Annotated in this window: 73 protein-coding genes and 1 other RNA gene (1 of these 74 running past the window's edge); 24 read left to right on the forward strand and 50 right to left on the reverse strand. The window is 51.6% G+C overall.

The annotated features are described in order from the left end of the window. Positions 1-111: 111 nt before the first annotated feature. From rplS to ffh, 5 genes are all read right to left on the reverse strand, one after another. The gene (gene rplS, locus FEK66_RS22715) at positions 112-459 is read right to left on the reverse strand and encodes a 50S ribosomal protein L19 (protein ID WP_000065253.1); all 348 of its coding nucleotides are present in this window, start codon (positions 457-459) and stop codon (positions 112-114) included. Positions 460-500: 41 nt separating this feature from the next. Further along, complete coding sequence (gene trmD / locus FEK66_RS22720; protein ID WP_000264781.1) at positions 501-1268, reverse strand: tRNA (guanosine(37)-N1)-methyltransferase TrmD; 768 nt, start codon at positions 1266-1268, stop codon at positions 501-503. Between the two features lie 30 nt (positions 1269-1298). Beyond that, entirely contained in the window at positions 1299-1847 is a 549-nt protein-coding gene (rimM, locus tag FEK66_RS22725) for a ribosome maturation factor RimM (RefSeq protein ID WP_000043330.1), read from the reverse strand. An 18-nt stretch (positions 1848-1865) separates the two neighbouring features. Then, positions 1866-2114: a 30S ribosomal protein S16 gene (rpsP, locus tag FEK66_RS22730; RefSeq protein ID WP_000256450.1), complete on the reverse strand. Its 249-nt coding sequence runs from the start codon at positions 2112-2114 to the stop codon at positions 1866-1868. Positions 2115-2250: 136 nt separating this feature from the next. Next, on the reverse strand, positions 2251-3612 hold the full coding sequence (gene ffh / locus FEK66_RS22735; RefSeq protein WP_000460035.1) for a signal recognition particle protein: 1362 nt from the start codon (positions 3610-3612) through the stop codon (positions 2251-2253). Positions 3613-3778: 166 nt separating this feature from the next. On the opposite strand from ffh, the gene FEK66_RS22740 reads away from it, so the two are divergent. Both FEK66_RS22740 and FEK66_RS22745 read left to right on the forward strand, forming a co-directional pair. Then, positions 3779-4570: an inner membrane protein YpjD gene (locus FEK66_RS22740; RefSeq protein ID WP_024165303.1), complete on the forward strand. Its 792-nt coding sequence runs from the start codon at positions 3779-3781 to the stop codon at positions 4568-4570. Between the two features lie 20 nt (positions 4571-4590). Beyond that, positions 4591-5877, forward strand: coding sequence for an HlyC/CorC family transporter (locus FEK66_RS22745; RefSeq protein WP_010723175.1), 1287 nt, complete (start codon positions 4591-4593; stop codon positions 5875-5877). A gap of 54 nt (positions 5878-5931) precedes the next feature. On the opposite strand, the gene grpE is transcribed toward FEK66_RS22745, so the two are convergent. Further along, positions 5932-6525, reverse strand: coding sequence for a nucleotide exchange factor GrpE (grpE, locus tag FEK66_RS22750; RefSeq protein WP_001296310.1), 594 nt, complete (start codon positions 6523-6525; stop codon positions 5932-5934). A gap of 122 nt (positions 6526-6647) precedes the next feature. Between grpE and nadK the strand changes: the two genes are divergently transcribed. The 3 genes from nadK to bamE all read left to right on the forward strand — a co-directional run bounded on the left by nadK (position 6648) and on the right by bamE (position 9766). Continuing rightward, positions 6648-7526, forward strand: coding sequence for an NAD(+) kinase (gene nadK / locus FEK66_RS22755; protein ID WP_001059169.1), 879 nt, complete (start codon positions 6648-6650; stop codon positions 7524-7526). Between the two features lie 85 nt (positions 7527-7611). Continuing rightward, positions 7612-9273 carry a DNA repair protein RecN gene (recN, locus tag FEK66_RS22760; RefSeq protein ID WP_138211552.1) on the forward strand — a complete coding sequence of 554 codons (1662 nt, stop codon included), beginning with the start codon at positions 7612-7614 and terminating at the stop codon, positions 9271-9273. 148 nt (positions 9274-9421) lie between these two features. After that, positions 9422-9766: an outer membrane protein assembly factor BamE gene (gene bamE, locus FEK66_RS22765; RefSeq protein ID WP_138211553.1), complete on the forward strand. Its 345-nt coding sequence runs from the start codon at positions 9422-9424 to the stop codon at positions 9764-9766. Positions 9767-9823: 57 nt separating this feature from the next. Here the strand turns inward: bamE and FEK66_RS22770 are convergent, their stop codons facing one another. Continuing rightward, the gene (locus FEK66_RS22770) at positions 9824-10114 is read right to left on the reverse strand and encodes an RnfH family protein (RefSeq protein ID WP_064529893.1); all 291 of its coding nucleotides are present in this window, start codon (positions 10112-10114) and stop codon (positions 9824-9826) included. After that, the gene (gene ratA / locus FEK66_RS22775) at positions 10104-10541 is read right to left on the reverse strand and encodes a type II toxin-antitoxin system toxin RatA (RefSeq protein WP_001339419.1); all 438 of its coding nucleotides are present in this window, start codon (positions 10539-10541) and stop codon (positions 10104-10106) included. The genes FEK66_RS22770 and ratA overlap by 11 nt, the downstream gene beginning before the upstream one ends. A 170-nt stretch (positions 10542-10711) precedes the next feature. On the opposite strand from ratA, the gene smpB reads away from it, so the two are divergent. From smpB to FEK66_RS22805, 6 genes are all read left to right on the forward strand, one after another. Continuing rightward, the gene (gene smpB / locus FEK66_RS22780) at positions 10712-11194 is read left to right on the forward strand and encodes an SsrA-binding protein SmpB (protein ID WP_000162574.1); all 483 of its coding nucleotides are present in this window, start codon (positions 10712-10714) and stop codon (positions 11192-11194) included. Between the two features lie 214 nt (positions 11195-11408). Continuing rightward, positions 11409-11771: a transfer-messenger RNA gene (ssrA, locus tag FEK66_RS22785) on the forward strand. Positions 11772-12040: 269 nt separating this feature from the next. Continuing rightward, positions 12041-12286, forward strand: coding sequence for a DinI-like family protein (locus FEK66_RS22790; protein WP_138211554.1), 246 nt, complete (start codon positions 12041-12043; stop codon positions 12284-12286). A 103-nt stretch (positions 12287-12389) separates the two neighbouring features. Then, positions 12390-12569, forward strand: a complete 180-nt coding sequence (locus FEK66_RS22795; RefSeq protein WP_171023573.1) for a type II toxin-antitoxin system HicA family toxin — start codon at positions 12390-12392, stop codon at positions 12567-12569. Positions 12570-12590: 21 nt separating this feature from the next. Then, positions 12591-13001, forward strand: coding sequence for a type II toxin-antitoxin system HicB family antitoxin (locus FEK66_RS22800; protein WP_138211556.1), 411 nt, complete (start codon positions 12591-12593; stop codon positions 12999-13001). A 46-nt stretch (positions 13002-13047) separates the two neighbouring features. After that, a complete protein-coding gene (locus FEK66_RS22805; RefSeq protein WP_240783248.1) occupies positions 13048-14142 on the forward strand; it encodes an acyltransferase in 1095 nt (364 codons plus the stop codon). Between the two features lie 56 nt (positions 14143-14198). On the opposite strand, the gene FEK66_RS22810 is transcribed toward FEK66_RS22805, so the two are convergent. From FEK66_RS22810 to FEK66_RS23010, 42 genes are all read right to left on the reverse strand, one after another. Then, positions 14199-14768 carry a tail fiber assembly protein gene (locus FEK66_RS22810; protein WP_138211557.1) on the reverse strand — a complete coding sequence of 190 codons (570 nt, stop codon included), beginning with the start codon at positions 14766-14768 and terminating at the stop codon, positions 14199-14201. A 4-nt stretch (positions 14769-14772) separates the two neighbouring features. Beyond that, positions 14773-16140, reverse strand: coding sequence for a hypothetical protein (locus FEK66_RS26100; RefSeq protein ID WP_240783249.1), 1368 nt, complete (start codon positions 16138-16140; stop codon positions 14773-14775). Next, positions 16127-16714, reverse strand: coding sequence for a putative phage tail protein (locus tag FEK66_RS22820; protein ID WP_138211558.1), 588 nt, complete (start codon positions 16712-16714; stop codon positions 16127-16129). The genes FEK66_RS26100 and FEK66_RS22820 overlap by 14 nt, the downstream gene beginning before the upstream one ends. A 2-nt stretch (positions 16715-16716) precedes the next feature. After that, complete coding sequence (locus FEK66_RS22825; protein WP_138211559.1) at positions 16717-17796, reverse strand: baseplate J/gp47 family protein; 1080 nt, start codon at positions 17794-17796, stop codon at positions 16717-16719. Further along, positions 17789-18202 (reverse strand): phage GP46 family protein, encoded by a 414-nt coding sequence (locus FEK66_RS22830; protein WP_138211560.1) that lies wholly within the window; start codon positions 18200-18202, stop codon positions 17789-17791. Before FEK66_RS22830 ends, FEK66_RS22825 begins: the two co-directional genes overlap by 8 nt. Before the next feature lie 4 nt (positions 18203-18206). After that, complete coding sequence (locus FEK66_RS22835; RefSeq protein WP_171023574.1) at positions 18207-18737, reverse strand: phage baseplate assembly protein V; 531 nt, start codon at positions 18735-18737, stop codon at positions 18207-18209. Beyond that, on the reverse strand, positions 18737-19798 hold the full coding sequence (locus FEK66_RS22840) for a phage baseplate assembly protein (protein ID WP_138211562.1): 1062 nt from the start codon (positions 19796-19798) through the stop codon (positions 18737-18739). Before FEK66_RS22840 ends, FEK66_RS22835 begins: the two co-directional genes overlap by 1 nt. After that, a complete protein-coding gene (locus FEK66_RS22845; RefSeq protein WP_138211563.1) occupies positions 19795-21120 on the reverse strand; it encodes a DNA circularization N-terminal domain-containing protein in 1326 nt (441 codons plus the stop codon). Before FEK66_RS22845 ends, FEK66_RS22840 begins: the two co-directional genes overlap by 4 nt. Positions 21121-21153: 33 nt before the next feature. Next, positions 21154-23082 (reverse strand): phage tail tape measure protein, encoded by a 1929-nt coding sequence (locus FEK66_RS22850; RefSeq protein WP_138211564.1) that lies wholly within the window; start codon positions 23080-23082, stop codon positions 21154-21156. 84 nt (positions 23083-23166) lie between these two features. Continuing rightward, the gene (locus tag FEK66_RS22855; RefSeq protein ID WP_138211565.1) at positions 23167-23493 is read right to left on the reverse strand and encodes a phage tail assembly protein; all 327 of its coding nucleotides are present in this window, start codon (positions 23491-23493) and stop codon (positions 23167-23169) included. After that, positions 23490-23846, reverse strand: a complete 357-nt coding sequence (locus FEK66_RS22860; RefSeq protein WP_138211566.1) for a phage tail tube protein — start codon at positions 23844-23846, stop codon at positions 23490-23492. Before FEK66_RS22860 ends, FEK66_RS22855 begins: the two co-directional genes overlap by 4 nt. After that, complete coding sequence (locus FEK66_RS22865; protein ID WP_138211567.1) at positions 23846-25360, reverse strand: phage tail sheath subtilisin-like domain-containing protein; 1515 nt, start codon at positions 25358-25360, stop codon at positions 23846-23848. Before FEK66_RS22865 ends, FEK66_RS22860 begins: the two co-directional genes overlap by 1 nt. Then, positions 25344-25514, reverse strand: a complete 171-nt coding sequence (locus tag FEK66_RS22870; RefSeq protein WP_138211568.1) for a DUF2635 domain-containing protein — start codon at positions 25512-25514, stop codon at positions 25344-25346. The genes FEK66_RS22865 and FEK66_RS22870 overlap by 17 nt, the downstream gene beginning before the upstream one ends. A gap of 20 nt (positions 25515-25534) precedes the next feature. Further along, positions 25535-26092, reverse strand: a complete 558-nt coding sequence (locus tag FEK66_RS22875; protein WP_138211569.1) for a hypothetical protein — start codon at positions 26090-26092, stop codon at positions 25535-25537. Further along, on the reverse strand, positions 26089-26601 hold the full coding sequence (locus tag FEK66_RS22880; protein ID WP_138211570.1) for a hypothetical protein: 513 nt from the start codon (positions 26599-26601) through the stop codon (positions 26089-26091). Before FEK66_RS22880 ends, FEK66_RS22875 begins: the two co-directional genes overlap by 4 nt. Further along, the gene (locus tag FEK66_RS22885) at positions 26573-26977 is read right to left on the reverse strand and encodes a phage head closure protein (RefSeq protein WP_138211571.1); all 405 of its coding nucleotides are present in this window, start codon (positions 26975-26977) and stop codon (positions 26573-26575) included. Before FEK66_RS22885 ends, FEK66_RS22880 begins: the two co-directional genes overlap by 29 nt. After that, entirely contained in the window at positions 26974-27297 is a 324-nt protein-coding gene (locus FEK66_RS22890) for a head-tail connector protein (RefSeq protein WP_138211572.1), read from the reverse strand. The genes FEK66_RS22885 and FEK66_RS22890 overlap by 4 nt, the downstream gene beginning before the upstream one ends. Before the next feature lie 75 nt (positions 27298-27372). Beyond that, positions 27373-28602, reverse strand: coding sequence for a phage major capsid protein (locus tag FEK66_RS22895; RefSeq protein WP_138211573.1), 1230 nt, complete (start codon positions 28600-28602; stop codon positions 27373-27375). A gap of 10 nt (positions 28603-28612) precedes the next feature. After that, positions 28613-29215, reverse strand: a complete 603-nt coding sequence (locus FEK66_RS22900; protein ID WP_138211574.1) for an HK97 family phage prohead protease — start codon at positions 29213-29215, stop codon at positions 28613-28615. Beyond that, the gene (locus tag FEK66_RS22905) at positions 29208-30434 is read right to left on the reverse strand and encodes a phage portal protein (RefSeq protein WP_138211575.1); all 1227 of its coding nucleotides are present in this window, start codon (positions 30432-30434) and stop codon (positions 29208-29210) included. Before FEK66_RS22905 ends, FEK66_RS22900 begins: the two co-directional genes overlap by 8 nt. Beyond that, the gene (locus FEK66_RS25755) at positions 30428-30583 is read right to left on the reverse strand and encodes a hypothetical protein (RefSeq protein ID WP_171023575.1); all 156 of its coding nucleotides are present in this window, start codon (positions 30581-30583) and stop codon (positions 30428-30430) included. The genes FEK66_RS22905 and FEK66_RS25755 overlap by 7 nt, the downstream gene beginning before the upstream one ends. Then, positions 30580-32310, reverse strand: a complete 1731-nt coding sequence (locus FEK66_RS22910; protein WP_138211576.1) for a terminase TerL endonuclease subunit — start codon at positions 32308-32310, stop codon at positions 30580-30582. The genes FEK66_RS25755 and FEK66_RS22910 overlap by 4 nt, the downstream gene beginning before the upstream one ends. Next, on the reverse strand, positions 32310-32747 hold the full coding sequence (locus FEK66_RS22915; protein WP_057515444.1) for a phage terminase small subunit P27 family: 438 nt from the start codon (positions 32745-32747) through the stop codon (positions 32310-32312). Before FEK66_RS22915 ends, FEK66_RS22910 begins: the two co-directional genes overlap by 1 nt. Positions 32748-32856: 109 nt before the next feature. Beyond that, entirely contained in the window at positions 32857-33219 is a 363-nt protein-coding gene (locus tag FEK66_RS22920) for an HNH endonuclease signature motif containing protein (protein WP_138211577.1), read from the reverse strand. Then, complete coding sequence (locus FEK66_RS22925; protein ID WP_138211578.1) at positions 33191-33544, reverse strand: hypothetical protein; 354 nt, start codon at positions 33542-33544, stop codon at positions 33191-33193. Before FEK66_RS22925 ends, FEK66_RS22920 begins: the two co-directional genes overlap by 29 nt. Before the next feature lie 9 nt (positions 33545-33553). Then, positions 33554-34174, reverse strand: coding sequence for a methyltransferase domain-containing protein (locus tag FEK66_RS22930; protein WP_138211579.1), 621 nt, complete (start codon positions 34172-34174; stop codon positions 33554-33556). Beyond that, positions 34155-35024 carry a glycosyltransferase family 9 protein gene (locus FEK66_RS22935; RefSeq protein WP_138211580.1) on the reverse strand — a complete coding sequence of 290 codons (870 nt, stop codon included), beginning with the start codon at positions 35022-35024 and terminating at the stop codon, positions 34155-34157. Before FEK66_RS22935 ends, FEK66_RS22930 begins: the two co-directional genes overlap by 20 nt. 7 nt (positions 35025-35031) lie before the next feature. Further along, the gene (locus FEK66_RS22940) at positions 35032-35571 is read right to left on the reverse strand and encodes a hypothetical protein (RefSeq protein WP_138211581.1); all 540 of its coding nucleotides are present in this window, start codon (positions 35569-35571) and stop codon (positions 35032-35034) included. 45 nt (positions 35572-35616) lie between these two features. Beyond that, a complete protein-coding gene (locus tag FEK66_RS22945) occupies positions 35617-36153 on the reverse strand; it encodes a DUF2514 domain-containing protein (RefSeq protein WP_138211582.1) in 537 nt (178 codons plus the stop codon). Positions 36154-36156: 3 nt separating this feature from the next. Further along, on the reverse strand, positions 36157-36564 hold the full coding sequence (locus FEK66_RS22950; protein WP_138211583.1) for a structural protein: 408 nt from the start codon (positions 36562-36564) through the stop codon (positions 36157-36159). Continuing rightward, on the reverse strand, positions 36561-36893 hold the full coding sequence (locus FEK66_RS22955; protein WP_138211584.1) for a phage holin family protein: 333 nt from the start codon (positions 36891-36893) through the stop codon (positions 36561-36563). Before FEK66_RS22955 ends, FEK66_RS22950 begins: the two co-directional genes overlap by 4 nt. Before the next feature lie 177 nt (positions 36894-37070). Further along, entirely contained in the window at positions 37071-38123 is a 1053-nt protein-coding gene (locus tag FEK66_RS22960) for a site-specific DNA-methyltransferase (RefSeq protein WP_138211585.1), read from the reverse strand. Positions 38124-38272: 149 nt separating this feature from the next. After that, a complete protein-coding gene (locus FEK66_RS22965; protein WP_012906787.1) occupies positions 38273-38464 on the reverse strand; it encodes a winged helix-turn-helix domain-containing protein in 192 nt (63 codons plus the stop codon). A 198-nt stretch (positions 38465-38662) separates the two neighbouring features. Continuing rightward, entirely contained in the window at positions 38663-39358 is a 696-nt protein-coding gene (locus FEK66_RS22970) for a bacteriophage antitermination protein Q (protein WP_138211586.1), read from the reverse strand. A gap of 21 nt (positions 39359-39379) precedes the next feature. Further along, complete coding sequence (locus tag FEK66_RS22975; RefSeq protein WP_138211587.1) at positions 39380-40417, reverse strand: DUF968 domain-containing protein; 1038 nt, start codon at positions 40415-40417, stop codon at positions 39380-39382. Continuing rightward, the gene (locus FEK66_RS22980; protein WP_138211588.1) at positions 40414-41742 is read right to left on the reverse strand and encodes a phage N-6-adenine-methyltransferase; all 1329 of its coding nucleotides are present in this window, start codon (positions 41740-41742) and stop codon (positions 40414-40416) included. Before FEK66_RS22980 ends, FEK66_RS22975 begins: the two co-directional genes overlap by 4 nt. Then, positions 41739-42659, reverse strand: a complete 921-nt coding sequence (locus tag FEK66_RS22985; RefSeq protein ID WP_138211589.1) for a conserved phage C-terminal domain-containing protein — start codon at positions 42657-42659, stop codon at positions 41739-41741. The genes FEK66_RS22980 and FEK66_RS22985 overlap by 4 nt, the downstream gene beginning before the upstream one ends. Further along, a complete protein-coding gene (locus FEK66_RS22990) occupies positions 42656-43495 on the reverse strand; it encodes a Rha family phage regulatory protein (protein WP_138211590.1) in 840 nt (279 codons plus the stop codon). Before FEK66_RS22990 ends, FEK66_RS22985 begins: the two co-directional genes overlap by 4 nt. Further along, entirely contained in the window at positions 43492-43671 is a 180-nt protein-coding gene (locus FEK66_RS22995) for a DUF4222 domain-containing protein (RefSeq protein WP_138211591.1), read from the reverse strand. The genes FEK66_RS22990 and FEK66_RS22995 overlap by 4 nt, the downstream gene beginning before the upstream one ends. Before the next feature lies 1 nt (position 43672). Continuing rightward, positions 43673-44386 (reverse strand): phage regulatory protein/antirepressor Ant, encoded by a 714-nt coding sequence (locus tag FEK66_RS23000; RefSeq protein WP_138211592.1) that lies wholly within the window; start codon positions 44384-44386, stop codon positions 43673-43675. Positions 44387-44546: 160 nt separating this feature from the next. Beyond that, entirely contained in the window at positions 44547-45104 is a 558-nt protein-coding gene (locus FEK66_RS23005; protein ID WP_138211593.1) for a YmfL family putative regulatory protein, read from the reverse strand. Positions 45105-45132: 28 nt separating this feature from the next. Then, a complete protein-coding gene (locus FEK66_RS23010) occupies positions 45133-45330 on the reverse strand; it encodes a Cro/CI family transcriptional regulator (RefSeq protein ID WP_138211594.1) in 198 nt (65 codons plus the stop codon). A gap of 93 nt (positions 45331-45423) precedes the next feature. On the opposite strand from FEK66_RS23010, the gene FEK66_RS23015 reads away from it, so the two are divergent. From FEK66_RS23015 to FEK66_RS23075, 13 genes are all read left to right on the forward strand, one after another. Beyond that, positions 45424-46077 (forward strand): S24 family peptidase, encoded by a 654-nt coding sequence (locus FEK66_RS23015; RefSeq protein WP_138211595.1) that lies wholly within the window; start codon positions 45424-45426, stop codon positions 46075-46077. Between the two features lie 306 nt (positions 46078-46383). Continuing rightward, complete coding sequence (locus FEK66_RS23020) at positions 46384-46755, forward strand: hypothetical protein (protein WP_024132791.1); 372 nt, start codon at positions 46384-46386, stop codon at positions 46753-46755. Positions 46756-46812: 57 nt separating this feature from the next. After that, positions 46813-47640: a DUF2303 family protein gene (locus FEK66_RS23025; protein ID WP_138211596.1), complete on the forward strand. Its 828-nt coding sequence runs from the start codon at positions 46813-46815 to the stop codon at positions 47638-47640. Positions 47641-47778: 138 nt separating this feature from the next. Continuing rightward, positions 47779-48321, forward strand: coding sequence for an HD family hydrolase (locus FEK66_RS23030; RefSeq protein ID WP_138211597.1), 543 nt, complete (start codon positions 47779-47781; stop codon positions 48319-48321). Beyond that, complete coding sequence (locus FEK66_RS23035) at positions 48306-48506, forward strand: hypothetical protein (RefSeq protein WP_138211598.1); 201 nt, start codon at positions 48306-48308, stop codon at positions 48504-48506. Before FEK66_RS23030 ends, FEK66_RS23035 begins: the two co-directional genes overlap by 16 nt. Then, complete coding sequence (locus tag FEK66_RS23040) at positions 48503-48721, forward strand: hypothetical protein (RefSeq protein WP_138211599.1); 219 nt, start codon at positions 48503-48505, stop codon at positions 48719-48721. The genes FEK66_RS23035 and FEK66_RS23040 overlap by 4 nt, the downstream gene beginning before the upstream one ends. Further along, on the forward strand, positions 48714-49070 hold the full coding sequence (locus FEK66_RS23045) for a hypothetical protein (RefSeq protein WP_138211600.1): 357 nt from the start codon (positions 48714-48716) through the stop codon (positions 49068-49070). The genes FEK66_RS23040 and FEK66_RS23045 overlap by 8 nt, the downstream gene beginning before the upstream one ends. Continuing rightward, entirely contained in the window at positions 49063-49374 is a 312-nt protein-coding gene (locus FEK66_RS23050; RefSeq protein WP_138211601.1) for a hypothetical protein, read from the forward strand. The genes FEK66_RS23045 and FEK66_RS23050 overlap by 8 nt, the downstream gene beginning before the upstream one ends. Beyond that, positions 49374-50129, forward strand: coding sequence for a DUF551 domain-containing protein (locus FEK66_RS23055; RefSeq protein WP_138211602.1), 756 nt, complete (start codon positions 49374-49376; stop codon positions 50127-50129). Before FEK66_RS23050 ends, FEK66_RS23055 begins: the two co-directional genes overlap by 1 nt. Position 50130: 1 nt before the next feature. Further along, on the forward strand, positions 50131-50697 hold the full coding sequence (locus tag FEK66_RS23060; protein ID WP_138211603.1) for a 3'-5' exonuclease: 567 nt from the start codon (positions 50131-50133) through the stop codon (positions 50695-50697). 42 nt (positions 50698-50739) lie between these two features. Beyond that, positions 50740-50946 (forward strand): excisionase, encoded by a 207-nt coding sequence (locus tag FEK66_RS26105; protein ID WP_138211604.1) that lies wholly within the window; start codon positions 50740-50742, stop codon positions 50944-50946. After that, the gene (locus FEK66_RS23070) at positions 50907-52085 is read left to right on the forward strand and encodes a site-specific integrase (protein ID WP_138211605.1); all 1179 of its coding nucleotides are present in this window, start codon (positions 50907-50909) and stop codon (positions 52083-52085) included. The genes FEK66_RS26105 and FEK66_RS23070 overlap by 40 nt, the downstream gene beginning before the upstream one ends. A gap of 270 nt (positions 52086-52355) precedes the next feature. Continuing rightward, positions 52356-53417, forward strand: the 5' portion of a protein-coding gene (locus FEK66_RS23075) for an integrase domain-containing protein (protein WP_001443041.1). 168 nt of this gene lie beyond the right edge of the window; the window shows 1062 of its 1230 coding nt (coding positions 1-1062); its start codon is at positions 52356-52358; its stop codon lies off the right edge, out of view.

The raw sequence follows: 53417 nt of genomic DNA on the forward strand, positions 1-53417 counted from the left end.
GTACTCAGACGACGCTTACGATTAGTGCACCGTAAACGCAATTTCAATAAATAAAAAAAGGGCCAGCCAATTGGCCAGCCCTTCTTAACAGGATGTCGCTTAAGCGAAATCTTAGTTAAGACGCTCTTTGATACGAGCAGCCTTACCAGTACGCTCACGCAGGTAGTACAGTTTAGCTTTACGAACAGCACCACGACGTTTGACAGAAATGCTGTCAACTACCGGAGAGTGAGTCTGGAAGACACGCTCAACGCCTTCGCCGTTGGAAATTTTACGAACAGTGAATGCAGAGTGCAGACCGCGGTTACGAATAGCGATAACCACGCCCTCGAATGCCTGCAGACGTTTTTTGGAACCTTCAACAACCCATACTTTCACTTCCACGGTATCACCCGGACGGAAGGAAGGTACGTCCTGCTTCATCTGCTCTTGTTCAAGTTGCTTAATAATGTTGCTCATAATTTAATCTCTTATCCTGGGTAAACTGATATCTCGGGGGCTTACGCCATCCCATCATGTTTATGTTGCTGTTGTGCGTGTTCCGTTTTGAACTCCGCCAGCAACCTTGCTTGCTCTTCAGTCAGAGCCAGGTTTTCCAGAAGTTCAGGTCTTCTAAGCCAGGTACGGCCCAGCGACTGTTTCAAACGCCAGCGACGTATCTCGGCATGGTTGCCCGACAGTAACACTGACGGAACTTCCATCCCTTCTAACACCTCAGGCCGCGTATAGTGCGGGCAATCCAGCAATCCTTCAGCAAAGGAATCTTCCGTTGCTGAGGCTTCATGTCCCAGTACTCCCGGAATAAACCGGGAAACAGAGTCAATCAGCGTCATTGCTGGTAACTCACCACCACTGAGAACGTAATCGCCGATTGACCATTCTTCGTCAATTTCGGTTTGGATCACGCGCTCATCTATACCTTCGTAGCGACCGCACACCAGAATCAATTTTTGATTCGTTGCCAGTTCGCTGACGCCCGCTTGATCAAGCTTGCGTCCCTGTGGTGACAGATAAATCACCTTTGCGCCTTCACCCGCCGCGGCTTTTGCTGCATGAATGGCGTCCCGCAAAGGTTGCACCATCATTAACATCCCCGGTCCGCCACCGTAAGGACGATCGTCCACGGTACGGTGCCGGTCATGCGTGAAGTCGCGAGGACTCCAGCTCTGGATGCTCAGCAGGCCATTTTTAACTGCCCGGCCAGTTACCCCGTAATCGGTAATTGCGCGGAACATTTCAGGAAACAGGCTAATTATGCCAATCCACATAGCGCCGTCTTTTACCGTTTATCCGGTGGTTTAAAAACCAGGATCCCAATCTACTTCGATTGAACGAGTAGTGAGATCGACTTTCTTGATAACCTGCCCATCGAGGAACGGTACGAGACGTTCCTTGATACCAAACGCATCTTTCAGGTTTGCCTTAATGACGAGAACGTCATTGGATCCGGTTTCCATCATGTCAATGACTTTACCGAGATCGTAGCCTTCAGTGGTTACTACCTGGCAGCCCATCAGGTCTTTCCAGTAGTAGTCGCCCTCTTCAAGCTGAGGCAGTTGCGATGAATCCACGACAATTTCACAATTCGTCAGAAGGTTCGCCGCATCACGATCGTCAACGCCTTTCAGCTTGATGATCATGTCCTGATTGTGGTGCTTCCAGCTTTCCAGCTGGACTTGCTGCCACTGACCCGCCTTCTGGATAAACCAGGGCTGATAGTCAAAAATGCTTTCGGCGTCTTCGGTGGAAGAAAACACTCTGAGCCACCCACGAATACCGTAAGACGAACCCATTTTTCCCAAAACGATGGGATCAACAGGTGCTTGCGCGGTGAGTTGTTTGCTCATCATGACCACCGTGACAGATTAAGCTGCTTTGTTTACTTCTTTGATCAGCGCAGCAACGCGATCAGAAATAGTTGCGCCCTGGCCAACCCAGTGAGCGATGCGATCCAGATCCAGGCGAGTGCCTTCTTCTTTTTCGCTAGCGATTGGGTTGAAGAAACCAACGCGCTCGATGAAGCGACCGTTGCGTGCATTACGGCTGTCAGCGACAACAACCTGGTAGAACGGACGCTTTTTAGCGCCGTGACGTGCTAAACGAATAGTTACCATAACATCCTCTTGTGTGAATAAAACAACCGGACCCCATCGAGGAACGGAGTCCGGTGTCATATTAAAAGCCCGAAAATTTTACTGATTTCTGGAGAAAATGCAATCAGCAGTTAATAACTCTGTCGCATAAGGTCATTTAGCGACCAGGAAATCCCGGTGGCATCATCCCTTTCATGCTTCTCATCATCTTCGCCATTCCGCCCTTCTTCATTTTCTTCATCATGCGCTGCATGTCGTCGAACTGCTTCAGAAGGCGGTTAACGTCCTGCACCTGCATACCGCAACCGGCAGCGATACGACGCTTACGCGAACCTTTGATGATTTCTGGCTTAGCGCGCTCTTTCATCGTCATCGAGTTGATGATGGCTTCCATACGCACCAGCACTTTATCGTCCATCTGCGACTTGACGTTATCCGGGATCTGCCCCATGCCCGGCAGCTTGCCCATTAGGCTGGCCATGCCGCCCATATTTTTCATCTGGCGCAGCTGCTCAAGGAAGTCGTTGAGATCGAAGCCGTCGCCTTTTTTCAGCTTGCTGGCTAATTTCTCTGCCTGCGCACGGTCAACTTTGCTTTCGATATCTTCGATCAGCGACAGAACATCGCCCATGCCGAGAATACGGGAAGCGATACGGTCCGGGTGGAACGGCTCCAGCGCCTCTGTTTTCTCGCCAACACCGAGGAACTTGATAGGCTTGCCAGTGATGTGACGAATAGAGAGCGCCGCACCGCCGCGGGCATCGCCGTCCACTTTGGTCAACACTACGCCGGTAAGCGGTAACGCTTCATTGAATGCTTTTGCCGTATTGGCAGCATCCTGACCGGTCATGGCGTCAACCACAAACAGGGTTTCAACCGGATTAATCGACGCATGGACTTGTTTGATCTCGTCCATCATCGCTTCGTCAACGTGCAGACGACCGGCGGTATCCACCAGCAGAACGTCGTAGAATTTCAGTTTGGCTTCTTTCAGCGCCGCGTTAACGATATCTACCGGTTTCTGACCAACATCAGAAGGGAAGAAATCAACGCCCACCTGCTCTGCCAACGTCTCAAGCTGTTTGATTGCCGCCGGACGATAAACGTCGGCAGAAACAACCAGCACTTTCTTCTTGTGCTTCTCGCGCAGGAACTTACCGAGTTTGCCCACGCTGGTTGTTTTACCGGCACCTTGCAGGCCCGCCATCAGCACGACCGCAGGCGGTTGCGCAGCCAGATTCAGGGTCTGGTTCTCTTCGCCCATCGCCGCAACCAGTTCGTTACGGACGATTTTGACGAACTCCTGCCCCGGCGTCAGGCTCTTATTAACTTCATGACCAACCGCTTTCTCTTTTACGCGATTGATAAACTCACGCACTACCGGCAGAGCGACGTCCGCCTCCAGCAGCGCCATGCGCACTTCGCGCAGCGTATCTTTTACGTTGTCTTCAGTGAGGCGTCCACGGCCACTGATATTGCGCAGCGTGCGCGACAAACGATCGGTTAAATTATCAAACATTGTCTCTCGCCTGGGGTGGAAACGGTTGGCCGCAATCGCGACACATCATCAGTATTTTGCCGCAGTATAACATGAAGGCGTCTTTGTTGTTATGCAACGGTTGGAGCAGCGTTCACCTGACGCTATACTGCTTCTCTTTCTTATTGCTCAAACTGTCGACATTACTATGCCCGTTTTTGCTCTGCTCGCGCTTGTCGCCTACTCCGTCAGTCTTGCGCTGATTGTTCCCGGTCTGCTGCAAAAAAACGGCGGCTGGCGGCGCATGGCTATTATTTCTGCGGTCATCGCGCTGGTCTGCCACGCAATCGCTCTGGAAGCCCGCATCCTGCCCGACGGTGATAGCGGACAAAACCTCAGCCTGCTGAATGTTGGTTCATTGGTCAGTTTGATGATCTGTACGGTAATGACCATTGTGGCTTCTCGCAATCGTGGCTGGTTGCTGCTACCCATTGTCTATGCCTTTGCGCTTATCAACCTGGCGCTGGCGACCTTCATGCCCAATGAATACATCACCCATCTGGAAGCCACGCCCGGGATGCTGGTGCACATTGGCTTATCGCTCTTTTCCTACGCCACGCTGATAATTGCCGCCCTGTACGCGTTGCAACTGGCATGGATTGATTACCAACTGAAGAACAAAAAGTTGGCATTCAGTCAGGAAATGCCGCCATTGATGAGTATCGAGCGTAAAATGTTCCATATTACGCAGATTGGCGTGGTGCTGTTAACGCTTACTCTTTGCACTGGCCTGTTCTACATGCACAACTTATTTAGCATGGAAAATATCGACAAGGCTGTGCTCTCTATCGTGGCGTGGTTTGTCTATATTGTGCTGCTGTGGGGACATTATCATGAAGGATGGCGTGGACGCCGCGTCGTCTGGTTTAACGTCGCGGGTGCAGTCATTCTGACACTGGCCTACTTCGGCAGCCGAATTGTTCAGCAGTTAATCAGCTAAACCCAGAAAAGGAGTTTCCCCTGGAACACATTTCTACTACTACGTTGATCATTATTCTGATCATCATGGTGGTCATTTCAGCCTATTTTTCCGGGTCCGAAACCGGAATGATGACACTCAACCGCTATCGTCTGCGGCATATGGCAAAACAGGGCAATCGCTCGGCCAAACGCGTCGAAAAATTGCTGCGTAAGCCAGACCGCCTGATAAGCCTGGTGTTAATCGGCAATAACCTGGTCAATATTCTTGCCTCCGCGCTCGGCACTATTGTTGGGATGCGTTTGTACGGCGATGCGGGCGTGGCAATTGCGACTGGTGTGCTGACTTTTGTCGTACTGGTTTTTGCTGAGGTATTGCCGAAAACCATTGCCGCGCTGTACCCGGAAAAAGTCGCTTATCCGAGTAGTTTTCTGTTAGCACCGCTGCAAATTTTGATGATGCCGCTGGTCTGGTTGCTGAACGCTATTACCCGCATGTTAATGCGCATGATGGGCATCAAAACCGATATCGTGGTTAGCGGCTCTTTGAGCAAAGAAGAGTTGCGCACCATCGTGCACGAATCGCGCTCACAAATTTCCCGTCGCAATCAGGATATGCTGCTTTCGGTACTCGATCTGGAAAAAATGACTGTCGATGACATCATGGTGCCGCGCAGTGAAATTATCGGTATTGATATCAACGATGACTGGAAATCGATTCTGCGCCAACTCTCCCACTCACCTCACGGGCGCATCGTGCTCTACCGTGATTCGCTGGACGACGCCATCAGTATGCTGCGTGTGCGTGAAGCCTGGCGGTTGATGTCGGAGAAAAAAGAGTTCACCAAAGAAACCATGCTACGCGCCGCGGACGAGATCTATTTTGTCCCGGAAGGCACGCCACTCAGCACGCAGCTGGTCAAGTTTCAGCGCAACAAAAAGAAAGTCGGCCTGGTCGTCAACGAGTATGGAGACATTCAGGGGCTGGTGACGGTTGAAGATATTCTGGAAGAGATAGTCGGTGATTTCACCACATCCATGTCGCCAACACTTGCCGAAGAAGTCACTCCGCAAAACGACGGTTCGGTGATTATCGATGGCACCGCCAACGTGCGAGAAATTAACAAAGCCTTTAACTGGCATCTACCGGAAGATGATGCTCGAACCGTTAATGGCGTCATTCTTGAAGCGCTGGAAGAGATCCCTGTCGCTGGCACCCGCGTACGTATTGGCGAGTACGATATCGATATTCTCGACGTTCAGGACAATATGATTAAGCAGGTAAAAGTTTTTCCTGTAAAACCGCTGCGCGAGAGTGTGGCGGAGTAACGAAAACGGCCCGGCATTCGCATGCTGGGCCGTGATTTATTACGAAAACAAAAATTAAGCTTTTGCTTTCGCTACAGTAACCATCGCCGCACGAATCGTACGACCGTTCAGCGTATAACCCTTCTGCATAATGCCCAGTACGTTACCTGGCGCAACGTCATCAGATTCCACCATTGCGATGGCCTGATGCACATTCGGGTCCAGCGGCACGTTAGTTTCGGCGATCACTTCAACGCCAAACTTACGCACAACATCCAGCATCGACTTCAGCGTCAGCTCAATGCCTTCAACCATCGCGGACATATCCGGGTTAGCTTTATCAGCCACTTCCAGCGCACGATCCAGGCTATCAATCACCGGCAGTAATTCGTTGATGAATTTCTCCAGCGCGAATTTGTGGGCTTTTTCGATATCCAGTTCAGTACGACGACGCAGGTTTTCCATTTCGGCTTTTACGCGCAAAATACCGTCACGTTCACGGGTCTGAGCTTCAGCCAGCTGAGCTTCGAGATTCGCAATTTTTTCATCGCGCGGATCCACCTGCTCAGCAGAAGCTTCTGGCTCAACTGCCTCAATCTCTTCGTGCTGATCCATGATAATTTCTTCCGGGGCTTGCCCCTCAGGCGTTTTCTGTTCTTTACTACTCATGAATTTCTCCGCGTTTTTTTCGCATTCATCTCGCTAACTTCGCTTATTATGGGGATCAGTTTCAGGGTTTCAAGGGAAGCACTCACATTGTCATCAATCTTCGCAACAAGGACCTCGGAAAAATGAATAATCATTTCAAGTGTATTGGCATTGTGGGACACCCACGGCACCCTACTGCACTGACAACACATGAAATGCTCTACCGCTGGCTGTGCACAAAAGGTTACGAGGTCATCGTTGAGCAACAAATCGCTCACGAACTGCAACTGAAGAATGTGAAAACTGGCACGCTCGCGGAGATTGGGCAACTGGCTGATCTCGCGGTAGTTGTTGGAGGCGACGGTAATATGCTGGGCGCGGCGCGCACGCTCGCCCGTTACGATATTAAAGTTATTGGAATCAACCGTGGCAACCTGGGTTTCCTGACTGACCTTGACCCCGATAACGCCCAGCAACAATTAGCCGATGTGCTGGAAGGCCACTACATCAGCGAGAAACGTTTTTTGCTGGAAGCACAAGTCTGCCAGCAAGATTGCCAGAAACGCATCAGCACAGCGATTAACGAAGTGGTACTTCACCCAGGCAAAGTTGCGCATATGATTGAGTTCGAAGTATATATCGACGAGATCTTTGCGTTTTCTCAGCGTTCCGATGGTTTGATTATTTCGACACCTACAGGCTCCACTGCCTATTCCCTCTCGGCAGGGGGACCAATACTGACGCCTTCTCTGGATGCAATAACCCTGGTGCCAATGTTCCCGCATACGTTGTCAGCGCGGCCGCTGGTGATAAACAGCAGCAGCACTATCCGTCTGCGTTTTTCGCATCGCCGTAACGACCTGGAAATCAGCTGCGACAGTCAGATAGCACTGCCGATTCAGGAAGGTGAAGATGTCCTGATTCGTCGCTGTGATTACCATCTGAATCTGATTCATCCGAAAGATTACAGCTATTTCAATACATTAAGCACCAAGCTCGGCTGGTCAAAAAAATTATTCTAATTTTACGCCAGCCTCTTTACTGTATATAAAACCAGTTTATACTGTACACAATAACAGTAATGGTTTTTCATACAGGAAAACGACTATGTTGGCACAACTGACCATCAGCAACTTTGCTATCGTTCGTGAGCTTGAGATTGATTTTCACAGCGGCATGACCGTAATAACCGGTGAAACCGGCGCGGGTAAATCTATTGCGATAGATGCCCTCGGCCTTTGTCTCGGTGGTCGCGCTGAAGCCGACATGGTGCGTACCGGCGCTGCTCGCGCTGATCTGTGCGCCCGTTTTTCACTGAAAGATACACCAGCGGCTCTGCGTTGGCTGGAAGAAAATCAACTGGAAGATGGCCGTGAATGCCTGCTTCGTCGCGTAATCAGTAGCGATGGTCGCTCCCGTGGTTTCATCAACGGTACAGCTGTTCCTCTGTCACAACTGCGCGAACTGGGTCAGTTGCTGATTCAGATCCATGGTCAGCACGCTCATCAATTACTCACCAAATCCGAGCACCAAAAATTCCTGCTTGATGGCTATGCCAATGAAACCTCTCTGCTCCAGGAAATGACCGTACGTTATCAATTGTGGCATCAAAGCTGCCGCGACCTCGCGCACCATCAACAACTAAGTCAGGAACGCGCCGCCCGTGCGGAACTGCTGCAATACCAATTAAAAGAACTTAACGAATTTAATCCGCAGCCCGGAGAGTTTGAGCAAATTGACGAAGAGTACAAACGTCTGGCGAACAGCGGTCAATTACTGACTACCAGCCAGAATGCATTGGCATTAATGGCCGACGCTGAAGACGCAAACCTGCAAAGTCAGCTTTACACGGCTAAACAACTGGTGAGCGAATTGATTGGCATGGACAGCAAACTGTCCGGCGTACTTGATATGCTGGAAGAAGCTACCATCCAGATTGCTGAAGCCAGCGACGAACTGCGCCACTACTGCGATCGCCTGGATCTCGATCCCAACCGTTTGTTTGAACTTGAACAGCGCATCTCAAAACAGATTTCGCTGGCACGTAAACATCACGTCAGCCCTGAGGCATTGCCACAGTATTACCAGTCGCTACTGGAAGAACAGCAGCAACTGGATGATCAGGCCGACTCACAAGAAACGCTCGCGCTGGCGGTAACGAAACATCATCAGCAAGCACTGGAAACGGCACGCGCGTTACACCAGCAACGCCAGCATTATGCAAATGAGTTGGCACAGCAGATCACCGATAGTATGCATGCACTCTCTATGCCACATGGGCAGTTTACGATTGATGTTAAATTTGACGAGCATCACCTGGGTATTGACGGTGCCGATCGTATTGAGTTTCGGGTAACCACCAACCCAGGTCAGCCAATGCAGCCTATTGCCAAAGTCGCATCCGGTGGTGAATTGTCCCGCATCGCATTGGCAATCCAGGTCATTACCGCGCGTAAAATGGAAACCCCGGCACTGATTTTTGATGAAGTGGATGTAGGGATTAGCGGCCCGACAGCGGCAGTCGTCGGCAAACTGCTACGTCAGCTTGGCGAATCAACCCAAGTGATGTGCGTTACCCATTTGCCGCAAGTCGCAGGATGCGGTCATCAACACTATTTTGTCAGCAAAGAAACCGATGGCGCGATGACCGAAACTCATATGGAGTCGCTGGACAAAAAAGCGCGGTTACAGGAGCTGGCGCGCCTGCTTGGTGGCAGTGAAGTCACACGTAACACACTGGCGAATGCGAAAGAACTGCTTGCGGCGTAAACTTTTTTCCTGCTTCACGGTCAGAGTAAACAGCAAAACGCCGTAAGACCGGAAAGCAAAAGGTTTTAAAGTGATGAAAGGTCTATTATCATCGGCATATTACAGATGAGCCACGTACTGCTCGGGCCCGAAAAGGAATCAAATCACTATGCGCTGTAAAACGCTGACTGCTGCAGCAGCAGTACTATTGATGTTGACCGCAGGCTGTTCCACTCTGGAGCGAGTGGTTTACCGTCCTGACATCAACCAGGGGAACTATCTGACCGCTAACGACGTATCCAAAATACGTGTTGGCTTGACGCAACAACAAGTTGCGTACGCATTGGGTACACCGCTGATGTCCGATCCATTTGGTACGAATACCTGGTTCTATGTGTTCCGTCAGCAACCAGGTCATGAAGGTGTAACGCAGCAAACGCTGACGCTGACCTTTAACAGCAGCGGTGTGTTGACCAATATTGATAACAAACCTGCGCTGACTGGCAACGAATAAAATTTGCCGTTTATAGCGATTAAAAAAGGTGCTCAGTGAGCACCTTTTTTCTGGCTGTTATTTATTCGCCGATTTTTCTGCTCGTTGCCTGCGAAGCTCTTTCGGATCGGCAATGAGAGGACGATAAATCTCCACCCGATCGCCATCATGCACGGTATCGCTCAGTTTTGCTGGGCGGCTGTAAATGCCGACTTTGTTTTTAGTTAAATCGATATCAGTTCGCAGTTCCAGCAAACCACTTGCACGAATCGCCTCTTCAACCGTCGCGCCCTCCTGCAATCTTACCCGTTGCAGGTATTGTTTCTCGGGTAATGCGTAAGCCACCTCAACGGCAATTTTACCTGGCACTGTAGACCTCTTTTGCACGAACAGTAAAAGCCTGCACCATATTAGCTGCCAGCTCTTTAAACACACGGCCAAAGGCGAGTTCAATCAACTTATTGGTAAACTCAAAGTCGAGATGAAACTCAATACGGCACGCATCCTGGCTCAACGGCGTAAACTTCCAGCCGCCGATCAATTTCTTAAACGGTCCATCAACCAGACTCATGAGGATACTTTGGTTACTGGTCAACTGGTTGCGGGTTGTAAACGTTTTGCTGATCCCAGCCTTAGACACATCTACCGCAGCGGTCATCTGCCCAGGAGTGGACTCCAGAATCCGGCTTCCAGTACACCCTGGTAAAAACTGAGGATAAGACTGAACGTCATTCACTAACTGATACATTTGCTCCGCGCTGTAGGGTACCAGTGCGGTCCGGCTAATCTGAGGCATAACAATTTCCATCAACAAAAATCCAACAAATAATATCATTTATCCTGCAGTAAAAAAAACGCTATCCCGGCGCTGGGTAACATCCGGTTCATGCTAAGATAGAGCCTTGTCCCCCGCAGGATTGATATGGGGTATTTTCGATTTCAGATTACCGATGATTCACGACGCTTATGACGAAGAAAAAAGCACATAAACCTGGTTCAGCGACCATCGCGCTTAACAAGCGCGCCCGTCACGAATACTTTATTGAAGAAGAGTTCGAAGCGGGACTTGCCCTGCAAGGCTGGGAAGTTAAATCCCTGCGCGCAGGAAAAGCCAATATTAGCGACAGCTATGTCCTTCTGCGCGACGGAGAAGCGTTCCTGTTTGGAGCAAACATCACGCCGATGGCAGTGGCTTCCACGCACGTGGTGTGCGACCCTACTCGCACCCGCAAACTGCTTCTCAACCAGCGCGAACTTGACTCTCTCTATGGCCGAGTGAACCGTGAAGGTTATACCGTAGTGGCGCTCTCCCTGTACTGGAAAAATGCCTGGTGCAAAGTAAAAATCGGCGTCGCGAAAGGTAAGAAACAACACGATAAACGTTCTGATATCAAAGAACGCGAATGGCAGGTTGATAAAGCACGTATCATGAAAAACGCGCACCGTTAAACCTATATAAGCGATACTAATCAAATCTTCACCGCGCCTCCCTATCCGGTGGCGCGAATGAACATCTTGTCGACTGTCAAATCTGACACTGATGTAGCCATCCCATTGCTTAATCGAAGAAAAATCATACTATGCAGGTGCTAATTCCAGGATGATAACGCCTTTGGGGCTAGTCATGGCGCTCAAAAATCTGGTATACTTAACGTTACACATTGGGGCTGATTCTGGATTCGACGGGATTTGCGAAACCCAAGGTGCATGCCGAGGGGCGGTTGGCCTCGTAAAAAGCCGCAAAAAATAGTCGCAAACGACGAAAACTACGCTTTAGCAGCTTAATAACCTGCTTAGAGCCCTCTCTCCCTAGCCTCCGCTCTTAGGACGGGGATCAAGAGAGGTCAAACCCAAAAGAGATCGCGTGGAAGCCCTGCCTGGGGTTGAAGCGTTAAAACTTAATCAGGCTAGTTTGTTAGTGGCGTGTCCGTCCGCAGCTGGCAAGCGAATGTAAAGACTGACTAAGCATGTAGTACCGAGGACGTAGGAATTTCGGACGCGGGTTCAACTCCCGCCAGCTCCACCACCTTTAGCAGGACAGTGCAAGGACAGCACCAGCAAAAACATGAAGTTAGCAGTTCCGGCAGGACACCGACCAGACGGTAGTGGGACAAAAAAGGATACGTAAAGGAGCCGCGGCTCCAAAACAAACAAGCCAGCCTCTAAAGGGCTGGTTTTTTTGTGCCATAAATCTGCAGCATGATTTTCGCCTGATCGACGCAGCCATTAACTTGACACTGTATATATAACCAGTTAAATATAACTGGTTATTCAACCAGTATAGGAGCTATCAAAATGCGTGTCGAAATCAGTATTGCCAAAGAAAAATACGGAAAGTTACCGAAAACTGCGCCTTCCGCACTTCAGGAAGAAATGACAAAGCGCCTGAGTAAACAATACCAGGACATTGAAGTTATCGTTAAACCAGCTGGAAGCGATGGTCTATCTGTCTTCCGTGCAGCGGATAAAGATGAAGCCCGGAAGAACGTGGAAAAAATGCTTCAAGAAGTCTGGGAGTCGGCAGATGACTGGTTCTTCTGATATAAAATAGCTGCTCTATAACTCTAATAACCCCAAAAGACATTGACACCCAGCCCCGATAGGGTTACTATAACCCCATCAAAACAACACAGAGAGCCGGAGGATGGATAGCAGGAATGCAATAGCAATGATTGAAGCCGATGGGTGGTATCTGGTTAGAGTAAAAGGCAGTCATCACCAGTTTAAGCACCCAGAGAAAAAAGGGCTGGTAACGGTGAAACATCCACAGAAAGACATACCGCTACCAACACTCAAAAGTATCAAAAAACAGGCGGGGCTTTAAGCCCCACCTACTGGAGGTAAAATGTTATATCCCGTTGCTATTGATAAAGGCGATTCATCCTTCGGCGTTCGCGTGCCTGATATTCCCGGCTGCTTCTCTGGTGGCGACAACTATCAGGATGCGATTGAGAGTGTCCGCGAGGCTATCGACGCACATATCGAATTACTAGTGGAAGATGGCGAAGCTGTGCCGCAAGCCACCAGTGTGGAAAACTGGTTGGCCGATCCCGATTATGCTGGTGTGGTGTGGGCGCTGGTTGATGTGGACGTTACCCGGTTGATGGGGAAGGCGGAAAAAATCAATGTCACTCTTCCTTCGCTGCTGATCCGCCGTATCGATCAGTTTGTCGCTGCACACCCTGAGTACGGTAGCCGCTCGGGATTCCTGTCCCGCGTGGCAGCTGATAAAGTGATCGGACGCGAAAAACGTTAAGCCTCGCAAGAGGCTTTATCAATAAATGGATTGGCTATATCGGTAAATGATGAAAAGTAAAATCGAATCTATTCAAATATTACGTGGATTAGCTGCGTTGTCAGTAGTGCTGTTCCATTATCGCTTTTATCTGGTGCCTGATGGCGCAGACAGAACGATACCAGATCAGTTATTCGGTTGGGGAGCAATAGGTGTTGATCTCTTCTTCGTAATCAGTGGCTTCATCATGGTATATGTGACACATGATAAGGCACCCGGCCTCAAATCAAGCATCAACTTCGTAGTAAACCGGCTAACGAGAATTATTCCAGCGTATTATATTATTCTTTTATTTGCTTTTTTAACTAGTGGCGCGATGAGTACGTTTCACTACTCAGATAAAACGGCAAACCTTCTTAGCGCTCTAACCTTTCATCCTTACCTTACTGATCCTGCTCCATTATATATAGACAGCAACAGTATGTATAATATTAGATGGACTCTTAATTATGAGCTGTACTTCTATTTAGCATTCTCAATATGCTTGCTTTTTAAAAACAGATTTATAGCATTGGGGTTATGGTTTTTAACTCCACTGGCTGTTGTTTATTTTCTGATGCCAGAACTGACATTTTCTACAGGCGGATATAATTTCCATTCTGTTTCGGCTCGATTTTTAACAAATCCGATAATACTTGAATTTGGAATTGGTGTTCTTGCAGGTTATGCGTACATAGCATTAAACAAAAAAATAAAAATTAAAAGCTGCATACTCTCTTTTGTCTGTCTGGTTCTGATTGCCGCGGGCATTATCAATCATAAACTTGGTGGCTATAGTTTGCTATCTGCACTTTCTTTCTTCTTCTTGGTTTTGTTGTTTGCCCTACAAAATGATTACATTTTAAAATTTACACCACAATTTTTCATCGTACTCGGAAACATATCATTTTCATGGTACTTGCTACACAACCCCCTTGCATATTTCATATCACGCTATATCGAAAAGATAACCCCAGGAATTATGCATAACACTATTGGATTTATGATTTTATTATTTACATCCATGACCATGGCTTATTTTTCACATAAATACATTGAAATTAAATTAACCAACAAAATTCGCGTACTCCTATCAAATAAATATAAAACGGTTAATACCTAAACTAATAAAACCTGCCAATGCTTAGATACAAGGGCAGGTTTTATTGATGAAATTAATCAATATGGTGTAATCGGCCACTCAATAACAGGTGCTTCACTAGTATCCACGCGGCTTAACAGCACACGATATTTTTTCCACAACTGCAATTGTGCAGTTTCTTCATCAGTGGCCATGTCGAGGTCAACTGCATCCTGAAGAGGGGATATTGATTTATTGGCTGCGTCAATTAATTTCACTTTTGTAGTTTCAGCTATAGCAACCAGCTCCTCAGCCGAGGGGATGCGAGGCACTACATCAACACCATTAAAAACCCACCCCCCACCCATATTAAAGCCCTCAGGGAGAGGGCCTTCAACCTCGGCAACGCTCATGTCTAATGGAAAAAATGCTGATACAGGAAAAATATTTCCGCGTCCTGGTAACGGCTTATCAACGACAGAGCGAACAACATTATTTTTGTCATACATGACTTTTATCGTGTATTCTGAAAATAACTCCTGACACTCATACCAGTCTTGTCCATCCTCAGAACACAAAAATTGCGGCATTACGCCCTCAGGGTTAGTGAATTTTTTCTTTTGAACATCAGTTGGTTCTACAAGAGTAAATCTTTTAATATTTTGCATTTAATTATCCTGAGATTGTCACCCATGCATTGTTAATATATTTCTGTATAGGTTTGTAAGTGGCATAATCGATGTTGTCAATGAGGCTATCCTCTTTACCTGAGTCAGTAAGTCCGGTAATAACGCACCCGGCAGGTACATTGATATACGCACTTCCGCTAATATTGACGCCTCCTACTGAAGCGGCAGCTCCTAATTGTATTGATGAAACAAAATTAGAGCTTGCCCAATCCTGCCGCGCAAGGTAAACAACATTTCCAGAGTTCGCATTTCTCATGTAAGGGAGTGATTCATTATTTGACGCAAAACCAGCATAACTCACACTATCACGCATGATGTAACGCTCGTCAAAATTCGAGAAGCTACCTGGCCGCACCTGTCCTGGAAATGACAAATTACTTCCAATATCAAAATAAAACTCAGCACTCTGCCCATTATCGCCGATGATCTGGATAACCGCCTGCCCAAAATCGGCCTGACCACTACGCAACGCGCCAAAACTAACAGCCGAACCGAATCCATAAAAATCTGTTTGTGTTACTCCTTTGCAAATTGGCTGGTATTGTGAAACACCTTTTGGTGTCGTGAACGGGAATCCCGTACAGAACGGCGCAGTAGGATTGGTATACTGACCGGCAAAACCACCAGCTCCTTGCCAGAAATTGGCACGTGTTTTGTAATATCTGGCATTATCTAGATAATCGACGCTCCCCCCAAAAGACGTTATAAAACTGGACCAATCCGACCACGTTTTAACATCCCCATTTTTTGTTCGAAATTTAAATATGCCCGGAGTTGAATAACTCGCGGCAAGTTGGACATTATAATCACCACCCAGCCCAGCATAATCAAGTACAGATGCCTCATATCCAGGAGAGTGCGCAGCTGAAGCATAGACGAAACTAACAGAATTCGCAGGTAGATTATTGGTATCAGTAATAGCAGAATTGATCGCACCGTTCGCAAAAGCAGAGCGTAATGCAAGTGCGTTACCATTAACCAACACCCGACCTGTAGTGACATCATCTTTGGATGTCTGCACATCTCTTATCGCTGCTGTTTTCAATTCAAGATTTGCCCGGGCAACTGATTTATCTACAAGATCAGACAGGTTGTTTTTACGAAGTAAGGCATCCGGCACGGCATTTGTAATAAGCTGGACAATCGCTTCATATAGCTGATCATGTTGTGATTTGTTCAGTGCAATGCCGGATTTCTCAATAACGCTACAGATTTCCTCCTGCACAGCATCCCACATATCGCTGTTGAGATCCGTTGCACGTCGACCAGTTGCAGGATCACCATTGGTAAAACCGTTTTTACCCGGACCAAATTTGTCAGTCTGGGCGGTGGAAGTATCAATTCGATGCATCTTCTTCTCCTTCCTGATAAGCAAAAACAACTACTGTGTGAGAGGGACAAAGCTTATCAATCACACACTCGGCTACGGTGTCGCCCCACGTTCTGATCGCTGAATCGCAAGTACTGGCGCAGGTCTGCCAGTTGATGTTGGCGTCGGAGGGGATATTGACACGCCAGTAATAACGCCAGAATTCTCCCCATTCAGGATCCGGCGAGCTGTCCAGATTCTGAAACTGTTCAATAGTGGCTGTGGTATACCCAAGCGCATCCAGTTGCTCACGATAAAACCTTTCGTTAATACCACCTGATACGTTGGCTTTTGCATCCAGACGTTGCTGTCGCTGCTGCAACGTCTGTACACCATCGGGTGCGCAGGAGTCAGGCAGTCCGTAAAGTTTTTCGTAACGATCTATCAATTCTGTCGTTTTTGCTGGGTCAATCTCTGTCATCAACTCAGCTGCGCGCTGATGCACACGAGTAAGTGAAGGAGCCAGCCCATCAAGCAACGCATTTTTACCTTCCCATGCCGGGCCTGGCGGTAAAAGATGGTATAAAAGCTGAGCGTATTCATCATCCAGTGCCATCGTTATCCATCTGCCTCCGTATAGGTTCCCCATGTTATGTCCCCCAGAACAGGTAGTTCAGTCTGCCCCAACACGACGTCTATGGTCGGTGCGCGCAACTGGTGTGCCACTTCCCCCGTAGCCAGACTGATTGCTTCGCTTATACGCGACAGATAGACCTTCCCGGACGGCTGACCATCACGAAGCATGAGCGAATTCAGTTCAGCGGTGACCGCCGTGCGGATTTCAGGCGTGTCTTTTGCCAGGGCGATTGTCATCGGGATAACATGCTCAGTTGCAGCAAAGACAAACAAGCCGCCGCCGGCAACAGGTGCAAGTGGCAGGATATGCGCGCGCACTGACTGTACAACATCATCTGCAGGTGCCGGGTTAGCAGGATCACTGGTGGCAACCATCACGCCAACGGTACCCGTCCCCTGATAATGACGGAACGTCCAGGCGCGGGTAATTCCGGCAATTTCTTTCGCCCAGATGATGTAGTCCGGATCTGCGCCGCCCTGCGGGATCCAGTAATAGCGCTCCATCACGCGCGCACGCCACGTCTCCAGTTCCTCCACATCATCCCCACCGTTCAGCGTGTCGGCGTACCCGGTGGATGGAATACCGCTAATCGGCGTGCCCAGGCGCAACGCAATGCCGTCGTCAGTATTCCAAGCCCTCCCTGCCACATCGGCAACAACTGGCACACGTAACAGGCCGCCGGAGGCTTTAACGGTTTGGGTAGTGGTAAAAGTAACCTGATCGTCGCGCTGGATCTGCGTGCCAGCCGGCAGGGTTGGTGTACCGCCTAGCCCATCCCAGCGGATAAACCCCGTCGCGGCAACAGCATCTTTTCGTGGACAGCGCCTGATGCGTGCGTGGCGATAAAGCCAGTCCTCATCGCACAAATCAGGCAGCATGTTGCGGGCCAGATAATCAAGATAGCCATACAGCGTATGTACAGCGGCGGCCTGCACCCTTCCATAGACTTCCGCATCCATGCGCCGCAATACCGCATCCTGCTTAAAGCGCGTCAGTAAATCGCTGCGAATAGTGGCGATCAACTGCGGGAGTTCAGGGCGTGCAAATTGACTGTCAGCCATTCAGTTCGCTCCAGATATCATCAAAGGTAATGTTGTGAATGGCCCCGTCCCGCTGGTAAACCGTTACGCCAGCGGCCAGTGTGTCTATTCCGGTACGCTCAGAGGTCACATCAATGCGCGCCGCCACACCGTCCTCCGTCATCCATGCCAGCGCCTGCTGCATGTATTCGCGGGCGTCATGCGGGGTTTTGTTGGTGAGTTTCCGGCGTTTCAGCAGATACAGACGTGAGCCGATACGGTCATTCTGAACCGTGGGCCAGGTATCGCCCCACCAGCCGTATGGCTGCGGGGTTTTATCGTCCCGCTCAGCGCGGCGCCACGTGAAAAGAGAAATCACCACGGCGCGCGTCAAAAGGTCGAGCGGATCCGTGGCATCCTTTCGGATTCCATTAACATAGAGGATCATAGTGTCAGCTCATGGGTTGGTCTGGCTTGTTGGTCGTTCCACCACCGTCGCCGTTTTCTTTATGGGTGTGGCCGTTATACGTTACGCGCATTTGAGCCATAGTTTTACCGCTACCATCGCAGTTATCTTTGATGTCGCCAGTGGATTCGATCGGCATTTCAAAGCGGGCTTTAGGGGCGTTTTTGAACACGATTGGCTTCCCGCCACCATCAACAACGATCCCGGCGCGGGTTAATGTAACGGACTGGCCCTGGTCGTCATAAATGGCAACCTCGCCGCGGGCAAGACCTTTAAGCCGGTATCGCCTGTCGGCAACAATAACCGCCATGCCGTGGGAGCGGTCGCCACCGGGAAACAGCACCACTGCCTCAGCACCGTTTTGCGCGGCGGAGGTGAAACCATAAGGTTCAAGATGCTCAACCCCTTCCTTGGAGTCACCGGCAATCAGCTTCAGCCCGGCCGCCTGGCATTTTTTCGCGGTATCGAGTGCGGTAATAACAGCGCGGGTCACAATATTCTGTAGGGAGTTATTCATCAGAAATCGATCTCTCCACTGGACTTCTTCTTCGCCTTCGGCTTTGTCGGCTCAGGCAGATAAGCATCAGCCGGCCCAACCCTGATTTCAGTGATCGTGCCGTTATTGTCCTGACTGTAAGTCACCTCGGCGATCACCAGCGTTTCATTATCAAAACCATTCAGCGGGTCATAAACCACTACGGACTGATTTGGCTTCCACAATTCCCCGTTCCCCTGGCGCCAGCCCTGTACGGTGTAGGTTGTCTCCTCCGTTTTAGCTGCACGCTGGCGCGCCTCGAACTCACAGCGGGATTTGCAGCTGTCGGTAGTGGCCGTGCCGGACTGCTGGAGAGTATGAGGGCGGTAGCGGGTTACGCCAGAATCAGTGGTGCTCTGGCGAATAGCGGCAATCGTGGCCTCACCAAAATCATCGTCAGTGCCGGGGCGCTGCCCGGTGACAAGATAGCTGGAAAAGCGGTCGCGCACGCTACGCTCGGTATCGCAGGACATGATATTATCCCCCAGCACCAGCGCTGTGACGGCTTTGGCACTTCCGGGTGTACCCAGCACCAGCCGCCCCTGCTCATCGTCATACGCCAAAGCCTGAACCTGGCCCAGCAGGCGATTAAGGCAATCCACTACCGTTTCACCATGCTCAGGCTGAGCATCAATCACAGCCGTAGCTGGTGCACCGGCATCAACAACGTCAACACCGAATGGCTGAGCCAGCGAGCTGGCAATACGAAACAAATTTTTCCCGCTCTGTTGAGCAGGCGCCGCGCTGCAGTCAATAAGATCGGCTGTTTTGCTTCTGCCAACAATACCGCGGGTAATACTGCTGGCGTCGTAACGCAGCGGCAGCGCTTCAACCCACCCAGTTATCACCAGATTTTCACCAATCAACACCTCTACCTTATCGCCATTTTTAATCTGCAGGGTGCCATCAGGGCTACCGGGCCACTGGCTGGTAATCGCAACGTTGAAATCCCGGGCAATACGATCGATGCCGGCACTGATACGAACCGATGTCCAGCCGCCCCATTCGCGCCCGTTGATGCGCAAAAAAACAGTATTATTCATCGTACCGGTACCCTCAGCGGTTCAACCGGCACAAAGCCGGGATGGCGGACAGGATTACGGGTCAAAATGTCAGATTCACGCCCGGCGTCGTCATACCAGACAGCGGCCAGTACCAGAGCGGGCAGAACATCATCCGGCGTTCTCTGTGCTGTACGCTCTACCTGCGCCAGCCGCGCCGAAATATCACGGTTCAGGTCTGTACGCATCGTGGATATCTGCTGGAACAGAGAATCGTCACTGATCCGCAACTGCTCCTGGTCTATTGCCGCATTGAGCGCTGCCCGGATGTCAGTGAGATCGTCCCAGTTTGGCGGCGGACTGGCGCGGCTGACTATCTGCATACCATCAAGCGCCGGGTGCGTGACAGTGATAATGTCCGAATCGCTTGTCGTTCCGGTAATTTGGCCTGACGAGACACGCGGCTGCGCCAGCGTCGTCACAGCAACAGTGGCCGTACTGATAGCCGTTGCCCGAATGGCCGCCGCGACCAGATTACTCTGCGTTTTTTGGGTGACCACAGAACCAGAGTCAGTGGACCAGGTGCCACGCGGCGAAAGACCAGGATCCAGCGTAATACCGGACAGGGTTTTTATCATCGTGACCAAATCGGAGGTATCACCACTAAGACGATCGCCCGCCCGCCAGGCTTTCTGAAGCGCTCTGACAAAATCATTCGCTGTGCTGGGCGGCATCAGAATGACCGATAAATCTCCCTGCAGCAGCCGCATGGCCGCCGACACGCCGGAATCGACCATTTTGAATGCTTCGGAAACGGTATTGATCATCGCCGTGGCATCGGCAATCACGTCATTCTGGATAAAGTCCGGAATACCGGAGAGGCCAAACGCGGAGAACATACTGTCAATGGCATCGTCAAACAGCCCGCCTGACTCATCAAGGCGCTGCGCCGTCGCCATGCCCGCAACCGGGAAGGTTAACTCTCCGCTCTCCACAAACTCGAACGAAATGCGCGCCATGCGCCCTTCTGCACTGCTGTGTGACACCTTCACAGTGCCGTTTATACTGCCCTGCATTTCACCATACTGAGGGTGAACCAGTGTGCCGGGGCCGTTCGTCTCCACAGCGGCAATCAGGCGATCCCGCTGGTCAGCATAATCGCCGCCGATCACGTAAGCATTGATGGTCAGCCTGCGCGCCGCTCTACCAAGATCCTCCGTGTAGGGCTTATCCCTGTTGGGATATTCGTGCAGCTGTACCCGGCGACCAAAGGATGCGTCATCGTCCTCTACAGAGAAAGGCACACCCCGAAATGACGCATCGCGCAGGCGATCGCGCCAGTCTGGCGTAGAAAAAAATGCCATGGTTTCACCTTTTGAAGGAACCGCCGGAGCGGATTAACGAGAGGTTTTAAAGGGCGAATAGCCTACATCGTGAGAAATACCCATCAGAGGATTGCCGGATGCCGGAATATCTGTCACGCGCATACCCTGGGGAGTGTTTTCGAAGGTCACTTTCAGTTCACTTCTCTGCGCACCGGGTGTCGCCGCACGATCAAGAACATTTGGGTTTCTGTTTAACGGTACGGAGGGACGATAGCGGCCTTCCGGAATGGCGTTGTCAATGCCAAGGATCTCTTTCAGCCGGGGAATAAACCCATTGTAGCCACGCTCGCGCTCTTTCGCCTGCATCTTTTGCACAGCAAAAGAACCCACGTCCATCCCGGCATCTTTCGCCCCTTGCTCCATATCCTGCAGTTCTTTAAAGAGAGACACGGCAACACCAATTGTCAGAGTCATGACTCCCATTTTGCCGATTTTACCCAGCAGGCCAGATAGCTGGTCTGCCAGCAGCACGGACTGACGCAAGGAACCAATCGTATTAACCGTAAATGAACCCGCCATTACCAGACCGACACCTTTGATCACCGTTTCCCAGCCTCCCATTGCCTGTGCGACTTTATCCACCTCCTGCCATACCTCCTTGATAACCGGACCAACCTCATCCCAGTTATCAATAATCAGCATGGCCCCCGCAGCTAGGGCTGCTATGGCTATTTTTGCCGGAGACAAATTGATAACGCTGTTAAGGATTTTAATCGCCCGGGACAAGGTGCCGATCGATACACCAACAGCCAGCAATGCGGCACCAAACTTAGCCACAGACTGCACCAGCTCCGGGTTAGCCCGTACAAATTCCCTGACATGCTCCAGATAAGGCATAACCGCTTTAGCGGCCTCGTTGATGGCTGGCAGGAAAGTATCGCCAAGCGTCACAGAAATCGCGTTGACACTATTTTTCAGCAGGGTCAGCTGGTTTTCCGTCGTGGCGGCACGTGAGGCATATTCCTTCTGCATTGAGCCGCCATACTCCTGAACGTCTCCGACACGTTTAAAGTTGGTGCGCAGCAGATCCAGATTGGTCAGCAAGGGAGCTATCGCGCTGAGAGATTCCTTGCCGAACAGCGCGTTCATGACGGCGGCCTGCTTAGCTTTTGGCACCTTCGCCAACGAGTCCAGCACCTTCAGCATGGCGCCGCGGGAATCCTTCTGCATATCCTCAGCGAGTTTCTTCGGATTCAGCTTTAGGAAAGCCATCGCCTGCTTCTGTGCCTTCGTGGCAGAATTGCCTGCAGTCAGCGATAGCATAAAGTTTTTGATGCCGGTTGAGGCTATCTCTGACTCCACCCCCATCCCGGCGATGGTGGCCCCCATTGCCGCAATTTCTCCGGAGGCTACCCCGGCAACACTACCCAGCGGCCCAATCCGCGTAACGATGTCCGATATTTTCTTCGCGTTAGCTGGGCCGGTATTCCCCAGATAGTTAATTTTATCGGCGAGGACAACGACATCATCCTGCGTCAGCTTAAATGCCGTGCGCCATTGCGCCATCATCTGGCCCGATTCTTCGGCGGTGGTATCAAATGCCACCCCCATCTTCACCGCATCACTGGCGAACTGCATCAGATCGTTTTGGGCGATACCGGCCTGACCACCAGCAGCGACAATTTCTGCAATCCCTTCCGCCGCCATCGGTAGCTGGGTGGAAAGCGTCAGAATGTCGTCGCTCATCTGCGCAAAGGCTTTTTTATCGTCCAGGCCGTCAACTACCTTACGGATGTCGGCCATTTTTGATTCAAAACCAATCGCGGAGTTTATTGGCATCGCCAGCGCACCGAGAATCGCGGTACCGGCCGCCGCAGCCCCCAGCGCCAGACCGGCCATTTCCTTCTGGAACCCCTTCAGCTCCCGCTGCATCCCTTTCAGCGGGCCGGATAGCTGATCAACGGCGGTGATGATGGCCTTTAACTGGAAACTGTCAGCCATGCTTTATTTCCTCATTAATGCGGACGGCCTCCGATTCCAGCTCCAGAAATTCAGATATGGCCGCCCGCCGGAGCTCAATGGGGTTTAGTCGCCAGAAGTGAGCGGTGTTGTAGAGCCGGTTTCTGAGGTTGTCTCCCCCGCCGATTGAGTAAAAAAATTGAGGATCAGCATGCTGGCCTTGAAAATATCGAGTTTCGCCAGTTTCGCCGCGGACGAACGTGGGATACCCGCCAGCAGCGGGATATATTTCAGAGCAACGGAGCTGTCAATTTTAATCGCGCCCTCCGAGGAAACCGTAAACGGGAAACCGATCGCTTCGATTTCGTCATATGACGGTTCACGCAGTTCCAGCACATGCAGTTTTTCGTTATGAGCCATGATCGGCTCTTTAAGCTTCAGCTCTTTTGTCATTGGTAAAATCCTTCTTCACCGTGGAATTCCAGATCCACCGTGCCCTCTTCGGGGTTATGGTTAGCTTCGCCGTGCAGCCAGGCATTGGAAAGCACGTACACCTGACCGTTAGCCAGCTCAGATGTGATGGTCATGACATCAGACGAGGTGATTTTGTCGACGGGAAAGTTTTTCGGAACTTTGGCAGTGACCTTCGTATACGCTGCGCGGCTCGTTTCTTTGTAATCAACAGATCCGTCCAGGCCGATCACGTCATCACGGACTTTGGTGTTCATGGGGACTTCAATGCCGCCGGTAACTGATAGCTGCTGGCCGTCGATTTTGAAATAGGTCGTTCCCGCAATCTTTGCCATTATGCGGCCTCCTCGTTGTACTGCAGGCGGAACTGATTAAGCACAGCAAACACGCGCAGCTGGTTGACATAATCTGGCGGGAACAGCACATCCAGACGGTTCGGATCGTTCGCGTTGCGCTCAACGATCAGGTATTTCTGGAACAGGTCAAAGTTCTCGACAATCCCCTCACGTTCAAGCTGACGGTAGGTTGAGCCAAGCTCACCGCGAATAACCGCAGGCGTGACAATCGCCTGGCCAGGGCCAAAACGCGTTCCATCATTGGCAAGTTTATGACGACCGTATTTGCTGGTGATCACCGATTTTAGTCGGCGCAGCACATAGGCGCTGGTATGCAATGTTTCGCTGTCGAGGTAACTGTTGTCTGCCACGCCATACGCATTGGTCTTATAGGTGGTGATGTCACGCTGGATGCGCAGCACGCCGGATTCCGTATAAGCGGTCGCAATGCCATGTGTCAGCAGTGACTGCTGCTCAGTGATGGTAAAGCGTTTGCCGGTCGGCGCAGGCAGAGCGCCAGTGAGTTCTCCAGTCTGTGTCGGACGGGCAGGGTCGATGCGCAGGAATACCGCTGCGCGCGCCAGGCGGTAACCCACCAGCTCATCCACAGACGTTTGCACCTCTGTTTCGTACCCAGCAATAGTGATGTGCTGATAATTGAACGTATCGCCATAGGCCACCAGGTCAGACAGTGAACCCGTTTTAGCGGTATACACATGACCATACAGCTGGCGGATATAGCTCCAGCGCCCGGAGCTGTCGTTCATTTCAACGGCCATCATCTGAAGCGAACTGGGGTCATTGAACGGCAGCCCGATATAGTCGAACGGCTCATCGCCCATAGCAGCGATCGTCGCCGACAAATCCGCATCGCCTGCGCCGCCACTCATTTTGCCGATCTGGATGCTCAGGCCGACAGGGATCTCTTCACCGCTGGCGGTACCGTAGTAATTCAGGGTTAATGGGATCGTGTTGCCCACCGACCCGCTGTTCACAGCAGAAAGGATAACCGTGCCCTGCGCTTCCCCGGCAGAAGTCGTCTGATATTCCGCGCTGACAGGCAAATCGGGGTTATTATTGATAATGCTCAGCATGGCCTGTGCCACCTGATCGCCAGTGTCCCCCGTTGCCACTGTCACCTGTACCTTACGGGTGCCAATGTAGAGGTTCACGGTACCCGCATCGGTCGCTGTGCCGGTAATGGTAATGGTGCCCGTAGCCGCTTCACCATTATCAGGAACGGCAATCACCCAGAGTTCACCAAATGGATTAACCTGGCGGTATGCCTCAACCATGCGCGCCAGCTGGCTGCCACGGCCCGCCATTTTTTTAGCTAAATCCTTCGATGGCATGATCACCAGCTGATTCAGTGGCATATCCGATTCAGGCAGCGCCATCCCGATGAGCAAAGACGGCGCACTGTCCTGCGCGGTATTTGCGGCACTGTTATCCATTTCAGCATAAAATAGTGGCACCCGGTTATCAGCCGGGATGGTGCTAAAGCTTACGGTCATTTTTATCCCCTTTACGCGAGATTTTCTCAATATCGCCAGCAGCTTCGCGGCGATACCAGTAGGCGTTTACTTCCACATTTCGCCCAGATTCAGGCAAAAGATCACCGCGGGTCGGATCCGGAACAGATCGCCCCCTTTTGGGTTTCACAAACATTATTTTTTCCAGGTAGAAGATTACGGGAAGGTGATTTCGGTGTGGTGCTCAATATTACCGTCTGGCCCGCCGCCGGGGTCGATATAGTCCACATCGATACTGAGTGTCTTCAGATCTTCCAGCGCGTCGAGATCATCCTGCTGGCGGGAGTCAGCCTCATCGATCTCATATTTCACCGTGAAGTCGAACTGGTAATAAAGTTCATAGCGGTTCAGCTCCAGCAACATACCACCAGCGTACTGAATTTCATGGGCGTCAGGATCCGGGCACCATCCCAGAAGCGCTTTCCAGATTTCATGACGCACATCATGCACCGCATCATAGGATGCCCACTGGCCTTTTTCGTCACGCTCATTACTGAGAACGACGATCACAGAAAATCCCTCTGTCAAATCCTGCCAGTAGTCAGTCTGGGAGCGTTGTTCCCCGGTTACATCCTCCGCCGGTACCACATAGGCGGCGGGAAGCTTCAGTTTTCCGGCATCCGGGATCGCCTTAAACTGCGCGGCACCACCCACCCGATGTTCAAAACGCGGGCAGCGGGCGCGCAGTGCGGCCACAATCGGCGTTAGTTTCATTTCTTTTTCCTTCTCTGAGGACGCAGGGACTTGCGCAACTCACGCGACAGCACATACCGTGTCCAGCTGCGACGACGCTCCAGTACCTCGGTCATGTAGTTATTACGTGGAGCAATTTTCCAGCCACTACCACCAGACGCACCGCGATGATGACCTTTTTTACGCTTAGCGCCGCGCCGCACACCGTAAAACAGAAACGCCGGATAAAAGGCCCCGGAAATATGGCGATTCCCCTCGCCGTTCTTCTGGTTGGGTGCAATTTTCACCATCAGGCCCGGACGTCGTTTGGAGGCACGGGGAACGTAATAACCTATTGAGCGGGCCAGTTTCCCTGTACGGTATGCCGGGTTTTCGCCGGGCGCAGAGCGTCCCCGACGCATGACCAGACGGCGGGCATCCCGCATATGCACCTGACCTATGGTGACAAACGCCCGGCGCATGCGGGCGCGATTGAAAACCAACTCTTTCGGTTGTTCAAAATCAACGTGTAAAAATGCTTTGTTCTGCATAGCTGGCCCCTCGATCCGTACCAAGCTCCTCACATTCCAGCAGCAGATAACGCCGTCTGCTGTTCAGATCGCGCACGCGGCGAATGCGATAAACTTGCCCTTCGCAGAACACCTCATGATCGGCGGTTATCTTCGCTCGCCAGCGGATCGTGAAATAATGCGTTACGGTATTTTCCGTCTGTACAGAGCCCTGATAAGCCGCTGCGCCGGGCTGGGCTAACTTCGCCCAAGTTCGGATCTCATCCGGGTACGTGGGAGATACACCAAAATCATCATTCGGCTCATCCACCCGCAGGCGAATCGCTATCCGCTTATCCAGCTCGCCCGGGTCAGGCAAAAGGTAGGTGGCGCTGGTCTGCGCCTGTCGCAGTTTCATAGCGGGATATACCTGTAAGGCCCAACCAGCCAGTTAAAGCTCATCGGCAACTCAAGCTTTTCAACCTCGGTGACCGTTGAGCGGTTCTCGTAGAAGTGGGTGACCAGCAACAGTAGCGCCAGCTTGATTTCATCCGGCATCACCAGGCCATCGGGATCGTCTTCTGGCAAATCGGCTGCCGTTGCATAAAGCCTGCGGTTGAGGAAGTTTTCCGTCCGGCTCTGCACCGCCTGCCCCATCAGTTCCAGCAGACTGTCTTCATCGGTGAAATCCTCGTCCAGCCTGAGCTGGGCTTTGATTTCCTCCATTTTGAGCAGCATAAATCCTCCTGTGCCCGCCGGAAGCGGGCACAAAAAAACCGCGTTAAGCGGCATACGATATTCCGTCAGGAGTTATCAGCTGCTGGTGCTGCCTTTGCCCACCAGCGCTTTAATGGCAGAAGTGTCTTCCAGAATGCAGTCGAAGCGATGAAACGCCAGGAAGCCGGTCTGGTCGAATTCAGCGTAACGCTCCACCAGGCGCTTCAGGATCATGTAGCGCACGCGACGGATAATGAAGCGGTCAAAGTCACCGCAGAACATGAACTTTTTACCCGCCCCGATATCATCAATCTCCTGATCGATAACATATGGCACGTTCAGCACCGAAGCCGGAGCCACGCCAACAATGTCCGGCAACCACAGCGGGCGGCCCTGACCATCTTCCATTTCGCTGATAAGTTTCAGGGTGCTGTCATTGAAAGCAAGGCGGAACTTCGGCCCGCGGCGATAAGCCGGGTCGATGCTGTGTTTGAGCGCCAGAATTTCCTGCCATTTCACCGCCGTTGCAGCGGCTGTCTGGATGGTGCCGGTCACAGATACCGCCAAACCTTTCGGCTGCTTCGGCGTACCAGCGCCAGTTCCCTGAATCAGATAGCGGGCTTCACCGCGCCCAATACGTTCCGCGATACGGCGGGCAAGATAGGCTTCCATATCGATCGCGCTGTCCTGCAGCAGTTCGTTAGATACGCGAATGATTTTAGAGGTCATTTTCAGCGCACCCAGGCTGTCCATGCCAAATTCGGTATCTTCTTCACCGGCTTCTTCGTTCTCGCCCAGCAACACACCCACCTCAGCAGTACCATCGGCGGTAGCCCACTCCATGGTGCGGCCATCAGAGGTTGTCAGGATCTGTGCTACGCTGGCGATACCACCGTAAGCCTTCATCTGCTCGACCACTTTCGCGAGGAAGGTATCCGGCACGGTGTAGCCGCCCTTTTCATCCGGCGCGACGCCCTGAGCACGCAGTTCACGCAGGGCCTTACGCTCTTCAGCAGTCAGCTCGCTGGCGCCGTGGCGCATCCATTTATCAAAAATCTGTCCGCGCTGTTCGTCCGGCTTTTTACCGTTATCCTTATCCAGATTGTCGCGCTGTTCATCGCTTTTATCATCAATGTATTTCTGATCCATATCGCGCAACTCTTCTTCGCGGGCAATACGCTCATCCAGCCCTTCCAGCTCGGATTTAGCCTTATTCCACTCAGTGCGCTGCTCATCAGTCCAGGTGTTATCCCCGATCTTTTCGTTCAGTGCACGCATTTCGGTCGCGATGGTGTTGCGCTTTTGTTTCATTTCATGAAGCTTCATGGATGTTTCCTTATGCATTAAGAAGTGTCAGGACGCGCTCGCGCGCCATTCGTTGGTTAATGGCAAGCTTCAGCGCGCCGCTGTCGCGAGCTTCCTGCCAGGCTTTCAGGGAGCGAACCCCGGAATCTGCTTCCTGGTACGCCGGATACGTTACGGGGCTGACATCAAAGAGACGCGAGAAGCGCGAAATCTCACGGATGACGACGCCCTCTTCATCCTCATACCAGCGCTCGCCGTCCCGGGCGACCCGGAAGGCAAAACTTGACTGATTGATGTCGCCGCGCAGCATCGGTGCCAGCACCAGATCGCGAATGGTCTGGGTGTCGGGTGCTTCGATGTCATAACGTAAACCACGCTCATCGGTCGAAACCGTCAGCGTGCCGGACGCACTGCGCCCCAGGATAAAGTTAGGATCATGGTTGAACAGGCCGCGCACATCGTCGCCCAGCACATCATCAAACGCGCCTGGCTTAATAATCTCGCGGAACCCCCATAGCGGTTCAGATCGCGAATTGAACACCGAGCCATAACCGATAATGCGCGTCGGCTGCTGATCATGCTGCTCGGCCCTGACCTCGCCGCTGTAGCAGCGTGTTTCCCGATCGTCACTCATCGGAATTGCCCTCCGTTTTATCGTCGTCTTTAAAATCTTTTGCCGGGTCGGCAGCGTTAACGCTCACCAGCATCTCGTCGAGCCCTTCTTTAGGGTTCATATCCTCAAAGGCGCGGGCCTCGTTGCGGCTCATCCAGCCATCGGTGATGGCAAAATGGTAGAACTGAGCACGCTCTTTCGGCGTGCCGCGCAGCAGGCCTGTCAGGTTAAAGCGGACGTAATATCCGGCCTCCCGTTCGGCCCGGGTGAACAGGCGACGGTTTATCTCCTGCTCCCAGTTCGTCACCCAGGGCATCATGGTGTAGCGCACAAACTGAATGGCCTGCTCGGAGATATTGGAGAATGTCGCTTTTTCCAGGTCGTTGATCATGTGTGCCGGTACGTTGAAAATTCCGGCAATCATTGAGCGGTTAAGCTTCATCATGTCGATGAGCTGTGCATCAACGGGGGAGACGGTCAGTGCTTTATAGTCAAGCTCTGCCGGCAGCAGCATGGTTCTGTTTTCCTGGCTGCGCAGCATGGCAGAGGCTTTCTGCCACATCTTTTTGAGACGATCCCAGGAGTTATCGTTAAGCTCCCCTTTTACCGACACAATCCCCGCCGGGCGGGCGTTTCCGCTAAAAAAGCTCTCGGTATATTTCTGCCCGCTCATCCCCATACCGATCGTTTCAGCGTGCTGGAGAATCGGACTCAGCCCCATCTTCTGATTATTCCCCAGCGCCCGGATGTGGATCATGTCGTCAGGGCTGATAGCAAAAGAGCCCTCTTCGTTGTACATGCCGTAGGTGTAGCGCCCGCCGGTATTCAGCAGGGTCGTTTCCCATGGCATGCAGGCTTCAAGCTGGATAACTTCACCCCGGCGATTACGCTTTACGTGGGTGTAGCCATTCCCCCAGCCGAGGATATGACGCTGTTTCAGCTCGCGCCATTTGTAGCTGGTTTGCCAGTCGTTCGGCTCATCATGAACCAGATAAAAAACGGGATGATCCCGCGCCGGCTCCACAAACTTCCCGGTTCGCCGCATAACGTGTAGTGGCATCTGGGCAACGTTGGAGGAAATGACGTAAATACAGGCATACACCGCCGCCAGCTTCATCGCCGTTTTGGGGTTAACGATCACATCACCGTTAAAAATGCCGTCGTTTTCGGCTGCTTCTGCAGTCAACGGAACAGCAGGATTTTCAAGCGAGTTGCTTCTGAACATGGCATTAATCAGCATTTTGATCCCCTTGCTGCCAGCAGCGCCCATAACAGAAGCCCGGCACCGCCAGCCATAAGCGCAGCCGCGGCGCCGTATTTGAGATAAATACCGCCCACCAGCGCGCCAAAGCCCGACAGCCCGGCAACATCGATAATTAGTGATTTCACAGGAATAAAACGTCCTCGTCTGGATCGAGATTGGAGAGAAAATCTTTCGGCTCATTCAGCATCGCGCGGCCAACCCCCATCATCAGGCCAACTGCGCCATCGATTTTGTTTCCAGCCCCCTCTTTCACCGGACGTACAACATCATCACTACCCGGTAAATACTTGCCGACCACGTTAGAAATGCACCAGGTCATCAGCGGATTACCGTCATGATGGAAGCGTCCAGCAGCTATCGCGGCCTCAATCTCCCGCATCGGGTCGCTCATGTTGGTGTAGTTCTGGGTGATGGTGACGGGCTCCAGCCCTTCATCCTGCAACATATGGGAAAGGCCGGTGGCGCCATAGGGGTCAATCGGGCTCGCCGCTATTTTCACCGTATCCCGTAAATTCAGGATCGCTTCGTAAATAAGGCGATAATCCACCTCTGCCCCGTCAGAGGGAACCAGCACGCCCTGATTAACAAAGGACTGGTAACGGTCGGCGATCGTTTTCAGCGCCGGATCCGTAGCGTAGACGGTGTCTTCCGGCACCCAGAATAGAGGCGATACGCAGTAATAATGGCTTACCCCGTCGATTTCACGGCGGAAAACTGGTACCACCGCGTTAAGGTCGAGTTTTGAAGCCAGATCTATGCCGAGATAACACTCTTCCCCCGCAAAATCCGACAGCTTCAGCGTTTTATCTGCTGCTGCCATCCACTTCTGCAGGTTGTAGTAGGCGGCTTTCGAACTCACCCACTTGTTAAAGTGTTTGGTGAGGATCTTGTTGGTCTGGCTGGGGGTGGATATGGCCAGCAGCTGTTTAGCCCTGAGGAAGCCTTCCTTTATCGACACACCGTAGTTTGGGTTTGCCTTTATCAGCGCTTCCGGCTTTGTCCAGTCGTCTTCATCATCAAGGGTATAGATGATGCCAAATATGGCCTCGTTTTCGCCTTCTTCCCTGATGCGCTCCAGTATTTCAACCACCTGAGCACGCTTTTCATAGCAGGGGGAGGAAATGTCATACCCTGCGGTGGTAATGATGAGCGTTACAGGCTGCTCACGCGCGCCCATACCCGTTGTCATAGTGGTATAGAGCGCGTCGGTATCATGCTCGTGATACTCATCGATAATTGCGCAGGATGGTGAATCACCGTCCCCCGGGTCACCGATGATTGGCGCAAAAACGGAACCATCCGGACGGGTCATCCGTTTAGCCCAGGGCTTAATACTGAATTTCTGGCGCAGCGACGGGAGCTTTTTCACCATCGCCAGCGCCGGTGCAAACACCTTCCACGCCTGCTTCTCAGTCGTGGCGCCGCAGTAGACTTCAGCGGCATACTCACCATCGGCGCAAAACATGTAATTGCCGATCGCCGCCGCTATCGCGGATTTACCGTTTTTACGCGGCACCTCGATGTAGATTTCAGTAAAGCGGCGAAACCCGGTGTCTTTGCGTACCCAGCCAAAAGGAACACCTAGGGAGAATTTTTGCCAGGGCTCAAACTCTATCCTGAGCTTTCGCCGCGCCCACTCCCCGGAGGTGTGGGGCATCTTCTGAGAAAATCTTAAAAAACGTTCAGCCTTATTCTTATCGAAACGATAGGGCCAGTTTGGATCCTTCGCGCGTTCGAGATCATCCAGGTGACGCTGACAGGAAAGAATGGTTAACCGACATGCCAGAATCTTCCCGTTCACGACGTCCCGCGCATACTGGTTCGCCGCATTGACGTTCGGATATGTAGCCATCAATCAAACTCATCGAATTCATTCCCTGCATCGTCCGGATCATTCTTACCGCTGGTCATGCGTAGTCGACTCAGTGGGTCAAGTCCGAGAAGCGAACCCAGACGGGCAACCTGAGAAACAGAGTCATTTCTGACGTTAATAGCGGGGTGTTTCTTCTCGCCGCCCATCTCACTGGAGACGGTCAGCCCCTCTTTTGCGATAACTTTTTCGGCTTCAATCATCAGATGAAACGCATTGCAGTACGCGAGAAGGATCGGCGCATCCTCGACCTCGAACACACCCCGCTCAATTAAAATTTTGCTCTGGGTTTTCCATAACCGGATCGCCACATCCCCCATCAATTCAGGAGGCGGTGCAATTCTGGTCAGTTTGCTGGTTTGCCCTGTGGGTAAATTTCTTTTTCGACCGCCGCCGGAAGATCGCACAACACTACCCATTAAAACCTCCGATTCAATAGGCGAAACCTTCCGGAAAAAAGTTTCTTATTTTGGGCGCGTAAAAATTTGACGAGGCGGGCAGTCCGGGAAGGCAAAGGCGGGAGAGATTTTACCCCGCCCCCCTGCTGCGCCCTTCGCGGGCCGTCTTCGCCCTGTGGCAGGCGGCGCACAGGCTCTGAAGGTTGCCATCGTCGTCCGTACCACCCTGAGATTTAGGAATGATGTGGTCAACATGCTTTGCCACAACTGCCACCCCCTGCCTGCGGTGCTCACAGCACAGCCCACCATCACGCGCAAGTATCCGCATACGACGCCGATCCCAGATCGTGCCATAACCGCGCTGGTGGCGGGTCTGACCGGGCTTGTACTGCTGCCAGCCATCCCCCTTGTGCTCGTCACAGTAGCCGCTACGGTCCGTTGTGGTATTCCTGCATCCTCGTTTTCTACAGGCTTTTGGCGTTCTCGGCGGCATAGCTTCCCGTTCCAGATACAGCAGCTTCGGCTGAATTGATGCCATAAAGACGAATATCGATCACGTCAAGGCCAGCTGATGGAGCATATTCATTATGTTCCTGCGCCATTGCAGTAATCTGCTGGAGCAGCGTTCTGTATTTACTCGCAGCATCTTCAATGCAATCTGCTGCAGAGTGATTAAGCACAAGTGAACCATCAATCAGATATGAAGATTCTGATAATGAAATGGCAGCTTTAATGTTACTTAACGTATCGAGTTTGCAGTTGATACGCCGGCGCAGCACTGTACAGCGGCCAATATACTCATAGTTCGGCTCGTTCATTTTCAGACCTCATTCTCTTTTAAAGGCGTAGCTGCTGATGCCGTCGCGGCCCAGCGCGCTCTCGATCGTGTTGTGCTCGACGCAGACAAAGCCCTGAGCCTCAAACCACTTCAGCAAACCGTTGTGCGTCCAGTACCAGATATGCTCATCTTTGCGGTAGTGTCGGGATTTCAATATATGCTCGGCGTCCCTGAACACAGGCAGTGACACGAACACCCATTGGCCTGCTTTCGCTACAGCGGCCTCGGGTTCGTCGATGTGCTCCAGTGAATCCCAGAACGTTAGTGCCGGAAAAGTAATATCATCAGCGTACAGATCAGCCCAGCGCATTCGGGCCTGTAGCCATGCAACGCCTTCCGGGTTGACGTCATATCCCCACGTGTCCGGGCGGCACTCGACGAACTGGCCAGAGCCAATTCCCACATCCAGTACTTTCCCCAGATAATAGCGACCAACCAGCAGCAGGCGCGCCGTAGTCAGCTGGAGCCCCATTGAGGTTTCAGCCATCTGGCGGTATCTGGCGAAATAGTTCGCATCATATGGCCGGGCGGCGGGAACGGGATAACGCCCCATACCCAGCTCGGGCAACCACACCAGGCCGTTTTGCAGTTCATTTGAGAACGATGTCATGTAACCAGCCTTTGAATTTGTCGTTGAATCCGGAAATGTACTTGCTGCAATCGTGATCCATGCTGGCGCACATGCAGTAATCATCAGGCTGAGCCCAACCTACACGGGAAAGGTCCATATCAGGATCGGTAACGATATGGGGAGCGTTATGGGCGCCGCAGCCTCCCTGCACGATAAACACTGGCGTTTGGTAGCAGATTGCAGCCGGTAACGCCCAGCCCACGCCGGAAACCACCACCGCCGCATGCTCAACCAGCGCCAGCATTTCAGTTACTGACAGCTCGCCTTGATGCAGCTGCAAATCGGCTTCCGGTTGTTCGCCAACCAGCCATTCTTCGTCTTCTTCCAGATCCGCCAGGCTGACTACATAGAAGTGCTTGCGGAGTTCTCTCGCGGCGGCGGCCAGATATTTCGGATCAGGATTGCGTGCCGGGTTCGCCCACTCTTTACGGACGGTGGCAGGACGAATCACGGCGATCGGCTTATCCGCCGTCACAGGGGATTCACCATACGACGGCAAATCGAACACGCTGGCCGCCTTGCCAAACTGCCACGTCATGGCGTCGACAATGGAGCCTTTTTTCAGCTCTTCCGGACCGTAAAAGATGGTCAGAACTTCCGAAGGTCTCGCCGGCTCCCGAACGTAAGTCACGCCCGTTCTCTCTTCGTTTTTACGCTGAGTGCGCAGGCTGGTGTTGGAGCGAACAAACCGCACATCCAGATCGCAATAAAGCTCAGGCCACGGTGTACGCAGGAACGCACCGGGGAACTGGCGCACAAATGCGCGCTGATAAATGGAGTCACCAAGCCCGTACATCCCGCGGATGCTGACTTTTCGTCTTAATGCCATAGATGTCCTACTGAGAAAGCGCAGCCTCTAAAGGCTGTCGGGGAAAACAGGTCAGCCGCGTATAGCGGGAGCAGTTGATAATCTCGACACCACCAGCAATGGCATTAAGGCGACTGAATTCGTCATGCCAGCGCGCCACGCTGAATTTATCCGGGTTGGCCAGCTGCTGGTGGTTACCGTGCCAGTGGGTGCCGTAACGTATTGAGCAGTCAAAGCCCAGCAACAGGATCCTGCTGGCACCTAAATGAATTGCGAGTTCAATAGCGCGCTGCCCGGAGTTGTAGGAGCCAGGCAGCACCGAGGGAAAGCAGTTGATGCCAAAGCGGCGAGCGGTAAATTCATCACCGCACCACCGTTTAGCCGATGAGGTGATGGTGCTGTAATGCTCTTCCCACCAGCAACAATCCGCCGCGTATATTGCAGAACAGTACGGCACCGCGCACCATGAACTGTTCACGGCGATTATCGGAATATTTGCACGATGGAGAGTCAGGCAATCAGTTGATGCCAGTGATGGACCGCTGGCCGCACATGCGATTGTAACCATATGCGTGTCCTGAATGGTGTGGTGGTCGGTACTGATCTCCGGTATTCAGTCCTTGCGGATTAACCCGATCTGATTATTGGATGTTCTCACCGAGTCATAAATGCGTTCACACGTCATTCCAGCTCGGTAGCTTTCGTCAGCTCGTCCAGCATAGTATTTAGCTTCATCTGCAAGGCTTCCGAGCATGTCGGCGAGCATTCCGGCGTTGGCGCTGGCTGTTTTGCTTCGGACGGTAGCGGCAAGATCTGCGGTGTACTTTGCGGCGTCCAGGCGGGTGGCAAGTTTTTTGGCTTGTTGCTGCAACTGGCTAACAGTGGCAGACAAACCAGCAGCAGTGGCAGCAGCTTTTGCGGCTTGCGTTTGTGCATCTTTCACGGCCTCATCACGGGCAATAATGCGCCCTTGTTCAATCATTCGGGCAGCAGTCTGCGCGTTAGCAGCCAGTGAAGACTCTGCGCTGTCACGGTCAGCCCATTTTATTTGCCACACCCGATCGCGCCAGCTATCCCCCGCAACAAACGCAATGGCCACCAGCAGTATGATCGTCAACGGCGTCCAGAATGTCTTCAGCAGAGAGAACATCTGTCACCCCGCCAGATCGATGGCCTTAACAAAAACATCAAAGCTGTACGGCTGGTCCCCGTTTTCATGCTGAATGATGGCCTGCAACAGTTTCATCATGAATCGGCTGTCGCTGGTATCAATCCGCTGGTCGGGATCAACGCCCGTCGCTTTCGCTACGCTGTTGATATAGGCCTGCGTGTCATTCTCATTAGTCGGTGCCCAGCGGTTTATAATATCGCTGATGGTGCAGAGCCCATGTTTACGCTGGTAGTTGCGCAAAATGATGATCATCGCCCGAATACCATACTCCGCCGATTTGAACTGACAGAATGATTTATCAGTGCGCTGAGTTTCTGGCACCAGCCCCTTCCACTCGTCACCCCAGCGGATATTGCCGGGGTTATTATTGCGGATCCCGCGTGCTGTCATTTATTGCTCTCCGTTGTGTTGATGCCGGCTCTCCTGGAGACAACAGCCAGTGCCATATCGCGTAGGCGATCAGCACCAACGAAGCCCACCAGCGCCCCCACAAACGCGCCGGAATTAGCAGGGAGACCGAAGTATTCAAGTAATGCTGAAATGGCTAGGGCGAAAATACCGCAGATCAGCGCTCCCGTTGCGGTGTACAGCTTCGGCTTTCCTGCCCTGATGTCAATCAGCGCTGAAATGCCCAGGGCGCACAGACCTGCGTATACCGAAGGGAGGTACATCGCGATCCATTTCATAGTTTGCTCAAAAATCCCGTTTGCATGGTTCATGAATCCACCTCCGAAGTGATGTTCGAGGTGCTGTGTTGGGGGAAATTCAGGCTTCAGGGTTGCGGCGCTACATGGCTATATCGAGGATGAAACCCTGAGCCTGAAAGAGATGACCACCACAGCATGACAAACGTGGTGAGCCGATTGATGACGCTTTCGGCTCATTGAGTGAGCCGTTTATTTTTCTGGTAACGCACTGATTTCTTCAACGGTCTGGTTAAACCGCTCTGTTTCCAACTCGACGCCAATGGCCTTACGGCCTAAATCGATCGCCGCTTTTAACGTGGAACCAGAGCCCATGAAGAAATCAGCTACCACATCTCCGGATCTGCTGCTGGCGCTGATGATTTGCTTCAACATGTCAGCAGGCTTTTCACAGGGATGTTTGCCGGGATAAAACTGGACGGGTTTATGCGTCCATACGTCGGTATATGGCACGGCCACCGACACGGCAAAATACCGCCGAAGGGATTTGTACGCCTCCAGCAGCTCGGAATATTTACGGTTCAGTGACTGGTATGTTGCCACCAGCTGGTGATGAGGCTGCGCCAGTTCGGCACGCTGATGCTTCTCGATAGCGATCCGGGTGAAAAGCTCCTGCAATTTGAGGTAATCCGCTTCACCCGGCAGCTGCCACTGGCTGGAACCAAACCAGTGCGAAACCATGTTCTTCTTACCAGTGGCCTCGGTGATTTGTTTCGAGGTAACGCCAAGGGATTCCCGGGCATCCTGAAAATAGGTAATAAGCGGTGTCAGCACATGCTGTTTGAGTTCACCACATTTTGCCGCGTAACCATCGTCTTTGGGCTTGCATGGCCCCTGATAGTGTTCAGCAAACAGAACACGCTCAGTGGCCGGGAAATACGCGCGCAGGCTTTCTTTATTGCAGCCATTCCAGCGACCGCTCGGTTTAGCCCAAATGATGTGGTTCAGGATGCTGAAGCGGTCGCGCATTAAGATTTCAATATCTGCAGCCAGCCGGTGGCAGCAAAACAGGTAAAGGCTACCGGCGGGTTTCAACACTCGCCAGAATTCAGCCAGGCAGCGATCGAGCCAGCGAAGATAGTCTTCATCCCCTTTCCACTGGTTATCCCATCCGTTTGGCTTCACCTTGAAGTAAGGCGGATCGGTAACAATCAGGTCGATGGAGTTATCAGGAAGGGTGGCGATATAATGCAGGCAGTCAGCGTTGATTAACTCAACACTGTTTATTTTTACAGTATTTTTCATAGATCAGTAAGCGGGACTCTGATAGGCTCACTGTGCTTTAGCGCTAAAGCGGTGGGCCTCGGTTCGCTTGTGACCTCAAACATGAGCGAATGGCTGGTGGAGTGCTCCAACACCCACCAGCCGCCCATTTTCACAGCCAATAGCCACCATTACTGGAGGCGCTTATAACATCCGAATTGATAAAACGAAAACCCCGCCATCACTAATTGCGTGAGTATAAATTCACAGCGTGCAAGGCTCAGGTGTGTATTCTCTGCAATTTCCCCAGCGGTCGCTGGCGTTGTACTTAGTTCATTAAGAATTGCTTTCGCTTCTTCTGTCATATCTTGCTGATTTAGCATGTCTTTTACCTTAAAAAATAGTGTGACATACAGATAACTCTGGTCGCCGACAGCAGCAAGAAGTCTTTGCAAAAGACATAAAAAAACCCCGCCGAAACGAGGTTAGATACAGTTTTGACAAAATATCAAATTAGCCTTAAATATGGCTCATTTTGTTGCATTTTGCAAGCGCGTTAGACGGAGTTAGTGAAATTTAGGTCACATTTCCAGCGCATTAGCCACTTCCAGCCCTTCGCGCCTGATGAGGACCGTTTGCAGCGCCTGATTGTCAAGTTCGACGAATGCCGATTTAAATCTCGCCCAGTGCGATGCATACACCCGTAACCAGGTTGAGCGATCCACAGACATTATGCGCGCCAGCGCCGCACCGGCGTATTCTTTATATGTGTCATTGCTTCTGGCCGCAGCCACCTCCTGCGCTGCCAGCCAGACAAGGCCGACCAGTTTTTTCACTACCCGTGATTGCAGCTTCTTCTCTACCCTGCAATTCTGAAACTCATTCCATACATGCTGGCACATCAGCGTCTGGTACCTGAAGTTCAGATCGAAACCATAGCAGTAACGGATCCATGCCTGCTGGTAGTCATCCAGTGAATTGATTACCCGGCGCCACGGCGCATAGCTAAATTCCAGATCCTGCATTGGCGGGAACGGTCGCCGCCGGCTTCTCGTTTCCAGCACATAAACAGGCGTGGTTAATGCCTTTACAAGCGAGTGTCCACAGCCTTCCCCGCCCTCCAGTTCGATAAGAGGCTGCCCGCAGCGGGGCGTTTTATTTTTGTCTGCCGGTGGATGTTCGCTAAACGCCTGCAGTTGCCCCTTTGTCCCTTCAGATAAATTCGCCAGGGCGCACCTTACTTCTATACGGGTATATTCAATGGCCTGTAAGTTCATTCAGATTAGCGCTCCATACACTTACGCTTTAACAATTACGCCGATCGCCAGCACCCGATCCAGAAAACGAAACAGCAGCTCCAGCTGCGTGCCATGCTTCTTTTCAAACGCCGCTGCATCGGCATGCAATTTGTCGTGACACTCTCTGCACAGAGGAATCACAAACAGGTCGTGGGCCTTGGTGGCTGTACCGCCGAGACCATGACCGAGAACATGATGCGGATCATCGGCTGGTCGCCGACATCCTGAACACGATTGAGCTTTTACCCAGCGGGTATAGTCCGTACAGGACCAGCGGCGGCGTTTAGGCCGCAGCATGAATGATTCCGGTGACTCTGGATCCGTCCGCAGCGCCAGCACCTTTGGTTGCTCATGCTCTACCGGCACGCTGCAGACTTTGCTGGCTTTCTTCTGAAGTGCCAGCGACGGCCTGTCGTCTGCTGCCACAATGTCGCTCTCACGGTAAACTGCAGGGAATGGCTCATACGGTAATCGCAATGCCCGGGCAGCCATTGAGTCAGGAATAGCGTCTGCCACGCCGACAGAAACCGCCCACCAGCACAATTCAGCAATGGACAACTCACGCTCTCGGTTAGCCCGCAGGCTAAGCAGCACAGTATCGATAACCCAGTTAATGACGTTCCGGCTCGCAATCCCCGCCAACCTCTCAGTTGTTTGATCGCGCAGTGTGTTATCACAGTGCCAACAGACACGCAGCGCCCCGGGAGTGTGCCGCATGTTCACCAGCTCAAGATGGTGATATTCCGAGTGCGGGTACTGACAGGATTTAACATTACGCTCAAGCCAGTTATCCAGCCCAGAGAGCCCACCAGCAGCTTGAATCACTCGATCGTAGGTGAAGAATGAAACCAGGGATTCGTCTTCCGCTACTGGCTGCCTGGCATCGGGAATGCGGCCCGATGACAGCTTGCCCATACTCTCCGGCTCTGACTCCACCAGCACACGGCCAGTGGAGAACAGAGGCATCAACTCTTTGCCTGGTTTGAGCAGTACCACGCCGAGGCGTGGCACAACTTCAGGGGTCAGCAGAGCCCTCATGCCACCCCCTGCATACGGCTGACAAGTCCACCAGCCACAGTGATGATCTCGCTGGTCTGCATACGCTCCAGCCACAGCTGGTTGATATTGGCTTTCAGCTTGTTCTGTTGTGAAACAGATAGAGCGTCAGCCCCTTCAATCTGGTTAAACACCAGTCCAACCTCAAGAGGCCAAACGCGCGATTCGTTTAACGCCTTGTCCTTTGATTCCTGCGTTTCACGTACATGGGCGCGGATCCCCCGAATATTTGACCATTTGGCTTTATCCAGGCTTTCCATGGTCGCGATGAATTCACTGTGGTTGATGCCGTATTCTTTCGCAGATTCAACGGCAACCGTGCGAAGCCGCTCTGACATGTCTTGTTTCACGTTATCGCTATCAAAGGGCAATGTTTCCAGCCATGCATTAACACCCATTAGGATGCTCTCGCTGCTCAGCTTTTTCGCTCTGTCGATCGTCAGCGGTGAAACATTGGTAAAATCAGGATTTTCCAAGGAGTCGGCAGCCCAAGTATGACCAAACTTTGACTCGCTAAAGGTGTACTCATCTTTCTCGCCAAACGCCGCGACTACACAGGCCCACGCCTCTACTCCACTGGTTTCCAGAATGGCTTTTTGGGTTAATGGCAATTCAGCCTCTGATTTCTCCGGCACTACCTCAGCGACCAGCGCCGGCGCCACATCAGTTTGCGTTCTTGCCACTGCAAATTGGGCCAGCGAGATCGAAGCGCAGCCTTTGGCCTCCAGGTCGGTGCGGTTGATGTAACTGAAACGCTCTCCCCGCCATGTCTTGTCGAACACCACGATAGCGCCAGCAAAAAATGCGCTGGTGGGCTTCTGCTTTTCGTCTTTCGGCACGAACCATTGAGGAAGATCGAAACCAATTCGGCCACGGATAAATGTGACGTGATCTGCCTCTTCAGGCCACCACGCCTCACTCGTCGCAGACTTAATGAGAAAAACGTACCGACCGCCCTTTTCTCGCATTGCCATAGCATGGTTAATGATGTGGCTCATGCCCGTAATCGCCTGCTTTTCATGGTACTGAGAGCGGCTATATGGCGGGTTGCCGAACGCGGCTCCACCGATGGATCTCAGCATTTCCGACCAATCCTGTGTCAGAGCGTTATCTTCGGCGGTGTACCAGACCGGGCATTTGGCGTTACAGTCGTCAGCGAACAAATCCAGCATCAGCGGCCCAAACATCGCATTGATGCCCCAGAACAACAGATCTGGTGTGCGCCACTGATCCCCAACTTCTTTGAGCTCATGAGTTTGTTTAGCACGTAACTCGGCCAGCGCCTGACAGTATTTGTTGGTCGTCATGAGCGAAAGCCCTCCGGTATGCTGCTGTAATCCACACTGTCATAGCTCGCCTTGAAGTAAGGATCGCCATTCCTGACCCACTTTCCATCGATGCAACGAGGTCGACCTGCATCGTTCCACTTCGTCGCAGACTGGAGGTAGCCAGGGAATTTGGACGGAAGAAACAGCGTCGTTGGTCGGAGATATTCAGCCATTTTGATATCAGCGCCCCACTTCTCAGCGCTGTAGTCAATGACCAGCACCAGCTCATCAGGGGTAAATCCTTCGCGCAGCCTGGCCCGGATATGTTCCAACGAGCTTTTGCAGACCTGGAACCGTGAGCCAGTGGCCTGGTTCAAATGAGCCAGTGAAGATTTCGCCTGATCGGTGATCAACACTTCCGGGTCGGGTTGCGCCGCAACCTGACAAGAAGGGGTTTTAATCTCTGTAGTATTCTCTGTTGTAATCTCTGTAGGATCATCAGGGCAATTTGACCTAATGACAGCGGTTCTTTTTGGCCCATTGGATCGTTTCACTTTGGCATCTTCCATCGTGTCATTTTGACCTGATGGAGTAGTGCATTTTGAACCGTTCGATTTAGTCACTTTGACTTCATCTAAAAGTTCGCTCTCATAGTTGATCGTGTAGTAGTTCGTCATGTCACGTTGAGACTTATTCAACTGCTCAATTTTGAGCACACCGATAGACTTCAGGCGGGTGAAGGTACGCTTCAGAGTGGACTCTGACCAGAAGGGGAACTGCTCAAGCCACTGTTCCGTGGTGTTATAAATCCAACGCACACCGTCACGCTCAATCCCGGAAGTCGTTTCTTTCAGCCAATAGTTAACCTGTTGCAAGGCAATCGCTTCATTAAGACCGATGCTATGTGCAAGATCAGGGTTTATCACTATCGGGCGAGATGTCATTAACAGGCTCACTTGCGCACCTCCCCGTTACCGCCGTTCAGAGAACGATCCACAAGCCCTGCAACGAATGCAGCGTCGTTGACGTAGTCATACAGCGAGGTTGCTATTGGGGACTGAGAGGCCACCAGCATAGGATAAAGCTGGGCCATCCAGACGCGATGGATTTCAGCTATGTAGAGATAGGCTACGTGCGCATTGTGGGCAGCGCTGGAGGTATCAACCGTTTTGGTTAGTGGTTTTTCCATCTGGTTGAAAGCTGTGATGTACGATTCTTTGAACTGCGCCGCGCGCTTGCCAGTGAAGCCCATAGCCAGGAACGCGAAACCGTCTCGGGTGATTTGGTAGGCCGGGCGACGTTCACCTTTAGCATCGGTATATTCAACCGCCGCAAAATTGCGGGCGTTAAATTCTGACGAACATTCCAGGGCACGGATTTTTTTTAGTATATCGTCATGGCGCTTAGTGAAGTAATCGGCAACAGCCAGTGAGGAAGTAACAGCCTGGCCGTTGATTACGGCGATTTCAGGTTGAGCAATAGTGGGGACAGTAGCCATGATGGCTGCCTCTATGGTCAGTTTTAATAACTCACCACCGGAGTTGCAACGCTCATGGGTGGTGAGACGTACAGGGGTTGCAATACCGGCGACCATAGGAACCGGCCAGCCTTTCGGCTGCCCTGCACGCCCCACCATAATGCGAGTGTGGCAATGCTTAGCGCACAAAAAAACCGCTAAAGCGCGGTCGTGCGCTATGGTCGATTCCGGGTTGCAACGCCCGGCAACGGATTTTGCCGCTGCCTGAGCAGTGTAGCGCCCCGAATCGTTGAAAGCAATAATCAGGATATTCACTTATCTATCCTCTTAAATCTGGCGCGGAACACAATCAGCGGCGCTACGCACTCCCATTCGTAACCCGGGCGGCGGTAGATAACACGCTGTCCGGCTGCGTCATAACCCGTCACATTCACGACGATGCCGTGATGATCCCGGTAATATCGGTTCAGGGGTTGAATATGCTCTGTCACGTTAGCCCCCCATCAATTCGGAGGCGTAGCGCTCGGCGATCCACTGGACGCCACGAGGTGTTACGCGGGTTTGCGTATAGGCATGACCGAAATCAGACGTGCCGGTTTTGACAGTGAACAGGCCATCACGCTGGCGCAGAGCATGAGGTAGCAGATTGCCGGACTGGCGGAACAAAACCTTGTCACGCAGCAGCACGTCGATCATCGCTTTTTCCGGCATGTTGAGGATCTTCGCCGTCTCACGCAGGCTTTTGGCGCCACCGGACTCTACGTAGTGGTTTACGAACGCCACCTTTGGCGCGTCCTGCTGTACCTTATGCGCCAACTGCGCATTTTGTTCAGCCATATCAGCAGCCAGGCGGAGGGCTTCAGGAAGCGTCTGGGGAATAGTCCCTGAGCGCTCTTCCAGTTCACGCAAGCGGCGGATAATTCGCATGCGCAGCGCGGCGCTATAACCTGTTACCAAGCATTCAGCATGCTCGCGGTCAAGGCGGTATTCCCGGTACTCCTGCCCGTTCTGGGGGTGTACGAAGTTTTGCGCACACCCCAAAACATCCTCACCGAGCTGTTCAAACATACGTTCGATGTCGCGCATTACGTCGAAATGGCGTTTCTCGGTCAGTGCGGCTATTTCCCGGCTGCCCATAGTTACGGTACCGGCTGCGAAAGCTGGCAGCATTGTCTGCGTGCTGTTGTGGTTTACTTGCTGAACCATTGGGCAGCCCTCCGGTTGAATACCCCCACAATTCGAGCCGCGCGACTGTGGTTACATGAAACCCAGCGACCCGATACCATGCGCTCATACCGAAACGAAGGAGTGCCCGGTACCGGGATCATCCTGAGTTGCGGCAAATGACAATTTGCGGTTAAATTGCTCATGCGGATTTCTCCATACACATAGATTTATCTGCCACGGCGCCCGGAGCTGCACACTCGCGGGCGTCACTCTTTTCTGAAGCACAGAAAACGCGGTATAGCAGCGTTATATGCTCCTGAAACTTGGCGATCACCTGATAGCTGTTCTCTTCAATCTGCGCACGCTCTTCAGCATCAATCACACCGTCCGCTGTCGCTTTCCGCACAAAATTAGAGTGTTTCCCGATCCACTCGATGGACTCCATCAGGCGCTGGTTGATATCGCCGTTATCAACGTCTTCAATGTCCGCAATCGGAACAAATACACCGTTGGAATGGCGCGCAATGGCGTTAGCAATGTGGTTTGAGCCACCAGCACACTGCAGCACCATCGCCCAGCCCAGCGGGAAAATCTGATCACCATCGGCACGCAGACGGTTAAAGAGCGAATTCTCCGTAACATCAAGCCACTCAGCCGCCTCGGCGTATCCGCCAGGCAGTTCAGCGATCGTTTTTTTAATTGCTGCCACCAGCCATACAGGCTGTTTATCAATCTTCCATTCAGGTTCGTTACCCACGGTTGACCTCCTACTCCTGTGGTTACAATCAAGCTGCTGTATCGTTAGGCTTTTGGTATAAAGACACGTCGACCTTTAGTTTTCCGCGGGTAATGTTTTCGAGTTGATAAGCTCGCCCCTCCGGAATAATTTCTGGCCACTCTGAAACCGACGGGTGCTTAATTCCAAGGGCTTCGGCGGTTTTGCATACACCGCCGAAAAAATTAATCACATCGGACTTCCGCATTGTTAACTCCTGTTAGTTGACACCCACACAATGTAGGATATCCAACATTACAATGTCAAGAATCTTACCTGCTTAAATGGTAGGATTACCTACATGATGAATATGAGCGATCGAATCCGCCAAAGGCGAAAGGAACTGAATCTGACGCAACAAGCACTAGCTGATATAGCTGGTGTGAATCGTGTCACGGTTACAGGATGGGAAAAGGACGACTACCAACCTAACGGAGTCAACCTTCAAGCCCTTGCTAACGCGTTAAAATGCGATCCTCTATGGCTTGTCAGTGGGAATGGTTCTCCTGAACCTAAGGTCAATCTAAAGCCAGAAATATTCTCGGTTAAAAAAGTACCGTTGATATCATGGGTTCAAGCAGGGTCTTGGACAATGACAGACCCCGGTGTCAAAGAAGGTGACGCTGAGCAGTGGGTTTACACAACGGCTCTTGTATCCGACATGGCATTTGCATTGAGAGTACGCGGCGACTCAATGACAAATCCATTAGGTGCACCCTCAATACCAGAAGGATCTATAGTTATCGTTGAACCTGACATTATGGATACTGATTATCTCAACGGTAAAATCGTGGTTGCCCATATAAATGGTGGTCAAGAAGCCACCCTCAAAAAGTTTGTTGAAGATTGGCCAAACAGATACCTAGTCCCGCTTAATCCAAATTTTAAGACCATAGAGTGCGGAGAAAATTGCCGCATCGTGGGTCTCGTTAAACAAGTAGTAATGGATTTTTAATCCAGCAAACCCTTCCCAAAATAGCCGGGCTTTTGCCCGGTTTTTTTATATCCCACCATTTTAATGTTGGATATCCTACATTTCATCTTGACACCTTCACGTTGGATATCCTACATTAAATCCATCAATAGCGAACACCCTTTTACACAAGAGACAAGAGCATCACCGGGCGACGGGCTCATAACCCAACCCACCCGGGCGTTAAGGAAATGATCTTCTCACCCATGACCAGCGCGCAGGTGCTCTTCTCTGTTGTGTGTGGCGAAACTTACGGCGGCGGCAGCCGCTTAACCGAGAGGAAATGCTATGAGCAATGATCGCATGACCGTAGTACCCGATTTTCTGGGTGAGCTGGACGCCGGCGTGTTCATGAACAAAATCGCCGCCGCGCTGAATACCACCGCGCTGGGCGTTCTGAATAACGGTACTAAAGGCAAAGTGGTCCTCACCTTTGATTTTGAGCGTATGGGGAATTCCGTTGAAGAGAAGCGCGTCAAGATAAAACACAAGCTGAACTACAGCACCCCGACGCCACGCGGTAAAGCCTCCGAAGAGGACACCACTGAAACGCCAATGTGGGTTAACAAAGGCGGCAAGCTCACCATCCTGCAGGAGGATCAAGGACAATTGTTCAGTATCAACGGTGCCACAGACGGAAAGCTTAAAGCGGCTCAGTGAACCGCTGACAACTAATTCACTGCCACCAATTCGATCATTTGTTAATAAGGAATTTTTATGTCTCAGGTAGACAGCGGTACTTTTAAGCAGGTTAAAGATCTAGTTCTTTCTGGTTATCACCTGAATGATATAAACGGTCTGGCTTGCCCAACAGCATTACTCCCGGAAGATACTCGCGTTGAAAGCCTCGAGCGCTTTTCTCTTGAGCGCTTCCGTTTCCGTGGGGCCATGACCACAACCAGCATTGATGATTTTGCCCGTTATTCGAAAGGCTACGCCAGCACCGAGGAACCTGCTCGCTGCTTTATTGACGCGGACAATATGACTGCGCGATCCGTGTTCAATATCGGCACGCTGGATAATCCGGGCCATGCTGATAACGTTGCTGCAATCACCCTGAAGCAGACTGCGCCTTTCCGCGCGCTGCTGGCGATTAACGGCGACCGCCTGAAGCAAAAGCAAATCGCTGAATGGCTGGAAGACTGGAGTGATTACCTGCTGGCCTTTGATGCTGACGGAAATACCATGCAAATTTCACAGGCTGCTCAGGCTGTTCGACGCATCACTATCCAGCAGGCCACCCAGCAGGATCATGAAGATGGTGATTTCAGCGGGAAAAAATCGCTGATGCAGAGTGTTGAGGCCAGCAGCAAAGATGTTATGCCAGTAGCGTTTGAGTTCAAATGCGTGCCGTATGAAGGACTAAGTGAACGTGCATTCAGCCTTCGCAATAGTCTGCTCACTGGTGACGAACCACGTTTTGTTCTGCGCATTGTTCAACTGGAAGCGCAGGAAGAAGCGATCGCCAACGAATTCCGCGACCTGCTGATCGGCAAATTCGACGGCGAGCCAGTAGAAACTTTTATCGGTAACTTTAAAGCGTAATTGCTCAGCCTTAATTGCCCTGCCACGCGGGGCAATTAGTGAAGCGTAATTCATTTAAATATCGCCATCTGGCGAGGGATTCGTGCAACCAAAAATCAGCCGCAGGTGCAGCTGCGAATAAATGGAGAAATAAAACCGATGAGCTACATACAGACATTATCAGGCAAGAAATTCGACTATGTGAACGCCACTGTTGACGATATTGAGATCGAAGATATAGCGACCGCGCTTTCCCATATCTGCCGCTTTGCCGGCCACCTGCCGGAGTTCTACTCCGTGGCCCAACACTCAGTTCTGTGCAGCCAGCTGGTAGAGCCTGAGTTTGCCTTTGAAGCACTGATGCACGATGCCGCCGAAGCGTATTGCCAGGATATTCCCGCCCCGCTTAAAGCCCTGCTGCCAGACTACCGCCGGATTGAGGCGTTTGTCGACGAACTGATCCGCTTTAAATTCAATCTGCCGCTCACACAGTCTGCTGTAGTGAAATATGCCGATCTGACAATGCTGGCTACCGAACGCCGGGATCTGGACATTGACGACGGTACACCGTGGCCCATCCTCGAAGGCATCCCCACCAGCGACATTATCCAGATCGTTCCTCTCCGCCCGGGCCAGGCTTACGGACTGTTCATGACCCGCTTTAACGAACTGATGGAGATGCGCGCATGCAACAACATATGAAAGTGAGAGAACTGGTCGCCGCGGCACGCATAGCATCGTCTGACCTTCCACCAGCAGCGGCACAGTTAATGCGTGAAGTCGCCACCAGGCTGGATGTGACCTTTGTTGCCCTGAGTGAGGCTCTGGAGCAGCGCGTCACTCTTATGGCTGAGAACGAAATTTTACGCGGGGAGAAAACACCGTGAGAGAAAACAAAGCAGCACTTAGCCCGGAGAATTTATTTTGTCCGGCATGTGGCGGAACTCTATCGCTTGACAGCTCTTCATCCATGCAAATCAGCATTCTGTCATGTGACGACTGCCCTGATTTTCGTATGCAGCGCAACTGCGATGAAGACACGTTACTTGAGAAGTTTATTGGTAAACATCCTGAATGTGTAAAAGGAGCCGACGATGCCTAAATCACTTTACGCCCGCTGCATTCGTCGCTGGAAAGTTGAATTTAAGGGGCGCTGCGATTCTAAGTACAGTCCGTACTGGCGTAAGCGCGATCTGCGCGGGTATATCCGGGAATGCGCCCTGACTACGGCTGAAAGCATGGTTGACCGTTTGGCATATAACAACGCGATGCATGATTTTTTTGCCGAGAATGGCGACGACAGCGGCTGGTCCCCTGAATTTTCAGTATGGTATGACAGCGGGCGACGTAAAAAATATCTCAAAGAAGCGCTCGACTATCTTAACGAAGAGGCCACAAACGACGAAATCGACGAGGAAATTGATAACGAGCTGGAGGCATGGAATGACTAAACAATTGCATTTTTACGGTGCCAGCGATGACTTGCTGGAGTGCGAAGGCGCGATCCGTGAAGAGATTGGTTGCTACAACTCTCCAGGCATCTATCACCTCAAATCCGCCGAGGGTGAAATTCAGGTGGTCGGTTATTACCTCGACTCCGGGCTGTGGAGCATCGGTATCAGCCAAGTTACCGAAGATACGCCGCTGCCAGCGTGGCCCGTCACTTACGCCATGCATGAGCGTGGTTACAGTGTCCATCTCACCATCACTGTGCCGGACGACACCATCCTGGTCTTGCCAGAGGAAGAAGAGTGATGACCACCAGCGAACTTAACAAAGAACGCCTTCAGACAATCGCATCATGGCGCGCCAAATACAGCGCTGGGCACAACGTTGTGCTTCCTGCGGAAGAGGCTGAAATGATGGCCCGTTCGTTACTTGCTGCCATGGAGCAGGAACCATTTGGTTATTACAGCGCTGAAGTTCCAATAATCATGGAGCAGCAGTCTCACGCCAATATCACGCGGGAGGCAATGGGTGAGTATCAGTTTCCGCTATACGCCTCATCGCAGACTATGCCGGAACTGACCTCTATCGTTGAACGCTTGAACCTCAGCGGATATGAGCATGAGCATGAAGAGGTGACACCGCAAAATGCCGCTGCCGTGGTCGATACTCTCCTGAAACAACTTGATGATGCAGTGCAAAAGCCTACGGCGGCGGTGCCGGATGAGATAAACGTGCTGCAAGCAGCGAATCTGGTAGTGACGTTGGGCGTTCTGGATAACGGTATTCCTACCGTCGCTATGAAGGTGTGGAACGCCTGCCGCACCGCCATGCTTCAGGCTGGCAACTCTCCGGTAATTCCGGATGGTTGGATTAAGTGCAGCGAGCGGATGCCGGAAGAGCATGAACCTATCTTGGTGCATCAGGAAGGCGGCGTGATTTTCTGCGCTGAGTATGAAGACGGTGAATTCTATCCCGACGAATTCCCGAATGTGCCAAAGCAGGGATGCGAAATCACCCACTGGATGCCACTGCCAGCAGTACCAAAACAGGAGACTTTATAACGTGAACAACCTAATGATCGACCTCGAAACCATGGGCAATAAGCCTGCTGCGCCAATTGTCGCGATCGGTGCTGTGTTTTTCGACCCGAAAAGCGGTGAGCTGGGTGCTGAGTTCTATGTGGCCGTCAACCTCGCCAGCGCCATGGATCAGGGGGCTACTCCTGATGGTGACACCATTCTGTGGTGGCTGAAGCAATCAGCGGAGGCTCGCGCCGCTATTTGTACCGACGATACGAGAAGCATTACCTTTGCTCTCTCCGAGTTGAGCTCATTTATCAGCCGTAACTCTGACAACCCGCGTTACCTGAAAGTCTGGGGAAATGGCGCCAACTTCGACAACGTTATTTTACGTTCAGCCTATGAACGCGCCGGCCAAACCTGCCCGTGGCAATTCTGGAACGACAGCGACGTGCGTACCATGGTGCTGCTCGGCAAACAGCTTGGTTTCGACCCCAAGCGCGATATGCCATTTGATGGTGTGGCCCACAACGCACTGGCCGATGCCCGCCACCAGGTGAAATATGTATCGGCAATCTGGCAGCGACTACTGCCCGCCAGCGCCGAATAATAACCCTAATAGCCCGGGTGCAGCCGGGCAATGGAGAAATTTATGCTGAGCCTCGATTGTGTTCCCATCTCAACTTATTGCAAAGAAACCGGAGAAACCTCCGATGCAATTACTAAACGTGTGCAACGTGGAGTCTGGCGCGAAGGTGTTCAGGTTTTAAAGATTGAAGGCGTTAAGGAGAGATGGATAGATCTTAGTGAGGTTGCAAAATGGGCTCGACAGAATCGCCTAAACTCCCACGCGGCGTGACCATCAGGAAACATAGCAACGGGGAAACTATTAATATCACATTTACTTATAGGGGAGTTAAATGCCGGGAACCATTATCTAACCTTGAAGTAAATAATAAAAATATCAAATACGCCGAGAGAACTCTCGGCGAAATTCACAATAAAATTGAACGAGGTACTTTTAATTACGCAGAATATTTCCCTCGCTCAGCACGGTTAAAAATTTTTGGTAATGCCGCATCCGGTAAAACTATCAAAATGTACCTCGACGAATATATTGATATTTGTGAGACACGTAATTTATCGCCATCGACAATTGGCGGTTATAAAAAATGCCGTAGTGCTCTGTCGTCATTGCATATATTACCAGCCAGCGAGTTAACACCAGCGGCATTAAAGCAGTGGATCCAGAACCAGAAGACAACACTCAAAACCATCAGAAATCAGCTTTCTTTTCTGCGCTCGTCGCTGGATGAAGCTGTAACTGATGGGGTACTGCAAATTAACCCGGTTTCGCTGGTCACAGCATCACGGTATCAAAGCAATAAAAGCGATGCAGAAAGTAGTTATGTTGTCGATCCGCTGTCGCCGACTGAGGTGGGAGCGCTGTTAACATCAACAGGCAATAAACAGTGGGAGAACTTATTCAGGTTTGCGATACAGACAGGGCTGCGCAGCTCCGAACTGTGTGCGCTCCGCTGGAGGGACATTGATTTCGTTGAGAAGACGGCGCATGTACAGAGCGCCAGCGTGTCGGGAGTGACGAAAGGAACTAAAACGAAGGCGGGAACGCGCAAGGTAGAATTAACTGAGGAAGCGATGATCGCGCTCAACGAGCAAAAGCCATTCAGCTTCATGAAGGACGGTTGTGTCTTTGAGGATCCAAAAACAAACAAGCCATGGGCCAGCGCGGATGCCATCAGGAAAAAAGCCTGGGTGCCAACGCTACGGAAAGCCGGCATCAGGTATCGCAACCCCTATCAGACCCGGCACACATTCGCCACACGGCTGATCAGCCGTGGCGTAAACCTTTTCTGGCTGGCGGCACAAATGGGCCATAAAGGACCGGAGATGCTCTTCCGACATTATGGTCGCTATCTGAAGGAGTATGACGGCAACACGGAGAGAAAGCCAAAGCTGGTCAGTGGCAGGAACTGAAAGGAGCCGTAAAGGAGCCGCAGAAATCAAAGCAACTTGTTAGCCATTACAAATTAGTTAGTTACAAAATTTCGGACACGGGTTCAACTCCCGCCAGCTCCACCACTTTTTAGTTGTTTGAAGTACAATGAAGTCTACTAAGCCCGCACAGCACAAGCTCTGCGGGCTTTTTTACGTCTATTGTCGTCCAGTGAGAATTGCTGAGAACTATCACTTATGGCACCCTGAATGGGACCCACTAAGAAGGGTCCAAAAACCGAGGGTCCCAAAATGGCAAAAATCGCTAAGAAGCTCACTGACACTGAAATCAAAAGCACCAAGCCAGCCGACAAAGAAATCAACTTGTTTGACGGAGATGGTTTGATACTACGAATCGCTCCCCTCTCGAAAGGAGGAAAGAAGAATTGGTATTTCAGGTATGCAGTGCCAGTCAGTAAAAAAAGAACCAAAATGAGCCTTGGGACATATCCTCACCTTACTCTGGCAAGAGCCAGAGCCTTACGAGATGAATACCTTTCCTTGCTTGCTAATGGCATTGATCCCCAAGTTCATAACAACGATAAAGCTAATGCCTTAAAGAATGCTACTGAACACACTCTCCAAGCCGTGGCAAGGAAATGGTTGGATGAGAAGGTAAAGACCTCAGGTATCTCACAAGACCATGCAGCAGACATCTGGCGCAGCTTAGAGAGAAATGTCTTTCCTGGCCTGGGTAATGTCCCTATCAATGAGATCCGACCTAAGCTCTTAAAACAACACCTTGATCCTATTGAGCAACGAGGCGTATTGGAAACTCTACGCCGCATCATTTCACGTCTGAATGAAATCTTCCGGTGGGCAGCCACTGAAGAACTTATTGAGTTCAATCCGGCTGACAACCTTGGTCAAAGATTCAGTAAACCAAAAAAGCAAAATATGCCTGCCCTTCCCCCAAGCGAATTGCCAAGGTTTATGGAATCTTTGACGAATGCGTCAATCCGGCTGGAAACACGTATGCTAATTGAATGGCAATTGTTGACATGGGTTCGTCCGGGTGAAGCCGTTCGCGCAAGGTGGTCTGATATTGATACAACCAACAACATTTGGAACATTCCTGCTGATTTTATGAAAATGAAAAAGCCTCACAAAGTTCCTTTGAGTAAAGAAGCTTTGCACATCCTTGAATTAATGAATTCAATAAGTGGACATAGAGAATGGGTTTTCCCTAGCATTAAAGCGCCTCTTAACCATATGCATGAACAAACAGCCAACGCAGCTATCATCCGAATGGGGTTTGGAGGCGAGCTTGTAGCTCACGGTATGCGTTCTATTGCAAGAACAGCGGCAGAGGAG

The organism is Escherichia sp. E1130 (assembly GCF_005781065.1).
Lineage (GTDB): Bacteria > Pseudomonadota > Gammaproteobacteria > Enterobacterales > Enterobacteriaceae > Escherichia.

What these genes read in the sequence shown, in the direction of transcription:
- FEK66_RS22880 (WP_138211570.1), bottom strand. Translation starts at nt 26,601, where the DNA reads ATGCAGAACAAAGCATTTTTACACGTTGATTTTGAACAACCGAAAGAG.
- FEK66_RS22975 (WP_138211587.1), bottom strand. Translation starts at nt 40,417, where the DNA reads ATGAGGGCTCTGCTGACCCCTGAAGTTGTGCCACGCCTCGGCGTGGTA.
- FEK66_RS22955 (WP_138211584.1), bottom strand. Translation starts at nt 36,893, where the DNA reads ATGAACCATGCAAACGGGATTTTTGAGCAAACTATGAAATGGATCGCG.
- FEK66_RS22740 (WP_024165303.1), top strand. Translation starts at nt 3,779, where the DNA reads ATGCCCGTTTTTGCTCTGCTCGCGCTTGTCGCCTACTCCGTCAGTCTT.
- FEK66_RS26100 (WP_240783249.1), bottom strand. Translation starts at nt 16,140, where the DNA reads ATGCATCGAATTGATACTTCCACCGCCCAGACTGACAAATTTGGTCCG.
- FEK66_RS23055 (WP_138211602.1), top strand. Translation starts at nt 49,374, where the DNA reads ATGACCACCAGCGAACTTAACAAAGAACGCCTTCAGACAATCGCATCA.
- ratA (WP_001339419.1), bottom strand. Translation starts at nt 10,541, where the DNA reads ATGCCTCAGATTAGCCGGACCGCACTGGTACCCTACAGCGCGGAGCAA.
- FEK66_RS22935 (WP_138211580.1), bottom strand. Translation starts at nt 35,024, where the DNA reads ATGGCATTAAGACGAAAAGTCAGCATCCGCGGGATGTACGGGCTTGGT.
- FEK66_RS22845 (WP_138211563.1), bottom strand. Translation starts at nt 21,120, where the DNA reads ATGGCATTTTTTTCTACGCCAGACTGGCGCGATCGCCTGCGCGATGCG.
- FEK66_RS22830 (WP_138211560.1), bottom strand. Translation starts at nt 18,202, where the DNA reads ATGATCCTCTATGTTAATGGAATCCGAAAGGATGCCACGGATCCGCTC.
- FEK66_RS26105 (WP_138211604.1), top strand. Translation starts at nt 50,740, where the DNA reads ATGCTGAGCCTCGATTGTGTTCCCATCTCAACTTATTGCAAAGAAACC.
- FEK66_RS23020 (WP_024132791.1), top strand. Translation starts at nt 46,384, where the DNA reads ATGAGCAATGATCGCATGACCGTAGTACCCGATTTTCTGGGTGAGCTG.
- FEK66_RS22925 (WP_138211578.1), bottom strand. Translation starts at nt 33,544, where the DNA reads ATGAACGAGCCGAACTATGAGTATATTGGCCGCTGTACAGTGCTGCGC.
- FEK66_RS23030 (WP_138211597.1), top strand. Translation starts at nt 47,779, where the DNA reads ATGAGCTACATACAGACATTATCAGGCAAGAAATTCGACTATGTGAAC.
- FEK66_RS22805 (WP_240783248.1), top strand. Translation starts at nt 13,048, where the DNA reads ATGATGAAAAGTAAAATCGAATCTATTCAAATATTACGTGGATTAGCT.
- FEK66_RS23015 (WP_138211595.1), top strand. Translation starts at nt 45,424, where the DNA reads ATGATGAATATGAGCGATCGAATCCGCCAAAGGCGAAAGGAACTGAAT.
- FEK66_RS22800 (WP_138211556.1), top strand. Translation starts at nt 12,591, where the DNA reads ATGTTATATCCCGTTGCTATTGATAAAGGCGATTCATCCTTCGGCGTT.
- FEK66_RS22820 (WP_138211558.1), bottom strand. Translation starts at nt 16,714, where the DNA reads ATGGCACTGGATGATGAATACGCTCAGCTTTTATACCATCTTTTACCG.
- FEK66_RS22960 (WP_138211585.1), bottom strand. Translation starts at nt 38,123, where the DNA reads ATGAAAAATACTGTAAAAATAAACAGTGTTGAGTTAATCAACGCTGAC.
- FEK66_RS22875 (WP_138211569.1), bottom strand. Translation starts at nt 26,092, where the DNA reads ATGAAACTAACGCCGATTGTGGCCGCACTGCGCGCCCGCTGCCCGCGT.
- FEK66_RS22870 (WP_138211568.1), bottom strand. Translation starts at nt 25,514, where the DNA reads ATGTTTGTGAAACCCAAAAGGGGGCGATCTGTTCCGGATCCGACCCGC.
- FEK66_RS22790 (WP_138211554.1), top strand. Translation starts at nt 12,041, where the DNA reads ATGCGTGTCGAAATCAGTATTGCCAAAGAAAAATACGGAAAGTTACCG.
- FEK66_RS22850 (WP_138211564.1), bottom strand. Translation starts at nt 23,082, where the DNA reads ATGGCTGACAGTTTCCAGTTAAAGGCCATCATCACCGCCGTTGATCAG.
- FEK66_RS22920 (WP_138211577.1), bottom strand. Translation starts at nt 33,219, where the DNA reads ATGCCGCCGAGAACGCCAAAAGCCTGTAGAAAACGAGGATGCAGGAAT.
- bamE (WP_138211553.1), top strand. Translation starts at nt 9,422, where the DNA reads ATGCGCTGTAAAACGCTGACTGCTGCAGCAGCAGTACTATTGATGTTG.
- FEK66_RS22950 (WP_138211583.1), bottom strand. Translation starts at nt 36,564, where the DNA reads ATGACAGCACGCGGGATCCGCAATAATAACCCCGGCAATATCCGCTGG.
- FEK66_RS22885 (WP_138211571.1), bottom strand. Translation starts at nt 26,977, where the DNA reads ATGAAACTGCGACAGGCGCAGACCAGCGCCACCTACCTTTTGCCTGAC.
- FEK66_RS22810 (WP_138211557.1), bottom strand. Translation starts at nt 14,768, where the DNA reads ATGCAAAATATTAAAAGATTTACTCTTGTAGAACCAACTGATGTTCAA.
- FEK66_RS22865 (WP_138211567.1), bottom strand. Translation starts at nt 25,360, where the DNA reads ATGACCGTAAGCTTTAGCACCATCCCGGCTGATAACCGGGTGCCACTA.
- FEK66_RS22970 (WP_138211586.1), bottom strand. Translation starts at nt 39,358, where the DNA reads ATGAACTTACAGGCCATTGAATATACCCGTATAGAAGTAAGGTGCGCC.
- nadK (WP_001059169.1), top strand. Translation starts at nt 6,648, where the DNA reads ATGAATAATCATTTCAAGTGTATTGGCATTGTGGGACACCCACGGCAC.
- FEK66_RS22940 (WP_138211581.1), bottom strand. Translation starts at nt 35,571, where the DNA reads ATGGTTACAATCGCATGTGCGGCCAGCGGTCCATCACTGGCATCAACT.
- FEK66_RS22965 (WP_012906787.1), bottom strand. Translation starts at nt 38,464, where the DNA reads ATGCTAAATCAGCAAGATATGACAGAAGAAGCGAAAGCAATTCTTAAT.
- FEK66_RS22855 (WP_138211565.1), bottom strand. Translation starts at nt 23,493, where the DNA reads ATGACAAAAGAGCTGAAGCTTAAAGAGCCGATCATGGCTCATAACGAA.
- smpB (WP_000162574.1), top strand. Translation starts at nt 10,712, where the DNA reads ATGACGAAGAAAAAAGCACATAAACCTGGTTCAGCGACCATCGCGCTT.
- FEK66_RS22910 (WP_138211576.1), bottom strand. Translation starts at nt 32,310, where the DNA reads ATGGCTACATATCCGAACGTCAATGCGGCGAACCAGTATGCGCGGGAC.
- ffh (WP_000460035.1), bottom strand. Translation starts at nt 3,612, where the DNA reads ATGTTTGATAATTTAACCGATCGTTTGTCGCGCACGCTGCGCAATATC.
- FEK66_RS22900 (WP_138211574.1), bottom strand. Translation starts at nt 29,215, where the DNA reads ATGAGTGACGATCGGGAAACACGCTGCTACAGCGGCGAGGTCAGGGCC.
- rpsP (WP_000256450.1), bottom strand. Translation starts at nt 2,114, where the DNA reads ATGGTAACTATTCGTTTAGCACGTCACGGCGCTAAAAAGCGTCCGTTC.
- FEK66_RS23035 (WP_138211598.1), top strand. Translation starts at nt 48,306, where the DNA reads ATGCAACAACATATGAAAGTGAGAGAACTGGTCGCCGCGGCACGCATA.
- grpE (WP_001296310.1), bottom strand. Translation starts at nt 6,525, where the DNA reads ATGAGTAGTAAAGAACAGAAAACGCCTGAGGGGCAAGCCCCGGAAGAA.
- FEK66_RS23010 (WP_138211594.1), bottom strand. Translation starts at nt 45,330, where the DNA reads ATGCGGAAGTCCGATGTGATTAATTTTTTCGGCGGTGTATGCAAAACC.
- trmD (WP_000264781.1), bottom strand. Translation starts at nt 1,268, where the DNA reads ATGTGGATTGGCATAATTAGCCTGTTTCCTGAAATGTTCCGCGCAATT.
- FEK66_RS22930 (WP_138211579.1), bottom strand. Translation starts at nt 34,174, where the DNA reads ATGACATCGTTCTCAAATGAACTGCAAAACGGCCTGGTGTGGTTGCCC.
- FEK66_RS23000 (WP_138211592.1), bottom strand. Translation starts at nt 44,386, where the DNA reads ATGGTTCAGCAAGTAAACCACAACAGCACGCAGACAATGCTGCCAGCT.
- FEK66_RS23025 (WP_138211596.1), top strand. Translation starts at nt 46,813, where the DNA reads ATGTCTCAGGTAGACAGCGGTACTTTTAAGCAGGTTAAAGATCTAGTT.
- FEK66_RS22915 (WP_057515444.1), bottom strand. Translation starts at nt 32,747, where the DNA reads ATGGGTAGTGTTGTGCGATCTTCCGGCGGCGGTCGAAAAAGAAATTTA.
- FEK66_RS22835 (WP_171023574.1), bottom strand. Translation starts at nt 18,737, where the DNA reads ATGAATAACTCCCTACAGAATATTGTGACCCGCGCTGTTATTACCGCA.
- FEK66_RS22945 (WP_138211582.1), bottom strand. Translation starts at nt 36,153, where the DNA reads ATGTTCTCTCTGCTGAAGACATTCTGGACGCCGTTGACGATCATACTG.
- FEK66_RS22840 (WP_138211562.1), bottom strand. Translation starts at nt 19,798, where the DNA reads ATGAATAATACTGTTTTTTTGCGCATCAACGGGCGCGAATGGGGCGGC.
- rplS (WP_000065253.1), bottom strand. Translation starts at nt 459, where the DNA reads ATGAGCAACATTATTAAGCAACTTGAACAAGAGCAGATGAAGCAGGAC.
- FEK66_RS22905 (WP_138211575.1), bottom strand. Translation starts at nt 30,434, where the DNA reads ATGCTGATTAATGCCATGTTCAGAAGCAACTCGCTTGAAAATCCTGCT.
- FEK66_RS22980 (WP_138211588.1), bottom strand. Translation starts at nt 41,742, where the DNA reads ATGACGACCAACAAATACTGTCAGGCGCTGGCCGAGTTACGTGCTAAA.
- FEK66_RS23050 (WP_138211601.1), top strand. Translation starts at nt 49,063, where the DNA reads ATGACTAAACAATTGCATTTTTACGGTGCCAGCGATGACTTGCTGGAG.
- FEK66_RS22825 (WP_138211559.1), bottom strand. Translation starts at nt 17,796, where the DNA reads ATGGCTGACAGTCAATTTGCACGCCCTGAACTCCCGCAGTTGATCGCC.
- FEK66_RS22795 (WP_171023573.1), top strand. Translation starts at nt 12,390, where the DNA reads ATGGATAGCAGGAATGCAATAGCAATGATTGAAGCCGATGGGTGGTAT.
- rimM (WP_000043330.1), bottom strand. Translation starts at nt 1,847, where the DNA reads ATGAGCAAACAACTCACCGCGCAAGCACCTGTTGATCCCATCGTTTTG.
- FEK66_RS23070 (WP_138211605.1), top strand. Translation starts at nt 50,907, where the DNA reads ATGGGCTCGACAGAATCGCCTAAACTCCCACGCGGCGTGACCATCAGG.
- recN (WP_138211552.1), top strand. Translation starts at nt 7,612, where the DNA reads ATGTTGGCACAACTGACCATCAGCAACTTTGCTATCGTTCGTGAGCTT.
- FEK66_RS23045 (WP_138211600.1), top strand. Translation starts at nt 48,714, where the DNA reads ATGCCTAAATCACTTTACGCCCGCTGCATTCGTCGCTGGAAAGTTGAA.
- FEK66_RS22890 (WP_138211572.1), bottom strand. Translation starts at nt 27,297, where the DNA reads ATGCTGCTCAAAATGGAGGAAATCAAAGCCCAGCTCAGGCTGGACGAG.
- FEK66_RS22860 (WP_138211566.1), bottom strand. Translation starts at nt 23,846, where the DNA reads ATGGCAAAGATTGCGGGAACGACCTATTTCAAAATCGACGGCCAGCAG.
- FEK66_RS22895 (WP_138211573.1), bottom strand. Translation starts at nt 28,602, where the DNA reads ATGAAGCTTCATGAAATGAAACAAAAGCGCAACACCATCGCGACCGAA.